The organism is Bacteroides gallinarum DSM 18171 = JCM 13658 (assembly GCF_000374365.1).
In the GTDB taxonomy this organism is placed as follows: Bacteria; Bacteroidota; Bacteroidia; order Bacteroidales; family Bacteroidaceae; genus Bacteroides; species Bacteroides gallinarum.
Window position 1 is genome coordinate 57,672 of record NZ_KB894120.1, and the last position, 57,671, is coordinate 115,342.

The 57,671-nt window shown below is 52.0% G+C and carries 28 protein-coding genes and 1 pseudogene (2 of these 29 cut by a window edge); 25 read left to right on the top strand and 4 right to left on the bottom strand.

The genetic code is table 11. The features are described from left to right. From C233_RS0105115 to C233_RS0105230, 24 genes and pseudogenes are all read left to right on the top strand, one after another. Nucleotides 1-2,109, top strand: partial view of a SusC/RagA family TonB-linked outer membrane protein gene (locus C233_RS0105115; protein WP_018666388.1) — the 3' portion only. It extends 1,077 nt beyond the left edge of the window; 2,109 of the gene's 3,186 nt are visible here — the last part of the coding sequence; its start codon lies off the left edge, out of view; it ends in the stop codon at nucleotides 2,107-2,109. A gap of 56 nt (nucleotides 2,110-2,165) precedes the next feature. Then, complete coding sequence (locus tag C233_RS0105120; protein ID WP_018666391.1) at nucleotides 2,166-3,899, top strand: RagB/SusD family nutrient uptake outer membrane protein; 1,734 nt, start codon at nucleotides 2,166-2,168, stop codon at nucleotides 3,897-3,899. 27 nt (nucleotides 3,900-3,926) lie between these two features. Continuing rightward, complete coding sequence (locus C233_RS0105125) at nucleotides 3,927-6,455, top strand: DUF4962 domain-containing protein (RefSeq protein ID WP_018666393.1); 2,529 nt, start codon at nucleotides 3,927-3,929, stop codon at nucleotides 6,453-6,455. An 18-nt stretch (nucleotides 6,456-6,473) separates the two neighbouring features. After that, nucleotides 6,474-7,835: a sulfatase family protein gene (locus tag C233_RS0105130; protein WP_018666395.1), complete on the top strand. Its 1,362-nt coding sequence runs from the start codon at nucleotides 6,474-6,476 to the stop codon at nucleotides 7,833-7,835. A 210-nt stretch (nucleotides 7,836-8,045) separates the two neighbouring features. Beyond that, nucleotides 8,046-8,903 carry a DUF3575 domain-containing protein gene (locus C233_RS0105135; protein WP_025068640.1) on the top strand — a complete coding sequence of 286 codons (858 nt, stop codon included), beginning with the start codon at nucleotides 8,046-8,048 and terminating at the stop codon, nucleotides 8,901-8,903. Nucleotides 8,904-8,916: 13 nt separating this feature from the next. Next, a complete protein-coding gene (locus C233_RS0105140; protein WP_018666401.1) occupies nucleotides 8,917-9,972 on the top strand; it encodes a DUF6562 domain-containing protein in 1,056 nt (351 codons plus the stop codon). A gap of 54 nt (nucleotides 9,973-10,026) precedes the next feature. Then, on the top strand, nucleotides 10,027-11,757 hold the full coding sequence (locus C233_RS0105145) for a DUF6562 domain-containing protein (RefSeq protein ID WP_018666403.1): 1,731 nt from the start codon (nucleotides 10,027-10,029) through the stop codon (nucleotides 11,755-11,757). A 132-nt stretch (nucleotides 11,758-11,889) separates the two neighbouring features. Then, the gene (locus C233_RS0105150; RefSeq protein WP_018666405.1) at nucleotides 11,890-14,463 is read left to right on the top strand and encodes a DUF4962 domain-containing protein; all 2,574 of its coding nucleotides are present in this window, start codon (nucleotides 11,890-11,892) and stop codon (nucleotides 14,461-14,463) included. A 142-nt stretch (nucleotides 14,464-14,605) separates the two neighbouring features. Next, entirely contained in the window at nucleotides 14,606-17,611 is a 3,006-nt protein-coding gene (locus C233_RS0105155) for a polysaccharide lyase family 8 super-sandwich domain-containing protein (RefSeq protein WP_018666407.1), read from the top strand. 32 nt (nucleotides 17,612-17,643) lie between these two features. Continuing rightward, nucleotides 17,644-20,661, top strand: coding sequence for a polysaccharide lyase family 8 super-sandwich domain-containing protein (locus C233_RS0105160; protein ID WP_018666409.1), 3,018 nt, complete (start codon nucleotides 17,644-17,646; stop codon nucleotides 20,659-20,661). A gap of 49 nt (nucleotides 20,662-20,710) precedes the next feature. Beyond that, complete coding sequence (locus C233_RS0105165) at nucleotides 20,711-22,216, top strand: alpha-L-fucosidase (RefSeq protein WP_018666411.1); 1,506 nt, start codon at nucleotides 20,711-20,713, stop codon at nucleotides 22,214-22,216. A 37-nt stretch (nucleotides 22,217-22,253) separates the two neighbouring features. Next, nucleotides 22,254-23,663 (top strand): sulfatase family protein, encoded by a 1,410-nt coding sequence (locus tag C233_RS0105170; protein WP_018666413.1) that lies wholly within the window; start codon nucleotides 22,254-22,256, stop codon nucleotides 23,661-23,663. 36 nt (nucleotides 23,664-23,699) lie between these two features. Continuing rightward, nucleotides 23,700-24,926 (top strand): glycoside hydrolase family 88 protein, encoded by a 1,227-nt coding sequence (locus C233_RS0105175; protein ID WP_025068638.1) that lies wholly within the window; start codon nucleotides 23,700-23,702, stop codon nucleotides 24,924-24,926. A 38-nt stretch (nucleotides 24,927-24,964) separates the two neighbouring features. Then, on the top strand, nucleotides 24,965-27,754 hold the full coding sequence (locus tag C233_RS0105180) for a DUF4962 domain-containing protein (protein WP_039747279.1): 2,790 nt from the start codon (nucleotides 24,965-24,967) through the stop codon (nucleotides 27,752-27,754). Between the two features lie 41 nt (nucleotides 27,755-27,795). Next, nucleotides 27,796-28,488, top strand: coding sequence for a DUF6250 domain-containing protein (locus tag C233_RS0105185; protein WP_018666418.1), 693 nt, complete (start codon nucleotides 27,796-27,798; stop codon nucleotides 28,486-28,488). Between the two features lie 150 nt (nucleotides 28,489-28,638). Next, a complete protein-coding gene (locus tag C233_RS0105190; protein WP_018666420.1) occupies nucleotides 28,639-32,742 on the top strand; it encodes a hybrid sensor histidine kinase/response regulator transcription factor in 4,104 nt (1,367 codons plus the stop codon). A 152-nt stretch (nucleotides 32,743-32,894) separates the two neighbouring features. Continuing rightward, nucleotides 32,895-34,346, top strand: a complete 1,452-nt coding sequence (locus tag C233_RS22300; protein ID WP_039747280.1) for an alpha-L-fucosidase — start codon at nucleotides 32,895-32,897, stop codon at nucleotides 34,344-34,346. Between the two features lie 301 nt (nucleotides 34,347-34,647). Then, nucleotides 34,648-37,071: pseudogene (locus tag C233_RS22310) on the top strand (TonB-dependent receptor). A gap of 51 nt (nucleotides 37,072-37,122) precedes the next feature. Next, nucleotides 37,123-38,556, top strand: coding sequence for a DUF4374 domain-containing protein (locus tag C233_RS0105205; RefSeq protein ID WP_018666430.1), 1,434 nt, complete (start codon nucleotides 37,123-37,125; stop codon nucleotides 38,554-38,556). Between the two features lie 88 nt (nucleotides 38,557-38,644). After that, nucleotides 38,645-39,814 (top strand): PepSY-associated TM helix domain-containing protein, encoded by a 1,170-nt coding sequence (locus C233_RS0105210; protein ID WP_018666431.1) that lies wholly within the window; start codon nucleotides 38,645-38,647, stop codon nucleotides 39,812-39,814. A gap of 306 nt (nucleotides 39,815-40,120) precedes the next feature. After that, nucleotides 40,121-42,625 (top strand): DUF4962 domain-containing protein, encoded by a 2,505-nt coding sequence (locus C233_RS0105215; RefSeq protein ID WP_018666433.1) that lies wholly within the window; start codon nucleotides 40,121-40,123, stop codon nucleotides 42,623-42,625. Nucleotides 42,626-42,831: 206 nt separating this feature from the next. Next, nucleotides 42,832-45,855, top strand: a complete 3,024-nt coding sequence (locus C233_RS0105220; protein WP_018666434.1) for a SusC/RagA family TonB-linked outer membrane protein — start codon at nucleotides 42,832-42,834, stop codon at nucleotides 45,853-45,855. A gap of 12 nt (nucleotides 45,856-45,867) precedes the next feature. Continuing rightward, on the top strand, nucleotides 45,868-47,469 hold the full coding sequence (locus tag C233_RS0105225; protein ID WP_025068636.1) for a SusD/RagB family nutrient-binding outer membrane lipoprotein: 1,602 nt from the start codon (nucleotides 45,868-45,870) through the stop codon (nucleotides 47,467-47,469). A 110-nt stretch (nucleotides 47,470-47,579) separates the two neighbouring features. Continuing rightward, a complete protein-coding gene (locus C233_RS0105230; RefSeq protein ID WP_018666439.1) occupies nucleotides 47,580-49,238 on the top strand; it encodes an alpha-L-fucosidase in 1,659 nt (552 codons plus the stop codon). Nucleotides 49,239-49,469: 231 nt separating this feature from the next. On the opposite strand, the gene C233_RS0105235 is transcribed toward C233_RS0105230, so the two are convergent. After that, the gene (locus C233_RS0105235; RefSeq protein WP_025068635.1) at nucleotides 49,470-50,093 is read right to left on the bottom strand and encodes an HU family DNA-binding protein; all 624 of its coding nucleotides are present in this window, start codon (nucleotides 50,091-50,093) and stop codon (nucleotides 49,470-49,472) included. 548 nt (nucleotides 50,094-50,641) lie between these two features. Here C233_RS0105235 and C233_RS0105240 point away from each other — a divergent pair. Further along, complete coding sequence (locus C233_RS0105240; protein ID WP_025068634.1) at nucleotides 50,642-52,741, top strand: BT4734/BF3469 family protein; 2,100 nt, start codon at nucleotides 50,642-50,644, stop codon at nucleotides 52,739-52,741. A 227-nt stretch (nucleotides 52,742-52,968) separates the two neighbouring features. Here the strand turns inward: C233_RS0105240 and C233_RS0105245 are convergent, their stop codons facing one another. The 3 genes in view from C233_RS0105245 to C233_RS0105260 are tightly spaced (at most 26 nt apart) and all read right to left on the bottom strand, a layout consistent with a single transcriptional unit that may run on beyond the window. Beyond that, nucleotides 52,969-54,693, bottom strand: coding sequence for a DUF6562 domain-containing protein (locus C233_RS0105245; RefSeq protein WP_154656054.1), 1,725 nt, complete (start codon nucleotides 54,691-54,693; stop codon nucleotides 52,969-52,971). A 26-nt stretch (nucleotides 54,694-54,719) separates the two neighbouring features. Further along, nucleotides 54,720-56,471, bottom strand: coding sequence for a DUF6562 domain-containing protein (locus tag C233_RS0105255; RefSeq protein ID WP_128081889.1), 1,752 nt, complete (start codon nucleotides 56,469-56,471; stop codon nucleotides 54,720-54,722). Between the two features lie 25 nt (nucleotides 56,472-56,496). Then, a protein-coding gene (locus tag C233_RS0105260) for a DUF4962 domain-containing protein (protein WP_018666452.1) crosses the window boundary here: on the bottom strand, nucleotides 56,497-57,671 show its 3' portion. Its footprint extends 1,369 nt past the window's final position; the window shows 1,175 of its 2,544 coding nt (coding positions 1,370-2,544); the start codon falls outside the window, past its right edge — the gene reads right to left on this strand; the stop codon is at nucleotides 56,497-56,499.

The window sequence follows — 57,671 nt, forward strand, 5'->3', positions numbered from 1 at the left end:
TTCAGCATGTCGCACAAAGCTTCGGAACGTTTCCGGACCAATGCCCGCATCAACTACAACGAGAACAAAGTATATGGCATGGGCACATCGGACGGCAGCACCCGCTTCAACAAAATGGAACATATCCTGCAATACCGCCCTATCATCGGACTGTACGGCAACGACAGCGACCTGCTGTATGACACCGACCCGATGCTGGAGGACGATTATACCAATCCCATGGTAAGCCCGCTCGTATCCGCCTCGGCGGAAAAAAAGGACAAACTGGCGCGTACACTGCAAATCAGCGGAGGATTCACATTCACATTCAACAAACGGCTGAGCTTCACCAACAGCACCGGCATGCGTTACTCCAATACACGGAACGATGTGTTCAACGGTTCCCAGTCGAGCAACGCCAAACGTTCCAGTATCAACGGCTATACGCAGTACGACGAGCGAGGAAGTGTACAGACCTCCAATACCCTGAATTACGAGTTCCGCAAAAAGAAGCACAAACTGACGCTAATGGCAGGCCAGGAGTTCATTACCAACTGGAGCAAAAGCCTGCGCGCCACCGTCACCAACTTCCCCAACGACGACATCGGACTGAACGATATGAACCTGGGTAACCCGAGCGCCACTACAAGCAAGGTAGTGAACGACGACAAGCTTATCTCGTTCTTCACCCGAGCCAACTACAACCTGGGCGACAAATACCTGCTGACCGTTACCATGCGCGCCGACGGTTCTTCCAAGTTCAGCGACAGGCACAAATGGGGTTACTTCCCTTCCGCCTCCGCCGCCTGGCGACTGGGCGAGGAGGAGTTCATCAAGAAGCTGAACCTGTTTTCCGACCTGAAGTTCCGCATCGGCTACGGCCTGGCCGGAAACAACCGTGTAAGCAGCTATTCTTCCCTGGACCTGCTGGAATCGGTCGTTTACATCAACGGAGACTCGCAGATACCCGGTTATGTTCCCGTAGGCATACCGAGCGAGGAGCTCCGGTGGGAGTCGAACGCCACGTTCAACATGGGCATAGACTTCGGTTTCCTGGAACAACGCATCACCGTGTCGCCGGAATTCTACATCAACAACAGCACTAACCTGCTGCTCAACAGCCGCGTACCGGGTTCTTCGGGCTCCACCAATATGCTGCGCAACATCGGCAAGACCCGTAACATAGGTTTCGACCTGACTATCAATACCGTGAATATCGAAAGCAAGCACTTCAACTGGCAGAGCAACCTCAACCTCTCCTACAACCGCAATACAATCGAAGCGCTTTCGGGCGAACAGTATTCGTTGTCGGAGGCCTCCTTCGGCTACAACCAGGCAACGCACAAGATAGAGGTAGGCAAACCGGTAGGACAGTTCTACGGCTACAAAACGCTGGGCGTGTACCAGGTAGACGATTTCTACTACGACGCCGATACCCGGACTTACCTGCTGAAAGAGGGCATCCCCTATATGGGAAGCCGCGAAAGCGTGAAACCCGGCATGTGGAAGTTCGCCAACCTGGACGACAGCAACGATGTCATCGACGACAATGACCGCACTGTCATCGGCAATGCCACCCCCGACTTCTACGGCGGCCTGAACAATACCTTCAAATACAGGAACTGGGACCTGAGCATACTCTTCACTTTCAGCTACGGAGGCGAGGTGCTGAATGCCACCAAGCTCACCAACACCAAAGCAGGCAAGTTGAACTACAACGTCTTATCCTCCGTAGACAGCCGACACCGCTGGATGACTATCGATGCGGAAGGAAACGTCGTGACCGACCCCGAACAATTAGCCGCCATGAATGCCGGACGCAATGTAGCCAGCATCTACGACCTGGAGATGAACGACAACTACATACACTCCTGGGCGATAGAGGACGCCTCGTTCCTGCGGTTGAGCAATATCAACATCGGCTACACCTTCAACCGCAAGAAGTTGCGCAACATCGGCATACAGAACCTGCGTCTCTATGCTACCGGCAACAACCTCTTCGTATGGACTCCCTACACCGGTTTCGACCCCGAGGTGTCCACCAAGGGAAACAACCTGACACCGGGAGTAGATTTCGGCGCTTATCCGCGTAACCGCTCCTTCATTTTCGGCGTAAACGTAGCCTTCTGACAAACGGACATCGAGAATTCTTATACATTATATATAAACAATCCTATTCATCCGCCATGAAAACGATAAAAAACACATACCTGATACTGGCACTTCTGGCTGCCGGAAACCTGTGCCTCACTGCGTGCGAGGATACCCTGGCCGAAAACCCGGACTCCTACTACACGCGGAAAGACTTTTTCGTAGACGCCGCCCATGCGGAAATGGCCGTTACCGGCATCTACAACATGCTATACGTTCTCTACAAAGACATCGACGGGCAGAACACAGCCGCGTCGGACGACATTATCTTCCCATCCGGAGGTGCCAGCACGGACAACGGACGCCGCGACATGGGACATTACACGCTGTTCACTTCCAACAAATCGCTCGAAACCCTGTGGAACGGGAAGTACGAACAACTGAACCGCGCCAACTACTGCATACAGAATATAGAGTCGATGAAAGGCTATTCCCAAAACGAAGAATTGCAAAAGCTGGTAAGCGAAGCCAAGTTCCTGCGGGCGCAAGCCGCCTTCGACCTGGTACGCTACTGGGGCGACGTGCCTTTCAAGACCCATTACTCCGACAGTTATGAAGATGCCTATATGCCCCGCACCGGCCGTGAAGAGATTTACGACCAGATAGTACAAGACCTCGACGATGCCAAAGAGATACTGTCGTGGGCAGACGCCTCCTCCTCACCGGAGAAAGTAACGCAAGGTGCAGTACGAGCCCTGCTGATGCGCGTCCTGCTGACCCGTGCAGGCTACAGCCTGCAAATGGACGGCAAGCTGGCACGTCCCGACGACGCCTTGCGCAAAGAATACTTCGAGAGCGTTATCGACGAATGGGAGGCTTTCGAAGAGAACGGTTACCACGGGTTCTACGAAGGAGGTTACGAAGCCTTGTTCAAAGGTTTCTCCGAAGGTGTGCTCAACTCCAGGGAAAGCTTGTTCGAAGTGGCTTTCTGCTATCCGTACGGAGGAGGCTGGGGCTGCGGAATCGGGCCGAAAGTAGCTGCCCCCAACGTAGCGGTGGGCGAAGCAAGCAAATACATGGGACGGGGCAACGCCTATTACCTCGCCGTACCCGAATGGAGAGGATTTTACGAGTGCGCCACCGCTGAAACGACCGATGAAAAAGGCAAAGCCGTAACCGAGGAAATCCCCGTAGACCAACGCCGCGACGTAACTATCTGCACCTACCAATATACATGGGACGACGCCCTTATGAACCACGTCAAGAAAGAAGACACCCGGGGACGTAACTGGTATCCGGGCAAATGGCGCCGCGAATGGATACCCAGCGGAAATACCAAAGATTTGAACAGCACAGACATCAACTACTGCATGCTGCGCTATGCCGATGTGGTACTAATGGCCGCCGAAGCCTACAACGAAACCGGTAACACCGGCAAAGCCTGGGAACTGCTAGGCAAAGTACGCGAACGCGCCGGCGCCACGCAGGTAAAGACATTGGCGGCATATCGGGAAGTGCAACCCAACCTCTACGACCTCCCTTACTTCAACAGCGGCAGCGCCCAAGACGACTTCCGCACCGCCCTCTACTGGGAACGCGGGCTAGAGCTGGCCTTCGAAGGGCAACGCAAATACGACCTCATCCGCTGGGGCATCCTGGCGGAAGCCCTGCAACTGTTCGGCAAGGACACCGCCGCCAATTCGGGCAGCAGCAAGCTTTACCTGGCACCGGACAACTTCGTGCCGGGCAAGCACGAACTGCTTCCTATTCCCCTGGACGAGATGCAAGTGAACCACATGCTGGGCGGAATCAACAATCCTGGATACTAAAACAATAAACATTTATCGAGACAAATCATGAAACGAATCATCCTTCAGACAATAGCAGTGCTTCTTTTCGCGGCGATATCCTCCGCATCCGCACAAAGGACAAATCCGGAACGGATACACGAGAATGTCCGTGTCACACCCTACCCCCAACAGGATAACCCGCTTTACCTGAACCCCTCTCCCCTGATAGTACCGGTGGAGATGCGCAAAGCGGAATACCTGCAATTCCAACTTTCGCAAGACCGTACATTCCCCACGGGAAAGACCATACAATCCGAACCTCTTGCCTGGTGCATGTTCAATCCGCACCGCATCCTGGAGAACGGTACGTGGTACTGGCGTTTCCGCTCCATAGACAAAGACCGGAAAGCCACCGCCTGGAGCGAAACCTACGATTTCAGCGTTACCGGAGACATTCCGCAATTCGTTACCCCTACCTTCGACGTCTTTATGAAAAACATGCCGAAAGGTTATCCGCGCATGTACTGCTTCATCGACAAAGGGTTGGAGAAAGGACAGCCCGCCGTTACTTCGCATCCCGAATACAAAGAGATGAAAGGGCGTGCAGACGGCGCGATGAAGAACAGCCACGAAACCGCCGCGAAACCTTATAAGCTGATAGGCAAGATAGCCACCGATTTCAACTTCCTCTACACCGCCTACCGCTCTACGGGCGAACAGCAGTACGCCGACAAGATGCTTGCCGTGACCCGCGCCCTGCTTGCCGTACCCCATGACATGAGCCTGAAAAACGATTTCGTATGCGGCGACATCATCTACACATTCACGCATGTCTACGACGCCTGCTACGACCGCCTGACCGATGCCGAACGCAAAGAGCTGGAAAAGCGCACCTTCGCCACCGCCAAATACCACCACATGCTGCAACGCAAGGGAACCGAAGAAAACCACATCTTCGACAACCACTACTGGCAACGCGGCTTCCGCGAGATGCTGCAACTGGGACTGATGTTCGGCGATACCCGCGACGATGCCAAAGAAATACTGGAATACTGCTACGAACTCTGGACGGCACGCGCTCCGGCATCCGGTTTCAACCGCGACGGCGAGTGGCACAACGGGCAGGGCTATTTCAACGCCAACACCAAAACCCTGTGGTACGTACCCGCCCTGATGTCGTACATTACGAAGACCGACTTCCTGCAACACCCTTTCTATAAGAACCTGGGCAAGGCGCTTGTCTACGCCTGGCCGCCGCGCAGCATGAGCGCCGGTTTCGGCGACGGAAACGAAAAGCCGGAAACTCCCCCGCGCCAGCGCGTAGCCCTTGCCGACTACATCGCCCGCGAAACGGGCGACCCTTATGCCATGTGGTATTGCAACGAGACAAAAGCCGTCAGAGGAGACTTCGATACCCGCCTTCAACGCATGGGCTCGTACGACAAGAGCTTCCCGGCTTCCACCCCGCTGCCCGAAGACGCCCCCAAAGCCTTATGGATGCAAGATACCGGCGAGATGCTGGCACACAGCAACCTCAGGAACTATCGCCAGAACACATTCCTGAGCTTCCGCTCCAGCCCGTTCGGTTCGGGAAGCCATACGCTTGCCGACCAGAACAGCTTCAACCTGCATTTCCGCGGAGTACCCGTGTACCGTTCCAGCGGCTACTACCTGAATTTCAGCGACCCGCATAACCTGCTGTCCTACCGCCACACCCGCGCCCACAACACAATCCTCGTAGACGGCATCGGGCAGCCCTTTACCACCCGTGCCTACGGAAAGATAGTACGCATGATGTCGGGCGAGAATATCTCTTATGCCTGCGGCGACGCCTCGAACGCTTATTGCGGCCTGACCGACTACCCCATGTGGCAGAAGAATTTCCAGAACTCCCAAGTGGAAGAATCCGCAGCCAACGGTTTCGGCGAAACACCCTTGACGAAATACCGCCGCCACATCCTGCTGCTGCATCCCGACATCGTGGTAATCTACGACGAACTGGAAGCCGCCAAACCCGTACGCTGGGACTGGCTGCTGCACAGCCCCGTACAGTTCGAATTCGAGGAGAACGGCAAGGACAAGACGCTCACCACGCGCTATCCCGAGAAGAAGTTCAGCTCCATAGCGAGGCTGTACAGCAACTCCGACTGCAAGCTGTCCCAAACCGACCGGTATTTCTCCGCACCCGACCCCAAGAAGATGCGTAAAGGGCAGGAATACCCCAACCAGTGGCATATGACCGCCGCTTACGAGAAAAGCCCCGCCAACCGTATCCTTACTATCATCACCCTGCAACCTGACGGCGATAAAGTAATCCCCGTCATGCACGACAAGAACGGCAATCCCAACGACTTCGTCGCCGGCAAGTGGAAGATTCGCGCACAGCTCAACCCGGACGAACCTGCCGAACTGCTGATACGCGCCCCTAAAGGAGGCGCCCTTTTCAGCCTGGGCAACAAGAGCCCCAAAATCGAAGGCGAACTCTACAAACGCTCGCCCGGCACTTCCGTCCTTTTCGATGTAATGGACGGCGCATGGACTATTCACGAAATGTCCGACATCGAACCGATGCCAACGGGGAAAGTAATGAAATAACATAACCAACGATATAATATGAATAAACTGAAACCTATCTTATTGATAAGTGCAACCCTTCCCGCAACCCTGCCGGCACAGGAGAGGCCGAACATCATCTACATCATGACCGACCAGCAGACTGCGAATGCCATGAGCTGCGCCGGCAATGAGGACCTGCATACCCCCAACATGGATAAACTGGCTCAACGGGGTGTCCGCTTCGAGAATGCCTACTGCGCCCACCCTCTGAGCGGCCCCTCGCGCGCATGTATGTTCACCGGACACACTTCCGGCGAAACGGGCATGGATAAAAACGGCACGCCGATACCCGATTCGCTGCGTACTCGTACGTTGGGAATCCTTGTGGAACAAGCCGGTTACACCACCGCCTATGCAGGCAAATGGCATGTACATACCAACTCACTGCCGGACAAACATGCTTTCGGCTTCGAGAACCTGCACGGACACAATGATTTCGGACTGGCAGAAGCCTGCGTGGAATTCCTGCGGCGAAAGCACGGCAAACCATTCTTCCTGGTAGCTTCATTCGACAATCCGCATAACATCTGCGAATACGCCCGCAAGCAGCCCATGCCCTTCGCCACCGTAGATGAGCCGCGGATAGAGGACTGCCCCAACCTGCCCGGAAACTTTAACGTAGCCCCCTACGATGCCGATGTGCTGGCACGCGAAAAGACACTCAGCTACCGCGTCTATCCCACCAATAACTACACCCCCGACGACTGGCGCCGTTACCTCAACGCCTACTACCGTCTTGTGGAACACGTAGATGACGAGATAGGTAAAATCGTAGCCGAGATAGACAGGCAGAACCTTTGGAAGAATACCGTTATCATCTTCACCAGCGACCACGGCGACGGTGCAGCCGCTCACCAGTGGAATCAGAAAACCGTGCTGTACGAAGAAGTAGCCAACGTGCCCTTTATCGTCTGCCTGCCCCAAAGCAAGCATGCGGGCAAAGTACTGCCGCAGCTTATCAACAATGGTACAGACCTCCTGCCGAGCATCTGCGACTGGATAGGGGTACAAGTGCCCGCAGGCTGCCGGGGTGTAAGTTTCCGTCCCGTCGTCGAAAGCGGCGACGCACGGAAAGCTCATCAATCTTACGTGGTTACCGAAACTTTCTTCTTCCAGACAGGTGGCACACGAGGCTGGTCGGTACGTACCCCCCGGTACAAATATGTACTGTATGAAGCCGGCAAGAATCGTGAAATGCTATACGACATGCAGGCCGACCGCGGCGAAATGCGCAATCTTGCCATTGAAAGCAAGTATCGCGACACCCTGCTCCAACACCGCAAAATGCTGGAAGCATGGATGAAGCGACATCCCCTGCCCGGACGCGCCACGGCACTGCGATTCATACCGAAACAGTAAGAAATCACATTATATATACCCTCTCCCCCTTCAGTATGTACAATACTGAAAGAGGGTTGAACAGAATTGCAAGCCGATTCGCCGATGTTGAACAAAGAGAAGACAATAAAGAAATCCCCTTTCCTGCAAAGCATATACATTTGCCCACAGGGAAACACCGGAAATCCGGCGATTGAAAAACACTGTTATAAACGATGAACGATACCCTATATGAAACCGAATAACCATTTACTACGACAAGTCATCCTGATGCTATGCCTCGCAATAGCCTCCGCCTGTGGAGCGCAAGATGCAAAGAAAACGCAGAAAAAGGCTTCGAACCCCTCCAGGACAGAAGTCATCAATAAAAAAACTATTGTCGATAAGAAAGTCGTCAAAGCCCCCAAGCAGCCTGCCTCCAAAACCGCAGCAACGCCGAAAAACCGGACATCCGCCGAGGCTAAAGCAACTCCCAAAGGCAGTAAAGGCAACGTAAAAAAGAACGGCAAGCCGCAAAAAAGTGATAACGGCAAAGCGCAAAAGGCGAAAAGCAATACCCGTAACGCCAAACCACGCAAGGAACAACCCGCCGAGAAAGCAGCGGGCCGTTATATCGCCCTGAAAACCAACCTGCCGTTCGATGCGCTCGCCGTGCAGAACCTTGCCCTCGAAGTACAGGTACACAAACACATCACCATAGACTTTCCCGTTATGTGGAGCATCAGCGACATAGAGCGCGAACATGCCGTACGCGGTATCGCCTTCCAACCCGAAGGGCGCTGGTGGCTGAAAGAAGCGGGTACGGGGCACTTCTTCGGATTGCACACCCACGTGGCATGGTTCAACGTCAAGTGGAACGACACCCGTTACCAGACCGCCAAACGTCCCCTGGCAGGCGTCGGTATCAGCTACGGCTACAAGCTGCCCCTTTCCGCCCATTGGGGAGCCGAGTTCAACATCGGTGCAGGCTACGCCAATATGAAGTACGACACTTTTTACAATATAGAGAACGGCGCCCGGCTGGATACCCGTATCCGCCACTACTGGGGAATTACCCGTGCAGGCCTCTCATTAGTTTACCGTTTTTAAGGAGGAAGAAACCATGAAAAAGAAACTCGCTACATACCTTCTGTACCTGCTGCTGCCCGCCCTGACGGCAAGCTGCCTGTACGAACACCCCGTAATGACCGAAGACGGTGAAATTGGCGTAGACCCCACATCCGTAACGCTGAACACCAATCTGAAGCTCAACTTCACGATGCCTGCGGCGGAAGAAGGCGGAACCGCACTGTCACGTCCCGCGGCAGGCGACGCTCCCCAATACCGCCACCGTTTCATTGTCGATGCATACCTGGAGCGCGTATTCGTAGCACGCCAGATAATCTACCAGAACATCACCGACGGACGCGACGAAATCACCCTGCCCGTCAACATGAAACTGCACGCACGCAACTACGAGATAGCCGTATGGACGGACTATGTACAGATGCCCGATGAGGAAGAAGGCATCACCGGAACAGAAGAATACTTTTACAATACCACGGACAATCACCTGCTCACCGTGCTGGGCAGCGAAACCTACCGTGGCAACAACGAATACAAAGACGCCTTCTGCGGCAGCGCCCGACTCGACCTCGAGGAATACCGCGACGAATGGAATGCCCAGGTGTCCCTCGACATGGAACTGAAACGCCCCGTAGCACGCTACGAACTCGTAGCAAACGACGTAGCTAAATTCCTGAAACGCTTCGACGACGGCACACTGAGCGGCAGCAGCTTCACCGTACGCCTCAAATACATCTCCTACCTCAATGTAGGCTACAACGTACCGGAACGCCTTCCCCGCCACGGGCTGATGTACATGCAGTACGAAAAGACTATCAAGAACACCGAACTGAAAGACAAGGCCACCCTGCCGATAGCCTTCGACTATGTATTCGCCGCCGAAGATGCCGTGACGCGTATCCCCGTAACACTGGAAATCGTAGTGAACAAAGAAGTGGCGGCATCCGCCACCTTCAACGTCACCGCCCGCGCAGGCAGGAATACCACCATAACCTACGGCTTCCTCACGGCAGACCCGAATGGCGGTATCGACTTCGACCCCGGCTTCGACGGACAGGACGACATTACAATACCCGTATACCCCGCCGAATAACCGAACCGGCAGACAACATAAATAAATTATTAACCAACTAATATCACATCGATTATGAAAAAGAATTTCTTATTCACAGTAATGGCATTCTTCTTGGGGCTATCGGCAGCCTCATGCAGCCAGGACGAGATTGTCTCAAGCAACGGACAAACAGGAGGAGAAACCGTATCGGTAGCGGTAAACATCCCCGTGAACGACCCCGTAACACGCGCCGTACCCAATATCCCCGACGGATACAAATTACGCTGCATCCTGCAATTAGTAAACTCAAACGACAATAGCGACATTGCAGACGGCAGACATGTAATGGAGGTTCCGGCAGGAAGCGAAAAGGTAACTTTCACTTTCAACGCACCGAGTGACCCGTACAAATGCCTTTTCTGGGCAGACTATGTAAAGAGCGAGGTAGCAGACGTTGCCTCTGCAGAAGCGGACAACATCTACAATACCACTGACTTAAAAGCTATCGGTTACACAGCAAATGCAGGCGATGAGATGTTCAAGGGCGATGTAGCCGATGCATTCTACGCCTGCACATTAGACGCAGTAACCGGCAACGGTGCGCTTAACTCCGTCAACCTGGTACGTCCTTTTACCAAAATCACATTCAAATCCACAGACGCAAGCTATAAGGACTACACTAAAATCGTAGTAACCGACCTGCCCGCCCCGACAGGGTTCAACGTCATGACCGGGACTACTATCGGATATGCCGGTAAAGGCAAGTATGAGAGTAATAAAATCACTTCCGCCGAACTTACTATCGACGAAAGCGGAAATTGGTTCAGCGCATACCTGTTCACAAGCCAGAATGCAAGTACCCTGGGTGAAGGTAACGATATAAAGTTTCAATTGATAAATGCAGACGGCTCCAAGACAGATGAACTTTACTTCGACGGCAGCAACATACCTTTAACCCCGAACCACGAAGTAAGTGCAGACGTACAACCTCAAAAGGACGGAGACACCTCGATAGATGTCATCTTCCCCGGCGAAATGGAGAACCCCGATAAATTGGCGGTAGGCGACTATATTTTGAAAGACGGGACATGGAGCAGAGAATATTCGGAAAATGTGGTTGCTATCGTATGGAAAATGGTAACAGATAAAGGAGCGGCGGTAGGCGATGCAGCCGGTAATTATACCGCAGAGAATAATGGGAGTGACCTGACTGCCAAAGAAATTGTAGGGTATGCATTCGCAATCAATGGGGTCGAGCGTTCTTATTTCGCAGAAAACAAAGAGAAAATAGAGGAATTCAATACGACTTTTGCTGCAAATGACACAGATTTTGATTTTACTAATGTCGGAGATGACTATTTTTCAATAGCCAACTCAAATACATTTTTATCTTCTTTACAAACGGGTAACGCTAACTCCGCCCTTCTTACCAAGTATAATGAATTCTGTACGAATAATGAGATAACCGGTGATAATACCAGTAAATGGTATATCCCCTCATTCAGCCAATTGTTAAACGTCTATACACTACTATTAGGATATGAATCAGAACCAGCCAATCCTACCATTTCCCAAGCATTCGAAAATGCAAGCGGACTTGTGGCAGGTAGTAGAACAGCAGACTGCTATCATCTTACAACAACTATACCGGCAGAAAATAAATGCGCTATGCTAAATACAAATGGTGAAAGCGGAACTTATACATTTACGAATAACAATAATAAAACAATAAGCTTAAACGGTGGTGTCCAAGCATATATCCGCCCCGTTCTCACCATTTTCAACAGTATTCAAAAAGCAACAAACCAACAAACTAAGAACTAAGTATAAGAAAACAACAGGATAACACAACAAACATAAGCTCTATCCATTCCCGCCCCATTCATTATAAAATAAATATGGGGCGGGATTTCTTTAATTAATTCCTCATATACAGCTACTAACCCCACAAAACATATGAAAGCACAATCCCGTCCCCTCCGCCGCCATACCGTACGTCTGTACCTCGTTGCATCACTGCTGTTACTCTCCGCCTGCCGGGACGACGCCCTACCCGTGCCCCCCACAGCCCCGGATACCGAGGAAGAGGAAACTTACGAGCTGCCCGACGCCTTCCATGACAGCGAGCGTACCACCCCCTATCCCAAAGCCGATAACGAACTCTACCTGAACCCTCCCCCCTTCATCGTACCCGAAAATATGAAAACGGACGAACTGCTCCAGTTCGAACTGTCGCACGACGAAACATTCCCCGAAGGCGAAACCCGGCAGTCCGAGCCCAAGCCCTGGAACATCTACGGGCCGCACTGCAAGCTCGAAACGGGCACATGGTACTGGCGCTTCCGCAGCGTAAACGCCGACGGAACACCCGGAGAATGGAGCCGGAACTACTCCTTCGAAGTGAAAGCCGAAACTCCCGTTTTCGTTACCCCCGGCTTCGAAACTTTCCGTACGAACGCACCGCACTCCTATCCGCGCCTGTTCTGCTACTTAGACCCCTACATAGACGAAGCACGCCGTACCGTATCATCGCACCGCGAATACAAATCCCTGCTCAGCCGCGCCCGTAATGCTATCGAGGCAGACTATTCCGCCAAGAACCCGAATGAAGACGCCGAACAACTGAAAGTCCACATCCAGTCGCTCTACCACGCCTACCACCTCACCCGGCAAGATGAATATGCACAACGGATGCACGAGCTGCTGCACAGCATGCTCTCCTATCCGGTAAGCGATAACCTCCTGTTTTCCGCCAACTTCACATCTACCAATATCGCCGTTTGCTACGCCATGATTTACGACCTGCTGTACAACGAGCTGACGGCCGACGAACGCCTGGGTGCAGAAACCATAATGATGCGTATGCTACGCAAGCTCACTCCCCAAATGTGGGGCTCGCAGGAAAACAAGCTAACACACAACCACTTCTGGCAACAAAACCTGCGCATCTACCTCCAATGCGCCTTCCTGCTCTACGACCACCCCTCATACAGCGCCGAAGTACTGCCTATGCTGGAGTATTATTACGAACTGTGGGCTGTCCGCGCCCCCGCCACGGGATTCAACCGCGACGGAGCATGGCACAACGGCATCGGCTACTTCTCCGCCAACCTCACCACCCTACACTATATGCCCATGCTCCTGTCTTACATCACCCGCCAGGACTTCCTGCAACACCCCTGGTATCACAACGCCGCACGCGCCATGGTCTACACCTGGCCGCCCCACTCCCAAAACAGCGGCTTCGGTGATTCCAGCGAGAAAAAAGGCGATACCCCCGCCCGCCAATACGCCGCCTTTGCCGACTTCCTGGCACGCGAGCTGGGCGACCCCTATGCCGGCTGGTACGCCTCCGAGTGCGACAACGAGCTGAAAGACGATATCGAGCTGCGCCTCTACCGCATCTGCTCCCCACGCACCTACGATACCGAACTACCCGCCGACCTTACCAAAATGGCATGGTATCGCGACATCGGCGAAGTAAACATGCACAGTTGCCTTAATACGACGGAAAAAGACGTGAACCTCTCGTTCCGTTCCAGCACCTTCGGCTCGGGCAGCCACACCACAGCCAGCCAAAACGCCTTCAACCTGCTGTACCAGGGCAAAAACATATACCGCAGTTCGGGCTATTACTATAATTACCATTCCGCCCATGCAATCATGTCCTACCGCCACAGCCGGGCGCACAACACCCTGCTGGTAAACGGCATCGGACAAACATTCAGTCCCAAAGGCTACGGCAACATCATGCGCGCCATGGAAGGTGCGCACATCACCTACTGCCTGGGCGATGCCTCGAAAGCCTACAACGGCATTACAGACGAGAAAGCCTGGCTGGAAAACTTCGAGAACATCGGCATCGAGCAAACCCCGGAATACGGCTTCGGCACTACCCCGATCACCAAGTACCGCCGCCACGTACTCATGCTCCACCCCGAAGGAACCGTACTTATCTACGACGAGCTGGAAGCCTCGGAAGCCGTCACCTACGACTGGCTGCTGCACAGCCCCTCGCAGATGTTCATCAACCGCGAACTGCTGACGGTCAACAGCCGGAACAAGGAAACCGGAGCCACCGCCGTAACGCAACTGTTCTGCAACGACCCCGTAACGCTGTCCGTCACCGACCAGTTCTACGAACCGCCTATCGACCCCGTAGCCTACCCCAACCAATGGCATACCACGGCGCGCATCGAAGGCAAGGCAAAGACACGCGTCCTCGCCATTATCCAGGTGAACCCCGACGGCGTATCACCGCAAATCATCCGCCGTGCCGGAAACAAGCTCACCGTAGGAAACTGGACGGTCGAAGCCCAACTGGACGCTTCACAATCCGCCTCACTCCGTGTTACGAACACCGCCGCTCCCGTATGCTTCGACTACGGCAAGGAAAATCCCGTATTGGACGGCGTTCCCTACCCGAGAGAGTACAGCATGTCGTCCCTGCTCTACGATGAAACGGACAGCGGATACGAAGCCGTGGAAATGACCGACCAACTGCCCATATCCACCCGTGTAGCCCGTTAACAACAAGATTATAATTCTATCGTACATAATTATAATACAACAACAGGATATTATCACTTTAAAAAACAACATTAATATCCTATTCCGATTCCATGCGTTACCTTTGTTTCGCAAGAAAAAACGATAAAAAAACAAGAACATCATGAAAAACAAAATCCTGTATCTGTTAACCGTATTATTCATCTTCCCGGCTTGGTTGTCCGCCGCACCTAAAGAAGAGAAAGTATTCGCCAACTATTTCGACATCCCGGTGAACAGTCCCGAAGGAACCGAAGTAATCGGACGCATCCACCTGGAAAGGAACAAGGATGTATTGACAAACCCCATTCCCGCCGGCTATCACTTTGAGATTCTCAAACAAGAGGACGGGCTGTTCGATTTGGAAACCCGGTACGACCTCTCCAAACGCATTATGGGAGTACTTACCGTAGCTCCAGGCAAGGACACGGGAAGCGCCCCCTCCAACCACCGCCTCACCATAGCCCTAAAAGACGGCGACCGGCTGCTGAAAAAATTCAATATCAACATCAAGGTAGTAAAGGAAACCCTGTGGAGCCTGTTCTACAGACGCTACACCCCTCATACCCTTAAAAACAAACGCCTGTACGGACGCATCAAATACTCCGACGATGAGGTAGCCGCCAAAATCGGCGAGCTGAAAAACAACGGCTGGAAATTCGCCGGACTGGAGAAATGCTACCGGGGACGTCCGCAGGACTATACAGCCAAGTTCGACCCAACCAACGACCATGCCCCGAGCGGAACCATAGAATACGACTGGGCGAAAGTAGCCAACCAGATAGGCGGAATGGGCTATGCCTATGCCACCTCCAAAGTGTACGGTCCCCAAGGAAATCCCCAAAAGCGGAATGAGTTGAGAGAGACCCTATACCAGGCAATACTGACCTATACCAACTCCGTACCCGTAGAAGGCAACGAAGTCATGGTAGACGGCAAGCCGATAGGCAACTGCACCGGCGACGGCTTCGGCATGCTGCAAGCACACAAAATGGCGGGCATGCAGACCCCTACCCACCAATGGGGATTGACCGACCCGCTGGTAGTGCCCGTACTCCACTTGATGCCCGATTTGCTGGAAGGCATGCACAACCAAGATGAAACCAGCCTGAAAGTACACAACGCACTGATACGCTACCTGCAAATATTCTTCGCCGAAATAAAAAGCCGCCGCGCTATCGACGACCCCGACGGACGCTGGGGCGAACTGCAAGACACCATTTACTCGGCAGGCGCATGGGCGGACGCCAACCTCGGCCACCGTTCGCGCACCCTGCTGGCGCTGCCTATCATCTGGGCGGACTACAACCGCCCCCTGACCTACGTACAGTATTGGTACAGCGATTTCTACCACGACCGGCCGTTCAAGGATTTCAGCTACTCACCGGGGTGGAGCCCTCACGGAATTGTGGCCGACGTCAGCCGCTGGATGACTAAATACAATGTCGTAGCCCATAAGTACATCCAGTCCGGTTTCCAGCCCGACGGAACCATATCCCACCACATAGGCAATGCCACCGACGCCGCCATGGTAGCCTACGGTTTCGAATGGCTCACAGACTGCAACACCGGGTACAGCTATTTCAGGAATACCAAGTTCAAGATAGCCGACAAATACTACCAGTTCCAGGCAGACCGCCTGCTGAACGTATATCCGAAACTGTTCTACAAGCAACGCATGGACTTCCTCGTTGCCGGACGCTCTTTCCTGGACGATATGCGCACATTTGCCACCAAAACCTATCCCCAGGCCGTAAAGTCCATGCTGAATGCACGTAACAAAGGTTCCCGGCTGACCGGAGTGGAAAAGCTGCAAGACATCTGCAAGCAAATAAAAGACAATACATTCGAATACTCGGGTACGGATGCCTATTGGGTGAACGAATACCTCGTACACCGCCGCGGCGAAAACGAACAGCCGTTCTATGCCTCGCTCAAACTGAAATCGGAACGTACCGTAGGAGCCGAGGACTTCAGCAAAGAAGTACGCCGCTCCTGGCACATGGGCTACGGCATACTGCAAGTAAAAGTAAAAGGCGACGAATACGCCGACCGCGTACTGCGCAACTTCGACTGGCACGCCCTGCCCGGACTGACGGAAGAATGGCGCACCGACCCGATGCCGCTGGGACACGCGCAAGCATCGCTGCCGGGGCTGAACAAGATTTCGGGCGTGCTGGCCGACGGCAAAGCCGGCATGGGCATCTACCACCACCTGCCCAAAGAAACGTACAGCTCGGCTACCGCCTTCAAGAGCTACCACTTCATCGGGGACAAAATCATCGCCCTGGGAAGCGGCATAGCCCGCCTGCGCCCCGGACAGGGAAACGAAATCACCACTTTCATCGACCAGTCCGCCTTGAACAGCCCGCTTACATGGTGTGCCGGCGGAGAGACGCAGACCGTAGCCCCCGGACAGTCCGTAAACATCGCCCGGGAGATAAATGGCGTATGCTGGCTGCACCAAGGCAGCAAAGGATACGTTATCTTACCGGTACGGAAGTTGTCGCTGCAAATAAAGAGCGGCAAGGAAGTGAATATCACCGACCGTACGATAGCCGATAAGAAACCGAATTTCATTATTGCCGTAAACCACGGAACCGAACCCGGAAAGACATGGGACAATGCCTACCGCTACATACAACTGCCCAACGTTAGCGCGGAAGAAATGCCCGCACGTGTGGAGGCATTGCTCAAAGACCTGGAATTCGCCATGCAGGAAGGTGCGGCGCACGCCGTCTATTCCGATGCGGATAAAACCTGGCAGTACGCCTTCTTCAAGCCCGGAAGCATCTCCGCAGGCAATACCACGGTAACCTCCGGAGACATTGCGGAAATCATGTTGCGCGACGACGGCGAAGCATGGGTGCTGTCCGTCAACAACCCGGCACCGGACGGACGGAAACAGACCCTGACCTTCAACATCTCCGCCAAGCTGCCTGCCGGAACCTACGCCTACCGTACCTGCGGCGTCTATCCGCTGGAAGGCGAAACCGTGACGGTGACACCCGAAGGCAAAGGCAGCAAAGTAACGGTAGAACTGCCCGACAGCCGAGATGCGGAGAAATACAACTACCAGTCCGACCTCTATGCCGCCACTCCGATTATCGTAAGCATCCCCAAGAAATAAATACCGTAATATCAACCATACACTAATACCTAATGACAAGAAACAAACTGAACACATGGCTCGGCATCATACTGTGCAGCTTACTGCCGCTCGGTATTCAAGCACAAGAACGGGAAAAAGTATTCGCCGACTACTTCGACATCCCGGTAAACAGTCCCGAAGGAACCGAAGTTATCGGGCGCATCCACCTGGAGCGCAATAAAGACGTATCCACGCGTCCTATTCCCGAAAGCTACCGATTCGAAATCCTGGAACAGGATGCCGCCAACCTGTTTACGCTGGAAACCCGCTATGATTTGTCGAAACGCATCATGGGTGTGTTCACCGTAGCCGAAGGCAAGAAAACCGAAGCCGAAAAAGCTTCGCACCGCCTGGTCGTAGCCCTAAAGGACGGCGACAGGCAACTGAGAAAGTTCAAAGTCACTATCCGCGTAGCCAAAGAACCTCTGTTAAAGACACTCTACAACCGCTACCTGCCGGAAGTGATAAACAACGACCGCATGTACGGCCGTACAAAGTTTACGAACGATGAAGTAGCCGGCAAAATCATAGAGCTGAAACGAAACGGCTGGAAATTCGAAGGACTGGAAAAATGTTACGAACGCCGCCCGCAGGACTATCTGTACAAGGTAAACGCCAACGACGACCACCGGCCTACCGGCACTATCGAGTACGACTGGGAGAAAGTCGTAAACCAGATTGGCGGCTTGGGACATGCGTATGCCAACTCCAACGTGTACGGCCCGCAAGGAAACCCCGCCAAACATCGCGAACTGCGCGAAACCCTATACCATACCATATTGACCTTTACCAGCTCCGTCCCCGTAGAAGGGAGCGAGTTGCTGATAGACGGCAAGCCTATCGGCAACTGTACAGGAGACGGATTCGCCCTGCTGCAATCCCGCAAAATGGCAGGAATGCAGGTATCCACCCACCAGTGGATGATAGTGGACGGACTGGTAGGCCCGGCAGTCCACCTGATGCCCGACCTGCTGAAAGGCATGCAGAACGGAGACAGCATTTGTGAAAAAGTGCACAACGCCCTAATCCGCTACCTGCAAGTATTCTTCGCCGAGATAAAAGGCCGTCGTGCTATCGACAACCCGGCAGGTCGCTGGGGCGAGCTGCAAGACACCGTTTACTCGGCAGGAGCCTGGGCAGACGCCAATCTGGGACACCGCATACGCACCATGCTGGCATTGCCTTTCATCTGGGCCGATTACAACCGCCCGCTCACCTATGTGCAATACTGGTACGAGGACTTCTACAAAGGCAAGCCCTTCAAAGGATTCAGCTACTCGACCGGGTGGAGCCCTCACGGAATAATGTCCGACCTCAGCTATTGGATGACGAAGTACAACGTAGTGGCGCACAAATACATCCAGTCCGGCTTCCAGCCCGACGGCACTGTATCGCACCACATCGCCAATGCAACCGATGCGGCTATGGTGGCATATGGTTTCGGCTGGCTGACCGACTGCAACGTAGGCTATAACTACTTCAGGAATACGAGATACAGCGTTCCCGCGCAATACTACCAGTTCCAGGCAGACCGCCTGCTGAACGTCTATCCCCGTATGTTCTACAAACAACGTATGGACTTCCTCGTGGCCGGACGCTCTTTCCTCGACAACTTGCAGGACTTCGCCGTCAAGACCTATCCCCGCTCCGTAAACAGCATGCTGAAAGCACGCAGTAAAAACACCCGGATAGAAGGCGTGGAGGAGCTGAAAGCCGTATGCAGGCAAGTCAGGGAAAACACCTTCGAATACTCCGGTACGGATGCTTATTGGGTCAATGAATACCTGGTACACCGCCGCGGACAAAATGAAGCTCCCTTCTACGCTTCGCTCAAACTGAAGTCCGAACGTACGGTAGGAGCAGAAGATTTCGGCAAGAAAGTACGCCGTTCCTGGCACATGGGCTACGGCATCCTGCCCGTAAAGGTAACAGGTGACGAATATTCCGAGAAAGTCATCTGTAACTTCGACTGGCACGCCCTGCCGGGGCTCACCGAGGAGTGGCGCACCGACCCGATGCCCATGAAGGGAGGCTCGCAAGGCTCATTACCCGGGCTCAACAAGATTGCCGGCGTAACGGCCGACGGCAAAACGGGTATGGGCATCTACCACCACCTCACCAAAGAGAAGTACAGCACAGCCACCGCTTTCAAAAGTTACCACTTCATCGAAGACAAGATAATAGCCATGGGAACCGGCATCGGACGGGTACGCCCCGGACAAGGCGAGCCCATAGCGACCTTCATCGACCAGACGGCACTGAAAACCCCGCTCACCTGGTGTACAGGAAAAGAGATACAGACCGTGCAACCGGGAGAGTCGGTGAACCTGGCGGAGGAGATAAACGATGTATGCTGGCTGCACCAGGGAAGCAAAGGCTACGTTATACTACCCGTGAAAAAACTGCAATTACTCATCAGGAGCGGTAAGGAAATCAATGTCACCGACCCTTCCATAGCCAAAGGCAAACCGGGATTCATCATCGCCCTGAGCCACGGCACACAACCGGGCGAAACGCTGGACAACGCCTACCGCTATGTACAGTTGCCGAACGTCACCGCACAGGAAATGCCCCGACGCGTGGCAGCTCTGCTGAAAGACCTGGAATTCACCGCACAAGAGTGTACGGCACATGCGGTATACTCCAAAAAAGACCGCATCCGCCAATACGCATTCTTCGAGCCCGCCACCATTGAAGCGGGAGGTATCGGAGTGACCTCGGACGACGTGGCGCAAATCATACTGCGCGAAGAAGGAAACCAATGGATAATGACCGTAAGCAACCCCATGCCCGACGGACAAAAACAGACGCTCACCTTCCACGTATCGACACCGCTACCCGCAGGAACCTACACCTACCGTACCCGCGGCGTCTACCCGCTGGAAGGCGAAACCGTGACCGTATCCCCCGAGGGCAACGGCAGCAAAGTAACGGTAGAACTGCCCGACAGCCGGGATGCAGCCAGGTACAACTACCAGTCAGACCTGTACGCAGCTACGCCTATCGTAGTAAACCTGCCGAAACAATGACCGGTACGGCACATTATTTACCCAATTCACCAACTAATTATTACCGATTATGAGAAAACTGTTTATCAGCCTTTTATTACTGGCATCATGTACGCTATCCGCACAAAAATACAAACCCACATGGGAGTCCCTGGCCGCCCACAACGAAATACCCGAATGGTTCAAAGACGTAAAGTTCGGCATCTACCTGCACTGGGGCGTCTACTCGGTTCCCGAACATACGACCGAATGGTATCCCAGGTACATGTACTTCAAATGGCACGAAGTTGCCGATTTCCATGAAAAGAACTACGGTAAAAAAGAGTACCACGAGTTAGTACCCCTCTTTACCGCCGAGAAATTCGACGCCGCAGAATGGGCGGCACTGTTCAAGAAAGCCGGTGCGCGCTTTGCCGGGCTGGTAACCGAGCACCACGACGGATTCTCCATGTGGGACAGCGAGTGCACCCCCTGGAACGCCGCCGATATGGGACCGAAGAAAGATATCGTGGGCCTGCTGGAAAAAAGTATCAAAGGGCAAGGCATGAAATTCATCACCACCTTCCACCATGCCCGCAACTTCCAGCGCTATTCAGACCCCGAAACGATGAACGAAGAACTGACCAAGGATTATACCGGACACGAACGCCACCGCTTCTACGACAGTCATTTCCCGTATTATCCCAACACAGCTCCTTCCTCCGATGACAAGAAGCTGCAATACATGTACGGAAACATGCCCGCCAAGAAATGGTACGAGGAAGTGTGGTTCGCCAAACTGAAAGAAGTGATAGACAAATACGACCCGGATATCATCTACTTCGACTCATGGCTCGACCTCATCCCGGAAGAATACCGGCAGAAGTTCTGCGCCTATTACCTGAACAAGGCGGACGAAAGAAAAAAAGAAGTGCTCATCCTGCGCAAGCAGAACGACCTTCCCTTGTCCGTCAGCGTAGAGAACCTGGAAAATTCGCGCAAAGACGAGCTGCATCCCGTTACCTGGCAAACCGAGCAGACTATCAGCTACGACAGTTGGTCGTACACCAAGGACTTCAAGATTAAGACGGCACGCCACCTGATACACGAGATGATTGATATCGTAAGTAAAAACGGCATCTTCCTGCTCAACATCTCTCCCAAGGCAAACGGCATCATCCCCGACGACCAGCGTAAAGTACTGCTGGACATCGGCGAATGGCTGGGCAAGTACGGAGAGGCAATCTACGGAACCCGTCCCTGGTACACTTTCGGCGAAGGTCCTACCAAACAACCCAAGGGAAGCATCAAGTTCAGGGCCGAGTTCGACAAATTGCAATACACTCCCCAAGATTACCGCTTCACCACGAAAGGCAACAACGTCTACATCCTGACCTTGGGAGAGCCCCAGCCCGGTACGGCCATTAAAATCGATGCATTCGCCAAGTCCAGGATACCGGGCGGAAAACGCATCAAAAAAGTATCCATGCTCGGCACATCGGCAAAAGTCAACTGGACTCATACCGACCAGGGACTCCGGCTGAGCGTTCCGAATGCGAAGTACGACATCGCAACCGTGTACAAGGTAGAATTCTGACATAACACCCCATTACCTACATAAAATACAAGAAATGATGAACAAACTGACAATCGCATGCGTGGCAGCCGCAGGGCTATCGTCCTGCACCGGCTCCAAGACCGTGCAACCCGAAAATACGGATGCTGCCGCCCGACCCGCCGGCCGGCCTAATATCGTAATCCTGCTGACCGACGACCAGGGATACGGCGACATGCAATGCTATGGCAACCCGCACCTGCAAACGCCCAACCTGGACAGATTGGCTGCCGAAGGAACCCGTTTCACCGACTTCTACGCCGGAGCCGCCGCCTCCACCCCCTCGCGCGCCGCCCTGCTTACCGGACGCTACGCCGAACGCGTAGGCGTGCCGGGCGTAGTAGACGACACCTCGGAAAACGGTATCAAACGCAGTGAAATCACCCTTGCGGAATACCTGAAACAGAACGATTACGCAACCGGCATCATAGGCAAATGGCATCTGGGCTACCAGCCCGAATACCTGCCGCTGCGCCACGGCTTCACCGAGTTCTACGGCCTTCCCTACTCCAACGACATGTGGCCTTACCACCCGGCGCCCGACCACGCTTATCCGGCGCTGCCGCTCTATGACAACGACCGTGTGGTAGAATACAACGCCCCCGTCAACCAAATGACGACAAGGCTTACCCGGCGCGCCGTCCGCTTCATTAACGACCACAAGGCAGAGCCGTTCTTCCTCTACCTGCCCTACACGCAGCCGCATGTGCCGCTGGGCGTATCGGACAAGTTCAGGGGAAAATCGGGCAAAGGCCTCTATGCCGACGTTATCATGGAGATAGACTGGAGCGTGGGCGAAATCATGAAAGCCCTGAAAGCCAACGGACTGGACGATAACACCCTCGTTATGTTCACCTCCGACAACGGCCCCTGGCTGAGCTACGGCAACCACGGCGGCAGCAACGGCGGCCTGCGCGAAGGCAAAGGGACGACTTTCGACGGCGGGCAGCGCGTGCCCTTCGTAGTACGCATGCCGGGCGTGATACCCGCAGGCAAAGTGAGCAACCAGTTCCTTTCCGCCCTCGACATCACGCCGACCCTGGTAAACCTCACCCAATCGCAAATGCCGCGCATGAACAAATTCGACGGCCAGGACGCCTGGGGCATCCTTACCGGAAAGGAAACCGGGCACGAGCCTTTCTACTTCGTGTACAACGGTGTAGTGGAAGCTCTGCGCGACGGCAAGTGGAAATGCGTAATCCCGCATAACTACCGCATCGTAAAGACTCCCGGCAAAGACGGGCTGCCCGGCCAGCAGATTGCCGGTGGCGGCAGCATCGGCCTCGCCCTTTTCGACATGGAAGCCGACCCCTGGGAAAGCAACGACGTAGCGGCGCAGCATCCCGAAATCGTAGAGCGGATGTACACCCGGATAAAAGAGTTCCAAAAAGAAATGGACGAGGAAATGAAACACCTGGTAATCGAATAAAACACACTCGTACGAACAAGAAAAACGGATTATATCATGAAAAGAACCCTACTGCTGCTGGCTTTGTCCCTACTGGGCTGCCGAAACATCTCGACCGCCCGACAGGTACACCCCCTCCAAGTGAAAGAAGTACCCGCATGGACGGCGAACGCCTTTACGGTAGCGCAGGCACAATCGGAAGCCATGTACAAAGAAGTGATGAAGGCCGGGATGCTCCCGCGCTCCATTCAACGGGGTCTGTACCCCAAAACGGACTGGACGGCAGGCTTCTTCCCCGGTACGCTATGGTATCTGTACGCCTATACCGGAAAGGAAGAATGGAAAACGCGTGCCGAGCAAGCCACCGCCCTCATGGAAGGAGAGCAGAACAACGCCTTCGACCACGACATCGGCTTCAAGATGTACTCCTGCTACGGCAACGGCTACCTGCTGACCGGCAACAAAGCCTACCGCCACATCATCTTCCGCGCCGCCAAGACACTGGCATCGCGCTACTCGTACAAGACCGGCCTTATCATGTCGTGGGAACCGAACGAAGAACGCGACTGGCTTTTCCCCGTCATCATCGACAACATGGTTAACCTGGAGCTGCTAATGGAAGCCTATAAACTGTCGGGCGACACCACACTCAGGCACATCGCCGTTTCCCATGCGGACAAAACCATGAAATACCATTACCGCAAGGACATGTCGTGCCCGCACGTGGCAGACTACGAACCCGAAACGGGCGCCCTGCGCAAATACGACTGGAACAACGGCTCGGACAACACGAACAACTCCGCCTGGTCGCGCGGCCAGTCATGGGGACTTTACGGCTTTACGATGATGTACCGCGAAACGGGCGACCGGAGATACCTGCAACATGCGGAAAAAATTGCGGACTTCCTGCTAAGCCACCCCAATATGCCCGACGACCTGGTTCCTTACTGGGACTACTCCGCCCCCGAGCGCTCGAAGATGCGCGACGCATCGGCGGCAGCCGTCATGGCATCGGCGCTTATGGAGCTCAGCACCTATTCCGCCCGGGGCGAGAAGTATTTCGAAGCCGGCGAGAAACAGTTGAAAAGCCTTTCTTCTCCCGTCTACCTGGCAAAACCGGGAACACACAAGAACTTCATCCTGATGCACGCCACCGGCAACTTCCTGCGCAACAGCGAGCTGGACGGGGCACTCTCGTACGCTGACTATTACTATATGGAAGGGCTGCTGAGATACCTGCGGCTTCTCGACGGGCAGGAGCTGTACAAGGTTGCGGAACTGTAAACATCCTGCATTCCCATTACATAATATTATACGATTTTATGAACGTCAATCACACCATAAAAGCAACCGTATGCGGAGCGATGCTATTCGCAGCATCGCTCCCCGCATGGGGACAAGAAACGAAAAACAGCCTGTTCGAAGGATTTCACCGTTTCGCCGTCGGATACGATGCAGGTCAGACACCTGCCGGCATTTCCACCACCGGTATCAGCCTTCTCGATGAAAGCGTACTTCGCCAAACGGGCAACCGTACCTTTCCTTACCCTGTCAAAGGGCACTCGGTTATCACTAATCCGCCGACTTTCACCTGGCCGTCAGCCGACTACAAAATGCCCTCCACCTTTCCCGTACCGCTCGAAGATAAAGGAATAGACGATTTCGTACGTTACGACATCCAATTGGGACGTACCCCGGATTTTTCAGATGCCGGGTCTTTCGTACGGAAAGGATTACGGCTGGCATTTTACAATCACCACACCGCTCTCGAACCCGGTACTTGGTACTGGCGTTACCGTACCGCAGGCAAAGAATGGTCTGTCACATACGAAGTAAACATCCCATTCCACACCCGGAAATTCGAATCGCCGCAACCTCAAGAGGCTTATAACATGATTCCGGAAGAACATCCCCGTATCTACAAAATACCGGAAGAAGGACACCTATGGACTACAGACCAAAGAAAGCTGATAAAAACCTACCTACAAAAGGCTAAAACCGCCCTAACCAAAAGTCCGGAAGAATACGCCGTAAAAGGACAGCCCATTCCGCCTACCGCCACGGCAGAAGAAAGGGCGCAAATAGAGAAATTCCGCTTGCGCTACGAACTGGAAGCCCTCGACAAAGACATTACCAACCTGCTGAACGCCTATCTTTACACGCAAAACAGCGATTTTCTAGGCAAAGCCATTGCATTGGCCGACCACGTGGCACAGAAAGACGGGGAGCAACTGTACAAGGCAGCCGATTTTACCGGAGCCTTCTCGATGTCCACACTGGCCATGGTTTACGACGCGGCCTACGACCGCCTGAGCAAAACGCAACGCCTTAAATACGAACAATTCATCTCCACGGTGATGTATTGGAACCTCGCCCAAGCCATGCAGGAAAACACGGGAAGCGCCGACGGCATCCTGTTCGCCCATTTCTTTCAGCATACCTTCTACTGCTGTTTCACTACGGCTATCATCATGAAAGGGCATTTGCACGAAGCGGAAACATGGTTCGACATGCTCTACGATATCTGGTTATCGCGTACGCCGGGCGGCGGTTTCCTGACCGACGGTGTATGGCCTAATGGAAACATGGGTTACCTGCACGTCAATATGGAATCGATGATAGACAACTTCGTGCTATACCGCGACCTTTTCAATGTAAACCTCTTTACCCATCCCTGGTACGAGAATTGTGCCAATGCACTGGCATATACAGTTCCGGCAGGTTCGGCAGGCGACGGTTTCGGCGACGGTTGCGAGCGTTGGCAAAGTGTGAACAAGCTCCGGGCGGATTTCGCCTACATCCTATCGCAGGAACTGGATAACCCCTTTGCAGCGAACTACGCCTACACATTGGCCGGGCAAAACCCGGACACGCATTACCAGTTCAATGGAACATCTTTTGCGCGCTACCGCCTCAGCCACCGCCATACCCCCCTAAAAAGAGCAATGCCCGACAAAGTGCCCCAATCAGCCGTATTCCCCCAAACCGGTATCGTAGTGATGAATACCGATGTGATGAATACACCGGACAATCTGTTCGTATCTTTCGTCAGTTCGCCCTTCGGAGTAGGCTCTCACGGTATGGCAGAGCAAAACAGCTTCAACCTTTCTTATAAGGGAAAGCCCGTTTTTTACCCCACAGGCTACCGTATAACTACACGGGACAAGCACTACTTACTGGCACAAAAGCACAGCCGCGCCAAAAACACCGTTACCGTAGACGGCAAAACGCAAGCCTATTCCAGTCATGGCTACGGCTGGATTGCCCGTTACCTCGACGGCAAAGATATCACCTATACGCTGGGCGACGCATCGAACGCCTACAAAAAGTTCGACCGGAGCGCCGTAAATTGGATTACCGTGCTGGAAAAGGCTGGTGTTTACAAACCCGAATACGGATTTATCCTCAGTAAAGAGGACGACCCTCAAGTAAAGCTCTTCCGCCGCCACCTCGCCCTGCTACGTCCCAACATACTGGTGGTGTACGACGAGCTGGAAGCCGAAAAAGAGGTAACCTGGACTTTCCAACTCAACGGCCCGGAACGTTCGAACATGAAAATCGACCATGGGAAACAGATGCTGGTGGCCGATACCGACAACGGCGATGCAGCGGTCAAGGTATTCGGCAGCAGCAGACTGGACATCTCGCTGGCCGATACGAATTACGTCAAACCTTTCGACTGGCTGAACCCTCAACGGGGTCGTCCCGCCGTCCAATTCGAGCAACACCAGTACCACAGCAAGATAGAGAACCGCAAAAAGTGCAAAAAGATGCGTTTCCTCGCTATCATCCAAATCGATGAATCGAACACCCTCTCATTTGCCGATGTAAAGCAAGATGCCGACGGTGCTATCCGCATCGGCGACTACCTGATTAAGGGACAGACCGATACCGGCGAGGAAGCGCGCCTGGAGATAGAAAACCACAAAACGGGCGAATACCTGCTGTACGGCCCTACCGGAGATTCCAACCGGGCGGAAGCGCGCCGATACTCGCACAGCACTTTGCTATGCATCCCTGAGAACACTGGCGGATATAAGTTAAGGGAAACCGTAGACCGCTATCCGCTAATGATACCGGAACAAAACCCTGCAAAAAAGACACGTCGATAAAAACCGACCTGCATTATGAAAAAGAATAAACATATACAGTCATGAACAAAAAATACCTGATTTTAGCAATCCTGTTATTGTGCCTGGCATCCGCACCGCTCTCCGCACAAACACCCAAAGGTACTGTATCCTTAAAAAACTGGAAAATGGAAGCGCAGTCAGAGCAAACACACCTCCAAGTGTACGGTGACACGCTGGAAATAACCACCCCAAAAGGCCTTACCTTGTGGAACAACCGCCGTATCACAGGCGACTACGAGATAACCTACCGCATTAAAATGGTAATGCAGGGAGGCAGCTACGACCGGTTGAGCGACCTGAACTGCTTTTGGGGAGCCAACGACCCTGAGAATCCGGATAACTTGTATGCTGACGGCACATGGAGAGACGGTTTTTTCAAACGATACAAAACCCTCAGACTATTCTATGTGGGCTATGGGGGCAATGACAATTCTACCACACGCTTCCGCCGCTACTATGGCGGAGGGCCGGAAAAACCGGACAGCATAGTGCGTCCGATTATCAAAGAATACACCGACCCCGGACACCTGCTGGAAGCCAATCACTGGTACACCGTCTGCATCCGCGTAGAAAAAGGAACGACAACCTACTATATAGACGGAAAAGAGCTGTTCCGACTACCGATAAAGCCGGGCGACTGTAACGGGCAGTTCGGTTTGCGATTGTTGCAGAACCACGTGGTATTCACCGGATTTCGGATAAAATCATTATAAAGAATTCAAATAAAAAACCGGACAATATGCCTGTCCGTACAGAAAGTCTCTCCACCTGCCGGGAACAAATCTTCATTTTTGCCATTATCCGGCAAAAATGAAGATTTATTGTTATCTTTGTTGCTGTAAAACCTTATCGACCGACAAGCCATGGCAAAGTCAATCTTATTATCCGTACTATGCTGGATATGTATATATCCGCTCCGTGCACAAACCGCCGAACCTATCAGCTTTGTCCACATCGGGCTGGACGAAGGCCTGTCGCAAAGCACCGTGTTCGACATTGCCCAGGACAAGTACGGAAATATGTGGTTTGCCACCTACAACGGGCTGAACAAGTACGACGGCTACACGTTCACCGTTTACCAGCACAACGAGAAAGACCCGCAGAGCCTGGGGTGCGACATCGTCCGCTCGCTAAAGACGGACGAGGAAGGCAGGCTGTGGATAGGAACCTACGAGGGGCTTTCGCTATACGATAACGACAAGGAGTGTTTCCGGAACTTCCGGTATAGGAAAGAGGGGAAAAACATGCCCGTCAACAAGATTGTACCGGTGGGCGACGAACTGCTGCTTATCCATACGGAGGGGGAGCTCGTCTTGTTCGACACCCGCACCCGGTCGTTCTCCCAGTCCGGGCTGAATCCGGAATTATTCACCCTAAAGCCCACTTCCGTCAGCCGCCAGGGAGACAATATCTACATAGGAAGCCGCAAAGGGCTGTATGCCTATTCTATCCCGCAGAACACGCTCAGGAACATCCTGCCCGAAGTCCTGAAAGGGAAACCCATATCCGCCGTACTGCAACAGTCGCCCACCGCGCTATGGGTGGGCACCGAAGGCAACGGCCTTTTCCTCATAAACCCGCTGGACGGCGAAACCAGGCAATATACGGCTGCGCCGGGAAGCGCACATCCTATCAGTTCGGACTACATACGCGTGTTGTCGCTGGATACGCAAAACCGGCTGTGGGTAGGCACTATCAACTCCCTTAACATATACCAACGGGAGAGCGGCTCGTTCCGGGTGTATAAAAGCAATCCCCTGAGAAAGGGCAGCCTGTCGCAAACCTCCATTCGCAGTATCTTCACCGACTCGCAGGGCGGCGTATGGCTGGGAACATTTTTCGGAGGCCTGAACTACTACCACCCCTTGAAAAACCGCTTTCAGAAGATACAGTCCGTTCCTAACCGCAACTCTCTGAACAACAACATCATAAACTGTATCGTGGAAGACCGCGAAAACAATCTGTGGATTGGGACGAACAGCGGCGGCGTCAACTTCTACAATTCCAGGAACAATACCTTTATCCACTATACCCGGAAAGACGGCTTGGGCTCCAACGATGTAAAGACGATTTACGTAGACGAACGGCAGGATAAAGTGTATATCGGCGTGCATGCAGGCGGCATCAGCATACTGGACTGCGCCACCGGCCGTATCGAGACGCTCGCCATTCCCTACCCGTCGGGGATAGCGGCGAAAAGTATCTACGCTATCGTACCCGCCGGCAACGGCGAATACTGGGTAGGCACTTTAGGCGGAGTGGTACGCTTCAACCCCTTGCAGAAGACGTTCACCCCCGTTACCGCCGAGAAAAATGGAAAACCTTTTAGGAGCACGCAGATTACCACCGTGTTCAAGGACAGCAGGCAACGCTTGTGGTTCGGGAGCGAAACGGGGCTTATCGTCTATGGGCAGGAAGGAAACGGGCTGCAAAGCATCCCCCTGCTGCCTCCGGGCTCTCCTCTCGAGCACCGTTTCATCAACAGCATATACGAGGGGCACGACGGTGTTTTCTGGATAGGTACGCGCAGCGGCCTATACCGTTTCGATGAGAAAAAGAAAGAAACCAGACAATATACTACCGAAGAAGGCTTGCCCAACAACGTCGTATTCGGCATTCTGGAAGATGCCGGAGGACGGCTGTGGATTAGTACGGACAATGGCCTAAGCTGTTTCCAGCCCAAAGCCGGAAAATTCCGTAACTTCACAAGTAGCGACGGGCTGCAAAGCAACCAGTTCACCGCATCGGCATACTGCCGCACCGCCAACGGCAAGATGTACTTCGGCGGCATCAACGGTATCACCGCCTTCCAACCGGAGGATGTGGTCGATAACCCGTACACTCCCCCGGCCGTCATCACCGGACTGCGGCTTTTCAACAGGAAAGTCCTCCCGGGAGACGATACCGGCATACTGAAGGAAAACATATGCGAAACCCGCAGTATCACCCTTGCGGCAGGACAGTCCATGTTCTCGCTGGAATTCACCGTATCGAACTACATATCCGGTAACCACAACACCTTCGCCTACATGCTGGAGGGATACGACCGGGAGTGGTATCGCACCGAAACGCAACGTACCGTATCCTACTCCAACCTGCCCGCAGGGACGTACCGATTCCTGGTGAAAGCGGCAAACAGCGACGGGAAATGGAACGAGACTCCCACCGGATTGGAAATCACGGTACTGCCGGTATGGTACAGGACATGGTGGGCGCTACTGCTGTTCGCCGCAGCGTTCATGGCAATCACCATATTCATCTTCAGGTATTTCTGGATGCGGAAGAGCATGCAGGCGGAGCTGCAAATGGAGAGGGTGGACAAGCAAAGGCAGAAAGAGGTGAACGAGATGAAACTGCGCTTCTTCATCAACATCTCGCACGAGCTGCGCACACCCCTCACACTGATACTCGCACCCGTGCAGGAGATGCTCGACAAGGTGAGCGACCGGTGGATGCACAGGCAACTGGAACATGTGCAGAAGAACACCAACCGGCTGCTCCACCTCGTAAACCAGCTCATGGATTACAGACGTGCCGAATTGGGGGTATTCGGACTGAGGGTAAGACGGAACCCCATTCACAAGGTCATTGAAAAAGATTTTCTGTTCTACGACCGCCTGGCGCAAAGAAAGAGGATTGCCTACGACTTCGCCTCGGAAGTAGAGGGGAAAGATATACTATGCGACCCCGATTACCTGGAACTGATTGTAAACAACCTGCTGTCCAACGCATTCAAATATACCGGAGAGGGGGAAAGTATCACCGTGACACTGAAAGAAGAGGGCGGTGAACTCCTGCTGCAAGTGAAGGACACCGGAAGCGGGATACCCGTGGACAAGCAGGCGAAGGTTTTCGAACGCTTCTACCAGGTGGACAACGAGCATATGGGTAGCGGGATAGGATTGTCGCTGGTACAACGCCTCGTAGAACTGCACCACGGACGCATCGAGCTGGAAAGCAGGGAGGGCGAAGGGAGCGTCTTCTCCATTTACCTGCCGACGGAGGAAGCGGCATACCGTCCGGAGGAGCTGGCGGGCAGCACGGACACCGACGCCGGGCAGCAGGCATACACCACCAACCGACGCGACATGTACATCGTAGATACGGAGGGAGAAAAGCCGGAGGAAGAAGGAGAAGAAAAAACAGAGAAGGAAGAAGCCGCAACGGACGACGGTGGACAGCAAAAAGAACAAAAAGAACAGAAAGAACGGAAAGAGCAGAAAGAAAAGATACTCGTCGTAGAGGACAACCCGGACATCCGCCAATACCTATGTGAGGAATTGGGAAAGAGCTACCGCGTGCTGACCGCCGGAAACGGGGAGGAAGCGCTGGCTATACTCAAGGAGCAGGAGGCAGACCTGATTCTTACGGACGTAATGATGCCCGTAATGGACGGACTGCAACTGTGCAAGCAGATTAAGCAGAACCTACGCACCTGCCACATACCTATCATCATGCTATCAGCAAAGACAGACCTGAAGGAACAACTGGAAGGGTTGCAGGTAGGGGCGGACGACTACATACCCAAACCGTTCTCCATGGCAGTGATTACGGCGAAGATAAAGAACCTGTTCCGCACGCGCTACCGCGCTATCGAGCATTACACCAACTCGCTGGAAGTGGAGCCGGAGAAGGTGGCGCTCAACCCGCTGGACGAGGAACTGCTGAAAAAGGCCGTAGCCATTGTAGAGAAGAACATGGACAACGTGGAGTTCTCCACCGACGACTTCGCCCGCGAAATGTGCATGAGCCGCTCCAACCTGCACATCAAGATGAAAGCGCTGACGGGAGAGCCCACCAACGACTTCATCCGCAAGATACGCTTCAACCGTGCCTGCAAGTTGTTGAAAGAAGGCAGATACACCGTATCGGAAATCAGCTCCATGGTGGGTTTCAACACCCCTTCCTACTTCGCCACCAGTTTTAAGAAATACTTCGGTTGCCTGCCGTCGGAGTACGGCAAATAGTTGTTTGGACAGAATTAAAATATGGTTCGACAAAAATGAGACAGGTATAAACCCGTCTCATTTTTTATCATACACAGTTATAATCATCGAAACGCTCACTCGCCTATCTTTGTGCAACAAGAAAAGTAATTTTAAATTAACGATTATCCGTCATGAAGAAAACTTTACTACTGTTGTTAATGCTTACACTGTCCTTGCAAGGCAGTTTTGCGCAAACCGAAGAACAAGACCGAAAAATGAAATGGTGGCGCGAAGCACGCTTCGGCATGTTCATCCACTGGGGCCCTTATTCCATTCTGGGCGGTGTCTATAACGGATACCTACAACGCGTCGGAGGCACGGAATGGATTATGAACCGCTGCAAAATTCCGGTAAAGGAATATCAGGAAATAACCAAAACATTCAACCCCGTGAAATACGATGCCGAAGCATGGGTGAAAATGGCAAAAGACGCCGGTATGAAGTACCTGATAATCACCGCCAAGCACCACGACGGCTTCGCCATGTTCAAAACCGAAGCCAGCAAATACAACATCGTGGACTTTACCCCGTACGGTAAGGACGTGCTGGACGCCCTGGCAAAAGCCTGCCGCAAATACGACATGAAACTGGGTTTCTATTACTCGCAGATACAAGACTGGAACAATCCGGGCGGAACTACCGGAAGGAGACCCATGAGCCAGGGCTGGCCTAATCCCAAAGCAGACGAAATAGACGCCTACACACTGGCGCATCATGGAAGTTGGGACCCTTTGCAGCAGACAGCTACCCGCGAAGAATATTTCGACAACGTGGCTATACCTCAAATCAAGGAACTGCTGACCAACTACGGCGATATAGCCGTATTCTTTTGGGATACCCCCTCCGAAATGACGGAGAAGTACGCAAAAAAAATCAGCGACCTTTTCAAGGACTATCCGCACATCATTACCAACGACCGCCTGATTAGAGGAAGCGAGAAATATACAGGCGACTACAAGACGCCCGAACAAATCATCCCCACCGTCAAGCAACTCGACGGTACGGACTGGGAAACCAATATGACCTTGAACGACAGTTGGGGATACAAGAAACGCGGTTGCGTATGGAAAACATCGCGCACGCTGATTTTAAATCTGGTCGACATCGTATCCAAAGGCGGCAACTACCTGCTCAACATCGCTCCCGACGGTGAGGGCGCCATTCCCGAAATCAACTACCGCCGCCTGAAAGACGTAGGAAACTGGATGAAAAAATACGGAGAGTCTATCTACGGGACCGAACGCGTAAAGACAAGCGAACCCAAATGGGGACGTTGTACACAGAAGTTCGACGGCGACAAAACCTACGTATACCTACACGTAATAGACTGGCCCGAAGACCGGCAGCTATTGTTCCGCCTCTACGAAAAAGCCTCATCTGCAACCCTACTGCACAACGGGCAGGCATTGAAATTCAAGAATACTCACGACGGCATCTACATCGACCTCCCCAAAGAAGCCCCCGACCCGTATGTTTCGGTTATCAAGCTTGAATTCGATAAGAAACTTCCCAAAGTCAAAATCAAGCCGATGAATGCCAAAAGCTATGAAATCGTAGACGAGAACAATAAGAAGAAAGAATAACATTCGCCGAAAAATACTCCAGACAAGCCAATCCGCCGGTCGGCCACCATGCCGCCAACCCGAACGAAATGAAGAATCTTTCCCCTACTCACGAATGGGGAAAAGGTTCTTCACTTTGTTTTGAACAATGCAAACCCCTTTTTATATTTTCTATATTCCCATTAAAAAATACCTATTTTCTTTGATTGAGGCGCTTTTTGTACCGGCACAAAATACCGACATATAGCGATTGCACGCATTACAATAATTAAAGAACTTTGCACCCACTTTAATAAACATAAACCTACTTCAATTTTTTTAAATGAAACTGAAAATATTATTTCTTTATCTCGTAACAATTCTGCTCCTTCCTTCCCCTCTGATTGCCCAACATCATCACGGAAGGGGCGACAAGACGATACTATCGGGACGAATCATCACTACCGAGAATGGAAAAGAGGATATCGTAGACTTCGCCACCGTCTACCTGAAAGGTACGACCTTCGGAAGCTCCACCGACCAGCAAGGGCTTTACCATATCAAAGCCCCTGCCGGAAATTATACGCTGGTGGTATCCGCTATCGGTTACCGAACGGTAGAAAAGAAAGTTTCGCTAAAGAGAGGCGAACGCACAAAGCTGAATGTCACCCTCACCCCCGAAACGCATGTGCTGGACGAAGTAACGGTCGTTTCCACGGGAGTAAGCCGTGTGAAACGTTCCGCCTACAATGCAGTAGCAGTAGATACGAAAGAGCTGCAGAACACCACTAAAAACCTGGGCTAAGCCCTGCAAAAACTGCCGGGAATGAAATTGCGCGAAGCCGGCGGCGTCGGTTCGGACATGCAGTTGATGCTGGACGGTTTCAGCGGAAAGCACGTGAAAATCTTCATAGACGGCGTACCCCAGGAAGGGGCGGGCACGGCATTTGACCTCAACAACATCCCCGTAAACTTCGCCGAGCGCATCGAAGTATATAAAGGCGTGGTTCCCGTAGGCTTCGGCACGGACGCTATCGGCGGCGTTATCAATATCGTCACCAACAGGCAGAAGCGGAACTGGTTCCTGGACGCCTCTTACTCGTACGGTTCCTTCAATACCCATAAATCCTACGTCAACTTCGGCCAGACATTCAAGAACGGTTTCACTTACGAAATCAACGCATTCCAGAACTACTCGAACAACGACTACTACATCTATAACACGGTGTACGAGTTCGACCACTCCGACAACTCATCGCAGGCTACGCAGGATGAAAAGCGCGTGAAACGTTTCAACGACACATTCCACAACGAAGCGGTCATCGGCAAGCTCGGCGTAACGGAAAAGTCATGGGCCGACCGGCTGATATTCGGCTTCGCCTACTCGCACTTCTACAAAGAGATACAGACGGGCGTGCGCCAGAAATACGTATTCGGCGAGAAGCACCGCCACGGCTACTCCTTCGTTCCGTCAGTGGAATACCGCAAGCGCGACCTCATTATCAAGGGACTGGAAGTAATTGCCAACGCAAACTACAACCACAATATCACCACCAACGTGGATACCGCCAGATACCAGTACAACTGGTACGGCGACCGCCTGCCGACGTCCACCGCCGGCGAGCAGAACCACCAGTACAGCGACCAAAAGAATACCAACTGGAACGCCACCTTCACAGCGAATTACCGCATCGGCACAGCCCATACATTCACGCTGAACCACGTTTTCAGCTCGTTCGAGCGGACACGCCGCAGCCTGATACCCACCAACTCCACACTCGAGAAATACGATGTGCCCAGCGAGACTCGCAAAAACATCACCGGACTGTCCTACCGGCTCATGCCTACCGACAAATGGAACGTGACGGCTTTCGGTAAATACTACAAGACCTTCAGCCGCGGCCCCGTTTCGCTCAGCACTACGGATGTGGGCAACGACACGATTGTTTCGCAGGGCGTCAGCTCCTTAGGATACGGAGCCGCCGGTACGTACCATATCCTGAAAGACCTGCAAGTGAAACTCTCTTACGAAAAGGCGCTCCGCATGCCCAGCACCGAGGAGCTCTTCGGCGATGGCGACCTCGAGGCCGGTTCCGTAGCCCTGAAACCGGAGAGCAGCCACAACCTGAACATCAATGTAGGGTATAACGGCCAGTTCGGAAAACACGGGGTGTATGCCGAAGGTAGCTTCATCTACCGCAACACCAACGACTACATCAAACGTACCTTCGAATCGTTGGGAGGAAACACGTACGGAGCCTACGAAAACCACGGCAAAGTAGAAACTAAGGGCTTCAACGTAGCCCTGCGTTACAGCTACTCCCGCTGGTTCAACCTCGGAGGCATGTTCACCAAAATGGATGCTATCGACAAGGAAAAGAAACGCTCCAGCACTACCGGACAGTACTCCACCACCTACGGGCAGCACATACCGAACCAGCCCTATATGTACGCCAATTTCGATGCCAATTTCAGTTGGCACGACCTGTTTGCCAAAGGTAACGTGCTGACGGTAGGCTGGGACAGCTACTACCAGCACGAGTTCCCCCTGTACTGGGAAAACTACGGCGCGTCCGGCTACAAACAGACCGTGCCCACCCAGTTCTCCCACAACCTCACCATAGGTTACAGCATCAAGAACGGGCGCTACAACCTTTCTTTCGAATGCCATAACCTGACGGACGAAAGGCTTTACGACAATTACAGCCTTCAAAAGGCAGGTCGGGCATTCTACGGAAAAGTGCGTGTTTACTTCGGCAACCGATAATGAGAAACAACCCTTATTTATACATATAACATAAACATTAATCCATTAAAAATGAAAAAGTATTCTTTATTCAGCCTCGCATTTGCCGCCTTGTGTGCAAACTGCATGTTGACAACTTCCTGTAGCGACGAGCTGGAGGGGCCTTCGTTCGACGACCACAACAACTTCGAAGGCAACTACATCATTCCGGTTACCGCCGCCGACGAGACGCAGCTTATCCTGACCGCCACATCCTTGGATGAAGGTACTATCTCTGCAAGTGGAAACGGCGTTAGCATGGACGAAGCTGCCACCTACTGGGTATTCTATAACGAAAACTATTTCTTCTCACTCGTCTATAACAAGGGAGGAAACGGAACCGGTGCGGCATGGTACCTCAACTCTCAGAACGTCCCTACCAAAAAGACCGACTATAACTTCCGCCGCATCACCACCTACGGAACATGGGGCGAAAACGTGCTAACCGTCTCCACAGGCGATACCAAAGAGAAAGACGACCAGGGCAACACCGCCCAGGGATTCCAGGTGAACTACCTGAATGTCAACACCGGAAAAAGCACTTCGAACCAAGAAGACATCTTAGCCGAAAACTACCTGGGCAACGGCGAGAAAGTGACAATGGCAGGTATCGTCGAAGCCAACGGCAAACTCTACACCTCTATCGTCCCTATGGGCATGAGCCAGTACGGTGTAAACAAATGGCCGAAATGCGTAAAGAACCAGGCATATGTAGCCCAGACAAGCGGCGGCTCGGGTTCCGGCTCTTACGATGCAGGTGAAATCCCCTCCACACAGATTCCCGACTCCGCTTTCGTAGCTATCTATGAAGGCAGCAGCTTCGAAGAAGGCCCCATTGCCATTGCACGTACCAACAAAATCGGATTCGCATCCGGACGTATGAAATCGCAATACTACCAGACAATCTGGAGCGACGACGACGGCAACCTCTATGTATTCTCCGGCGGCTTCGGACGCACTTTCTCCGACGACACCAAGACCGGACTGAAGAAAGCCAAAGGTACGCTGCCTTCGGGTGTGGTACGCATTCCCAAAGGCTCCACTACGTTCGACGATTACTACGTGAACCTGGAAAGTTCGGAACTCGCCAACAGCACCGGACATCCCTTGAACCGCTGCTGGCACGTGGGCGGCGACTACTTCCTGCTGAACAACTACTCATGCAGCATCGAAGAAGTGATTGAGCTGGGCAGCAGCAAAGCGCCGCGCAACGAGTACATCATTTTCCGCGCATCCACCAAAGAACTGATTCCTATCCAAGGATTGCCGGAGAACATCGCCTCATTCGGCGACCAGCCCTACCTGGAGAACAAACACTTCTACATCCCTCTGGTAACCGATGACGAGGGAGCCGTACCCACATTCTACAAAGTCAATCCCGAAACCGGAAAAGCTGTTCCGGGCTTGAAGGTAGAAAGCGTACAAGAAGTGATTACCGCCGGCAAAGTAGCACCGTTGAACCAGTAAGAACCTATTACAATACGCTATTCGCCAATAAAGAGCCTGACGTCCGGTAGGCCGTCCAGGCTCTTTTACATGATAAGGACTACGATATATGAAAAAGACATTCCGCAATATACATCTCTGGCTGTCCGTACCTTTCGGGCTGATTATCACGTTAATCTGCTTCTCGGGCGCTATGCTCGTGTTCGAGAGCGAAATCATGCAACTGACGCACCGCAGCCTTTATTACGTGGAGAAAACGGACGGCAAACCTCTCCCGTTGGACGAGCTGGCGGCAAAAGTGGCCGGAACCCTGCCCGAAGACGTCACGGTAACGGGAGTTACCGTCTTTCCCGACCCGGAGAGAGCCTACCAGGTCAATCTTTCCAAGCCCAAGCGGGCTTCCGTCTATATAGACCAATATACGGGCGAGATAAAGGGCAAGTACCAGCGCTCTCCGTTTTTCAGCACCATGTTTTCCATGCACCGCTGGCTGCTGGACAGCCGCCCGACGGGAGACGGCGTATTCTGGGGAAAGATGATTGTAGGCATCAGCACCCTGATGTTCGTATTCGTCCTGGTATCCGGCATCGTCATCTGGTGGCCGCGTACCCGTAAGGCATTGAAGAACAGCCTGAAAATAACCGCACGAAAAGGTGCACGCCGGTTCTGGTACGACCTGCACGTAGCCGGAGGCATGTATGCGCTCCTGCTCGTCCTGGTTATGGCGCTGACCGGACTTACCTGGTCTTTCGGCTGGTATCGCACGGCTTTCTATACGGTGTTCGGCGTCGATATGCCCTCGCGTACGGAGCACGGACATGGCGCCGCGAATGCGAAAGGAGAAAAAGGTAAAACGGAAAACGGACGGAAAGAAGACAAAGGGCACGGCAGGAAAGACGATGCCCTGCACGGCAATAGCGCCTCTTTTGCCTGCTGGCAGCAAGTGTACGAAGAACTGGCTAAAGAAAATCCCGGTTGCAAACAAATCAGCGTGTCCGACGGCTCGGCCAGCGTATCTTCCAACCATTTCGGCAACACGCGGGGAGCAGACCGCTACACTTTCGACCCCCGCACCGGAAAGATTACCGGCGTCTCCCTCTACAAAGAAGCGGATAATTCCGGCAAAATACGCGGCTGGATTTATTCGGTACACGTAGGAAGCTGGGGAGGCATGCTCACCCGCATCCTATGGTTCCTCGCCGCCCTGCTGGGTGCCAGCCTGCCGCTGACCGGTTATTACCTGTGGATTAAACGCCTCCGCCATAAAAGATGCTCCTGATTGCATTACCGGACATCTGCCGGGAGGCTTATCCGTAACTTTCCGTGGCAATCCGCATCCCGACATAAAAAGAAGGTGTACCCCCGCACCTTCTTTTTGCATTTACAAAGTTCCCGATGCCCCGCCCGCCAATCCGCCCGCCGATACCTCACGCCGGAAATTATACAGATTCGAAAGTCCATTCCACAAAACTGAAACTGTTTTATACCCGGACAGCAAATCATTGAACACTGTTCGAAGCCTTTCTTGTACGAATGCGATACTTTTGTTGCAGTCAGCTAAAAATCATTTCAAGAACGGCATAACATGAAAAGACTACTCTTAATCCTTCCGGCACTCAGCCTGGTACTGAACCTCGTGCAAGCAGGCAACACCGGCCGCATACACGAAAATGTACGCGAAACCCCGTATCCGCAACAAGCACACACCCTGTACATCAACCCCTCGCCGCTGCTGGTTCCCCAAAGCGCCAAACGGTCGGACTTCCTGCAATTCAACCTGTCCAGAAGCAAAGACTTCTCGGATACAAGCACCGTCCTGTCCCGCCCCAGGCCGTGGTGCATGTTCAATCCGCACAAAGTGCTGGAAAACGGCACATGGTACTGGCGTGTCCGTTCGGTAAGCAAGGAAGGCGAAGAGTTTCCCTGGAGCGAGACATACAGTTTCACCGTAACCGGCGACATACCGCAGTTCGTCACCCCCGAAGCCGATATGTTCCTGAACAACATCCCCCGGACATCCCCCCGTATCTACTGCTTCCTGAACGACAACTTAGAACAGGCGCGTAAGGAAGTGCGCTCGCACCCCGAATTCGAGAATATGATTAACGACTCGCGGGACGCACTCGCCTCTAACTACACCAACGATACCAAACCCTACCGGCAAATCACCCGCATATCTGCCGAGTGCGACAAGCTGAACACGGCTTACCAAATGTTGCAGTCGGACATATATGCAGACAAAATGGTACAGAACGTACGTTGCCTGCTGGCAGCCGAACCCGACGAAAAAGTCATCAACAACGACTTCAACGCAGGCGAGCTGGTTTATACCCTGGCATGTACCTACGACAACTGTTACAGCCGTTTCAGTACCGGAGAGAGCAAACAGATAGAAAACATCATCATGGACGTGCTGGCGCTCTACTATAAAAAACATTTCATCGGGAACGAAGAAACCCATATCTTCGACAACCACTTCTGGCAGTTCGCATTCCGCCACTTCATGCAAGCCGCCTTAGTGATGTACGGCAAATATCCGCTTGCCGGAGAATATCTGGAATATAGTTACGAGCTATGGACTGCACGTGCCCCGGCGTCCGGCTTCAACCGCGACGGAGCCTGGCACAACGGCACGAGCTATTTCAGCGCCAACGCCGTTACCCTGTCCTACGTACCCGCCCTATTCGGCTACCTTACAAAGACAGACTTCCTGCAACATCCCTGGTACAAGAATGCAGGCATAGGCATGCTGTACAGTTGGCAACCCCAGTCGCTGAGCGCCGGCTTCGGCGACGGGCATGAAAAGAACAACGGGAAGCCTCTGCGCATCCGCAGCGCTTTCGCCGATTTCATGGCGCGTACCACCGGCGACCCTTACGCCACGTGGTATTCTTCCCTCGACGACCGTTACAAAACCGAGTCGGAAACGCGCCTTTACCGAATGGCATGCGGCAGGCAGCGTCCTTTATCCGCCGACTTGCCGGCAGACGCCCCCAAAGCCGTATGGTTCAAAGACACCGGCGAGATGATAGCCAACAGCAACCTGAAAGACTATAAGCATAATATCAGCCTCAGCTTCCGTTCCAGCCCGTTCGGTTCCGGCAGCCACACGCATTCCAACCAGAACGCCTTCAACCTGCATTACGGCGGAAAAGCCGTTTACCATGCAGTAGGCCATTACATGAACTTCGCCGACCCGCACAACCTCTTGTCTTACCGCCACACACGCGCCCACAACACCTTATTGATAGACGGCATCGGGCAGCCGTTCACCACACGCGCATACGGCAACATCGTGCGTATGTTCGACGGAGAGCACATCTCCTACGCCTTAGGCGACGCGTCCAACGCTTACTGCGGCATCAGCGAATACCCCATGTGGCAGAAAAACTTTGCCGCCCAAAAGTTGGAACAGTCGCGCGAGAACGGTTTCGGCGAAACTCCCCTAAAGAAGTACCGCAGGCATATCTTCCTGCTGCATCCCAATATCGTACTCATCTACGACGAGCTGGAAGCGGGCAAAGCCGTCCGTTGGGACTGGTTGCTGCATAGTCCCGTCCAGTTCCAGATAGACGAGGCAACCGCCACGCTGACCACCCGCAACGAGAAAGACCGTTACACCGCGGTTGCCCGCCTGTTCAGCGAACAAAAGTGCACTATCAGCCAAACGGACAAGTTCGCCGCCGAACCCAATAAAAAGATAAGCGTCCGCGGCGAGGACTTCACCGCTCTCTGGTCGTTGACAGCCAGCTACGCCCCCAGCAAAGCCAACCGCATCCTCACCGTCATCCAGGTAGAGGCAGACGGAAACCGGGTGGCAAACATCGACCGTACCGGCAACAACGGTTTCCGGTGCGGCGACTGGATAATCGAAGCTGAGCTGAACGCCGAACGCCCGGCAAGCCTGTATATCCGCAGCAAGGCATCGCAAGCAATTTTCAGCTACGGGAAAAAGACGACCGTTATCAACGGAAAAGAGTACGAATGCCAAGACAAGCATTCCTCCGTTTTATACGACTGTTTTAACGGAACATGGGGGATAAAAGAGATGAAAGACAGGGAGACGTTGCCGACAGCAAGTGAGATATAAAAAAACGCATAGCACCCCATTAAGATATTTAACTATATACAATATAGGATTGACATTTTTGACATCCGTATCAAAAAATACTATAAAAAGACAAGTTCATCCCAAGTTGCATAAACAGAATATGATTGTAAAATTTAACCCTTTATTATTAACTCAAAAATCAAAATTGTATGAAAAAACACATTAAATTACTTTGTGTAGTTATGATGTCTTTCATTTGTTTCGGGGTCTTTGCACAAGGACAGCGAAGAACCATTACAGGTACGGTGAAAGATACGAATGGAGAATCTATTATCGGCGCCAATGTTTCCATTGAAGGGACCACCCTCGGAACAATAACCGATATAAACGGAGCGTTTAAGTTAGAGGCTCCGGAAAATGGTACACTCATTATCTCATTTATCGGGTATGAGAAACAAGAAATCAGTATCAATAAAAAAACTAACTTCACAATTACATTAAAAGAAGACAGCAAAATGCTTTCCGAAGTAGTGGTAACAGCATTAGGTATTAAACGGGAAAAGAAAGCATTGGGATACGCCATGCAGGAAGTAAAAACGGATGCTTTCTCGGAAAACCGCTCTACCAGCGTCTCAAATCTGTTGCAAGGTAAAGTAGCCGGCGTACAGATATCACAGTCCGGTAGCGGTGTAGGCGGACCGACCCGTATCGTTCTTCGCGGTCTGAACTCTTTAAGCGGCAATAATACGCCACTCTGGGTAGTCGACGGGCTTCCTGTCCTGGATAATTCCAACAGTAACACACAATTCTCATATTCTTCCGGAGCCGCCGACATCAATCCGGACGACATCGAAAGCATCTCAGTATTGAAAGGCGCCAACGCAGCCGCCCTTTACGGTTCAAGAGCACAGAACGGTGCGATTGTCATCACTACCAAAAAAGGTAAGGAAGGAAAACTGCAACTGGAATACAACGGCTACGTTTCCATGAGCAAGGCTTACGACTCCTATGAGTTCCAGGATGTATACGGGCAAGGTACCAACGGACAATATGCACTGGAAGCCAGCGGTTCGTGGGGACCGAAAATGACAGGACAAACAATCCCCAACTGGCGTAAAGAACTCTATGGAGACGAATCCTACAAAGAGTACGCCATGCTGCCACAGAAGAATATAACCGATGACTTCTTCCGTACAGCCCTGAACTATGTAAACTCCGTCAGCGCAACCGGGGGCAACGAAAAAATGAATGCCCGTTTTTCCTTCACCGATACCCGCAACCAGGGCATCCTGCCTAATGAATCCATGAACAAGCAGAATTACAACCTGAATGTGGAAATCAAGAACAAATACCTGACTATCGGTGGTAAAGTATCCTATTTCCGCGAGAAAGTAAAAAACCGTCCGGAAACCTTTTATAGCAGTGTATGGTCAAACCTCATCCGTTTACCGAGAAGCATCCGCCTGCAGGACTTACAGAACCCGATAGGAATCGACGGCTATGTTGTAAACTGGCATGGCGAAGACACTGAATACAGGAACCCTTACGGACTCATTGCAAACGGCAACGGTAATGAACTGAACAGAGACAGATTCCAGGGGCAAGCAACCATAGTGGGTAACATCACCGACTGGTTGAAAATAACCGGACGAATCGGTCTGGACCGAGTTTCAGACAATGTAGAAACCTATACACCTTACCATTCAAAGGCAGAAAGTCCCAAAGACCTGATGACAGTCACCAACTCTACCAGTGAAGAACTGAATGCAGACTTGATGCTGAACATCGACAAACGGTTCAAAGACTTCTCTCTGACCGCCAACATCGGTATCGCCACCAACTATAACAAGTTCAAATCCCTGGCAGGCGAAAGCGGCAAAGCCATTATTCCCAATTTCGTAGCATTAAGCAATGGTGAAAACAAGCTCGCTATACAAGACTTCTCATCGAAACGCGTCAACTCCATTTTAGGAAATGCCACATTGGGATACAAGGGATATGCTTTTCTCGATGTTACAGCCCGTAACGACTGGTCGTCTACCCTGCCTTCATCCAATTGGTCGTACTTCTATCCGTCTGCCAGCCTAAGCGGCATCTTGTCCGACATATTCCAACTGCCGAAAGAATATTTCTTAAAAGTACGCGGCTCCATAGCTCAGGTAGGTAATGACACAGCCCCTTACGCGCTCTACAACGTATATACACTGGAGGCATTAGGCAACCATACGGTAGGCAGTAGTTCCAGCACCTATCCGCTGGCCGACCTTAAACCGGAGAAAACCCTATCCTGGGAAATCGGTGCAGACTACCGCATGTTCAACAACCGCTTAGGTATAGACTTCACTTATTACCGGTCTACCACTACCGACCAAATTCTATCCATGACCGTTCCCGGTTCTTCCGGATATGCCAGCAAGAAAATCAATGCCGGCAAAATGGAAAGCAAGGGCGTGGAATTGATGATAACCGGAACGCCTATCCAAACCAAAGACTGGCATTGGGACATAACCCTGAATTGGGGTAAAAATACGACACGCAACATCGAGCTGGACGAAAAGAACAAACGCTATGTATTTCCGCTCACTACAAACGTACGTGTAGGCAAAGTCGTTATTGACGAAGGCGGTAAATTCGGCGACATCGTATCCACCGCTTACAAGAGAAATGAAGACGGACGCATCCTGGTAGGCGACAACGGCCTCCCGCTCATCGACACCAAATCCGAAAAAGTCATCGGCAACATGATGCCCGAATGGACAGGCTCTTTCGGCACCACACTCTCCTGGAAAGATATCGTATTCAGCGCACTCATCGATGTAAGATACGGCGGGCAGTTCCTTTCAATGACCGATGCCTACGCAACCGGCGCCGGTAACTCCAAAAGGACGTTGAACGGACGCGACGGCATGGTAGTAGACGGTATCGTCGAATCGACCGGACTGGAAAACACCAAACAAGTAACGGCCCAGGAATACTATGCAACCATAGCCGGCACCTATCCCGTAGGAGAAGAATTCCTGCACGATACCACATACGTAAAACTGCGTGAGCTCTCTATCGGCTACACCCTGCCCAATATATGGTTCAGAAACACTCCGATAACCAATGTAAAAGTATCCATTGTAGGGCGCGACCTGTTCAATATCTACAAAGCAGCTCCCGTCAATGCCGAATTCGCACAAAACAGCCAGGACGTATTCCAGGCCTTCGAACTCGCCGCCCTTCCGTCGACACGAACCATAGGTTTCTCACTTAACGTAAAATTCTAAATAAACATGATTATGAAATTACATAAAATATTAATCATACTACTCTCTGCCATCACTATCGGCAGTTGCACAAACGGCTTTGAAGAAATGAACAAAGACCCAATGGCAGTCAACGAAATATCTCCCAGCTTGTCACTGCCCAATATGCAGTACCACGGTTTCCACATCGTCTATGGCGATTACCAAAGAGCCGCTCTGCTATATTCTTTCCTATATTGCCAGTATCTTGCCAATACAAGCAGTTCTTTCACCTCGGGCAATTACGTATTCAACACTTCATGGGCCGAACGCGGGCTCTGGACTCCCTACTACCAGCAAATGATAAAAAGAATCCGCGAAATAGAACCCGCACTGGAGAATCATCCGGAATACAACGACATGTATCAGATTATGCGTATCAACGTAGCTATCAGTACCATACGCATGACAGACACTTTCGGTGACATTCCTTACTTCCAAGCCGGGAGAGGAGAAACCCTCATCCCCTACGACAGTCAGAAAGATATTTATTACGACGTGTTCAACGAACTGACCGAAGCCGTTACAGAGTTAAGGCAGAAAAAGAGTAACCAACTCCAATACGCAACCGAAGATTTGATTTACCAAGGCGATGTAGATAAATGGATAAAACTGGCCAACTCATTACGCCTGCGTGCCGCCATACGACTCTCCTTCATCGACCCGGACAAAGCCAAAGCCGAAGGCGAAGCTGCATTGAAGGAATCCCTTATAGCCTCTAACGATGACAATGCAGGTGTAACTCCTCCCCAACCGAATGTTTGGGCAAATCCGTTATTGCGTAGCTTGGTAGTCGATGAATCCCGGGCCAGCAAAACCATGGTCGATATACTCGCAAATTACGGTGCAGTGGCCGACCCGCGTCTTACCTTAATCCTCTCTCAAAGCGGAGCATGGGTAAAAGGAGAAGCAGACGCCGTACAATACCGGGGAGTACCCAACGGACTGCCCGTTACGGAACTCTCACTGCCCGAATATGATAATAGTCACAACTCCAGTATATGGGGATACATGTGGGGATATGACTGGAACTCCGCCGCAAAAGGTTCTAACGTCTCCAAACCCAACACCGACTCCAATTTTACCCCTTTGGGACTGATGAACTATTCGGAAATATGTTTCTTGAAAGCCGAAGCAGCCCTGCGCGGTTGGCAAGGAGCAGGAGATGCCCGGGCAAACTATGAAGAAGGTATCCGCGCCTCGTTCGAAGAAATGAGAAAACTGGCTCCTGCAGGCTCTTACTCCACAACCGATGACAATGCCTATATTACAACCGGAAAAGTAGCCTGGAACGATGCGGACGATTTCGAAACCAAGTTAGAAAAAATCATCACACAGAAATGGATAGGAATATATCCCAACTCGGAGGAAGCCTGGGCCGAATTCCGTCGTACCGGATATCCCAAGCTAAATCCCGTCAAGCAAAGCCTGGAACCTACGATTAACCCGGCAAACAATGAATTTATCAAGAAATTGCGCTACGTGGACAATGAGCTGAGCAACAACAAGGAATATGCCACAGACCCCACACTAAACAACGGCCAGGGCGACGGCCTATCCGTTCGCGTGTGGTGGGACACCGCCCGGTATAAATAATTCCGAAGTAATTCTGCTGAAACGAGGGTATATTATGTAACCGGACAAGATTACATAGCAACATACCCTCGTTTTTAAGAACAATACGAAACCTGAAAAATCAAACCGCCATGAACATCAAAACCCTACTACTCACCCTCTCCTGCTGTACCCTCACCGCACAAGCGCAGCATGACGACTTCGGGCAAGACGCCCTTATCAACCCCAGTGCGGCAACCTTCGATTTCAGTATCGCACCGGGTCCCATAAAGCCTACCGATGCATCTATTGCAACACACTACCAATGTCCCGAATGGTTCCGCAACGCCAAATTCGGTATCTATATGCACTGGGGAATCAACTCCGTTCCCGGCTACGACGGACATTACGCACGGTGGATGTACTGGTACCAGGAACCGGATTCCAACTTACGCAAATACCCCATACTGGGTTATAGAACACATGCTCCCAAGGTATACCGACATCACCTGAAAACTTACGGACATCCCTCCAAGTTCGGCTACAAAGACTTCATACCGATGTGGAAAGCCGATAAATTCAATGCCGACTCACTGGCGACCTTCTACAAGGAAATCGGAGCTAAGTTCATCGGTGTAATGGCCGTTCACCACGACAACTTCGACCTATACGACTCAAGCCACCAACCCTGGAATTCCGTAAACATGGGTCCCAAGCTGGATATCGTAGGTGCATGGCAGAAAGCATGCAAGAAAGTAGGCGTCCACTTCGCCATTTCCTCCCACCTCAGCAATTACTGCCACGAGCACATGTTCTACCAGGGTACCGGTGCCGACCCCGAAGGCGCCTACGCCGGAGTGCCGTACGACTATATGAATCCCGCTTACGAAGGGCTCTACGGTAAACGCACCCCCGACCGCATCATGCGCCTGGAACCCGAATTCGCCCAGTCATGGTATCTCAGAACCAAAGAACTGATAGATAAATACGAACCCGACCTCCTCTATTTCGACGGCCCGCTCCCCAACGGCATCTACGGCCTGCAACTGGCGGCGCATTTCTACAACAAAAACCTCTCTCATCAAGGTATCCAGAATGGCGTACTTACCATTAAAAGAGTGAGAGACGGCTTTACGATAGACCGTGAATGCTCCGGTGAAGACGATTTGCAGAAAAAGCCGTTCCTGGTGGACACAACCGTCAACCCCGGCTGGTTCTACATGGGCAATTCACTGAACATCAGTAAAGAAGGAGGAGATGCCGGCATGGCATCCGTAGCCGCAGGAAATACCGAAGACAAACTACGTATGACCGCCGGCCAGATTGTAGACAACTTAGTGGACATCGTCAGCAAGAACGGCAATATGATGCTCAATGTAGGCCTCCGTGCCGACGGCAGCCTGCCCGAAACCTTCCGCAACGAATTAGTAAAGATAGGCAAATGGCTGAAACTGAACGGAGAGGCTATCTACGATACCCGTCCTTTCAAGGTATACGGCGAAGGAACATTCTCAACCAAAGACCACGGGCAGAAATACGCTGACTATCTATACACATTCACTGCAAAAGACATACGCTTCACCACCAAAAAGAATGCATTATACATCTTTACACTGGACTGGCCGGGAAACAACGAAACAATCAAAATACAGAACCTGAGCAGCAAAGAGCTAAAAAACATACAGTCGGTTTCTTTCCTCGCCTCGGGAGAAAAAGTGAAATGGAGACAAGACGAAAACGGATTATACATCACAACCCCTGACCGCCCGGCCGGAGAATATGCCTATGTTTTTAAAGTAACAACCGACTAAACACAGAGTTTATGAAACACCCGGAACATATTTCCCCTGGACATATAACCAACACCAACATCGCCCTCCCCCGAATTCGGATTACAGATATGAGTTATCGCTTTTTTGTCGTCACTCGTAACTTTCAGCGATTACCACCTGATAATAAAACAGTTAACAAGTGACGAGAAGCGTTACGACGGGTGACGACCAGGCATCGGTCGTCACCTGTTTTTCATAGTATTATCGCATCTACTGCCCTGTAACCTCCTTATTTACAGCCTTTACGTACACCTTGTGCGACCCCTGCCCCAATGTCGTCAAAAGCCCCTTCTTCACCAGCAGATTGAGGTCATTCAGCGCCTTATTCTTCAAAAGCCCCGTAATTCCGCTGTAATCCTTGCGGGTAATGAAAGGATTCGCTTCCAGAAACGCGCACAACCTACGGTAACGCTCCGCACCGCCGATGTCCGCACTATGCCTGAAACCGTACCCTGCCCTGACACGCTCCACGAATCCCGCACACTGCTTGCGGAAGCCGGGCGACACCCGGAAACGCACCTTGCCGAAGAATACCGTCTGCGCATGGATTTCTTTCTTATCCATGACGGGACGTGCCGCCAGCCCCGCCGAAAAGTAGCCCATATCGCCCAACTGTACATGATGCCCCTCGGACAGATAATAGGAGATGCGGTCTTCCAACGCCGCAAGCAGCCCCTCGATATCTCCGGGAGTGAAACTGGACGCTTGCGAAATGTCGCTCACCAGACGTCCGGTGGTAATCGTCCCCTTGTTCACGATACGTGGATACATAGGTTGTAACTCGCCGTCCCCCTTCGGATTGGGCTTTCTTTGAAAATCATACTCTGCTGCCATTGCTTTTTTGTTTTTAGTTTTTATACATTCGAAATTCATTACAAGCCGCCCGGCTCTGCACAGGTAACGGACAACCGTTACCGGCGGACTGGAAACAATCCGTGCAAGCCTGTACAATCCACGGTATAACCGGTACACTCCCCCGTGAGCCTCCCCAAGAACCGGAAGGCAAATACCGGTCTGTCCCGTAGTTTTCCTTCTTACAGCCCATGCAAAATGCCGTTATACCGATAGTAAAACCCCGTTTTGCAGTTGCGGGCTCTCCGGGGGACAACTGCGGGCTGTCGGGCCCGCAACTGCAAACCCTCGGGTTCACAACTGCAAAACGGGGTTTTAGTACTGGTAAAGATACGAAATACACGAGCCGAAATCAAGTTTTCAACGGTTTATCTTTCAATTTTTCTTATTTATTCCCAGAGGCGGTCGGAGCGGATAATTCTCGAAATAAAAGGACGCATTTGCTTGCTTTCAGCCCGTTTTATGCGTACCTTGCAGGAGCTAAGAGAAACGCTCTTGCCTTCAACAATTTTCCAAACAAACAACCCCGGATGAAAATAACCTTTATCAAGGAAAACCGTGATGCAGGCACGGAGAGTATCAGCACCTGCGATACGAACGCATTCATCGATAAAATCAAGTCGGAAACCCAGGCGCGGCATATAAGCGGGCTGCGCTCCATGCTGGAATACACGGCGCATGGCAGTAACGGAGGATATGAGCATATCGACAAGCTGCCCCGCGTATGCCCCGCCATGGAGTACGGACGGACACGCGGAGGCGAACGGCGGATGAAGCGCTACAACGGCATCGTACTGCTGGAAGCGGGCGGACTTTCCGGGCTGTCCGAGGCGGAACTCGTGAAAGAGCGGGCGGCACTGCTCCCCCAGACCTATGCAGCCTTTACCGGAAGCAGCGGGCGGAGCGTAAAGATATGGGCGCTGTTCGCCCTGCCGGACGGCAGCCTGCCCGGGCGGGAAGAGGAAATCAGCCTGTTCCACGCCCATGCTTACCGCATGGCGGTGCAGTGTTACCAACCCATACTGCCGTTTCCCGTTACGTTGAAAGAACCGTCGCCCGCCGACACTTTCCGCATGACGCTGGACGAAACACCCTATTTCGCCCCCGATGCCGTGCCCTTCTGCCTGGAACAGCCCCCTACGATGCCCGGCGAGCAGACATTCGGCGAACGCAGGCTGACGGAGAAAAATCCCCTGCAACGGTTACAACCGGGATTTGAGACCTCGCAGACTTTTACCCTGCTGTTCGAAACGGCGCTGAACCGGGCACTGGACGAAGCGGAGAACTGGCAGCGCGACCGCGACGACTTCCACCCGCTGCTTATCCCCATAGGCGAGCAATGTTTTAAAAGCGGTATTCCCGAGGAGGAGACCGTGCGGCAAGTGATGATACACTACCACCGCCAGGCGGACGAACAGACGGTGCGCACCACGTTGCACAACCTCTACCGCGAATGCCGCGGCTTCGGCAAAAATCCTGTCCTCACCCCCGAACAGCGCACGTCGCTGAAGCTGGACGAGTTCATGGAACGCCGCTACGAATTCCGGTACAACCAGTTGCTGGGCGACCTGGAATACCGCCAGCGCGACTCCGTCCATTTCTATTTCCATGTAATAGACCAGCGTGCACGCAACAGCGTGGCAATGGATGCCTTGCAGGAGGGGTTGCGCGTGTGGGACAGGGATGTGAGCCGTTACCTTACATCCAACCGCGTGCCGCTGTACAATCCGGTAGAGGAGTACTTGTACGGAGTAGGTCGCTGGGACGGCAAAGACCGTATCCGTGCGCTGGCCGACCTGGTTCCCTGCAACAATCCGCACTGGCGGGAGCTGTTCTACCGCTGGTTCCTGAACATGGTGGCGCACTGGCGCGGGCTCGGCAACAAGATGCACGCCAACAGCACCTCGCCGTTGCTAATCGGTGCGCAAGGATACCGGAAGTCTACCTTCTGCCGTATCATCCTGCCGCCCGAACTGCGCTTCGGCTACACGGACAGCCTCGACTTCGGAAGCAAGCGGGATGCGGAGATGTACTTGGGACGTTTCCTGCTGGTGAATATCGACGAGTTCGACCAGGTGGGCGCAAACCGCCAGGGATTTCTGAAACATCTCCTGCAAAAGCCTGTCGCCAACCTGCGCAAGCCTTACGGGAGTAGCATCGGGGAGATAAGGCGCTACGCCTCATTCATCGGCACGAGCAACCACAAGGACTTACTGGCGGACAGCAGCGGAAGCCGCCGTTTCGTCTGTGTGGAGGTAACGGCTCCTATCGACACGAACGTAACGGTAAACTACCGCCAACTCTACGCACAGGCCATGCAAGCGGTACGAAGCGGCGAGCGTTACTGGTTCGACGACACGGACGAAGCGATTTTAAAGGAAACGAACCGTGAATTCGAGCAAATCAGCCCGATAGAGCAGTTGTTCCATTGTTACTTCCGTTTACCGGAACACGGAGAGAAGGGAGAATGGATATCACCGGTACAGATATTGGAATACCTGCATTCCAAAAGCAGCGACATAAAACTGACGGACGGGTATGCAAAGCATTTCGGGCGGGTGTTGAAGAAGAACGGGCTGGAGAGCAAACACACGAACAAAGGGATTGTATATCGGATTGTAAGGTCTTGATATTTTATTTTTATAAGTGACGACCGAGGTCCGGTCGTCACTTATAAAAACAGTTGTCGTCACTCGATAATCAACTATCTATTAATGTATTACATCATAAAGTGACGAGTGATGACAAAATCATTGTTATTTTACATCGGAGATTCCTCCGATACCTTCATTTATCAATATAATACGGGCGGTACGACAAGCATCATACCGCCCGTATATAAAATCAACGTGTCAAGTTAAAATGTTAAAACAGCACGGGCATGACGTCCGTCATTTGTTTTCCAGGCAGCTGTTTGCCCGTAATTTTTGGCCGATGTCGATAATCCGACACGGTACAGCTTCCCAATATCCGCCGCTTTGGTCTTTTCAACGCTACTCGACCAATAGAATTGCTCGCCGTCCAAAGAGAAAGCCTCGGCCACCCCTGCATCGATAAGAGTTTGCATAGACTTCCCGACAGCCAGCAGTTCAACATCGGTAACTACTCCGTTTTCAACCTTTACCTCGGCATATTCTTCCGCCAGTACAAGATATTGCTTCACAGCTCCCCAATACCAACCGCTGGTATTGGCAGGCGCTTTCGTCGCTTCAGCCTCCTCGTAACTGATAATCGCCTGCGCTATCGGATAATCGGGCAATACAATGCTTTCGGATTTAAACGCTTCCGTATTCCCGAATCCCCGTATATCTGTTTTTCCGTCATTCAATCTGCTACCCGGTTCCCCGTTTACATCAAGAGCCTCCACTTTTGCAGGGGCAATTCTCGTATTCCCGTCAACAATATCTTTAAGAGCTATTACCCAGCCGTTCACTTCTTGCAGTTTCTGAACCCCATTAGCGGCAAGATAATTTTCCGCCCTGTCGCCGGAAGCTTTGCCGTCATCATGAGCCACCGCAAACACGATACCGATACACGAGTTGCCGCTGTCTTCAATGTAAGATGACGAATACGTGCCGTCCGCATAAAAGAAATCACCTACCTTTGCCTTGAGCGGCCTTGTAGCAATCTCTACACTACCCGAAACCCAGTCATCGACATCGATGTCGTAAGTTATATCGAACTCGGTATCCTCTATCGGAGATTCCGCCATCATATTACCGCTGACTTTAATATGCTGGTTACGTATAACAGGTATCAGGCCTGCCGGAACAATAACATGCTGTACACCCTGCTTGGTGGTAAAGCTCAAATGTATCTCGCCCATATTACGGTCTTCCCCGTCGGCAAAAACATAGGTAGAGAATAAGGTACCGTCCGGTGTCATTTCCGGATTGAAATCCGAAACTGCGTAATTGACCGCCACCGCATCTTCTATCACCCTACCGCTACCGGCGTCGAATTTCGCAGCGGCTTCGTAGGATACAGTCAGTCCCCATAACAAATTGAACTCCCGCAAATTTTTCTCTAAAACACTTATTTTGGTAAAAGGGCGGAGTAGCTCCGGTTCCAGCACAAGTGCCTCACCGTCTTTTTTCTGTATCTCGCCACTGTAATAAAAAGCATCGCAAGCCTCATTATCAATCAGGCTATTCATGTCTTTCACCGTAATATTCCTCAAATCGGAAGTGTCATAATACTTATCTGCATAACGGGAGGTCCCGCCTTCCGTACGGGTGGCAACAGCAGCATCCGCATCGATATAATCCACCCACATCAGACAGTCATAAGAACCGGCATCGACAGCTATATCCAAAGACAACTTAGCCGGTTCCGCAACCGGTTCCGCCACGACTTCACTATGACAGACCGTTTCCGCGTTTTCTCCTTTAGTCCGAAGTTCGAGAATACAACGCAATTTATGTCCGGCAATATCGGGCTGCCCGGTAGCAATACTTGCCGGAAGAACAGCAGATACATACATCCGGCCGACATCTCCGCCTGATGTGTTATCATCGTCACTGCACGAAACAAATAAGCTCATGCAGAAAAAAAGTATCAAACCTAAAAAATTCTTTTTCATATTCAGTACAAAGTTTTAATCAGGATTTATTTTATAATTGTCAGGAAAGGACGAATGATACCTTGAGTTTTATAATTAGGCTTCGGGTAAAGGGATGTTACCTGTTCAGCTCCCACTTGTATAGCCATAGGCATGGCATCATTACTCAAAGAGCTGGTATAAACATAATATCCTTTCGCATTCTCATTGGCAGGAAAATTCGTTGCTATCCCCATATCGATTGCCGTGAGAAGAGCTTCCAGCAACAACATGTCCTCATTTATATTCTCTGCTCCCCATTGCACATTATCAGCATAATCCTTGTCCGTTTCTTTTAGAGTAAAGCCATAACATTTTCCCACAGCTTCGTACAACTGCCCTGAAGCAGGAATATACCAACCGCTGGAATTTTGAGGTTTTTCAGCAGTTTCTTTCCATTGTTCGAACACCAGCAAAGCCGGATAATGCTTTTTGTCGGTGGCTGCCGAATACGACGGCTCGGTTAATATTGCATGGGTAGCTCCGTATCCGTCATATTTTGTCCAGTCCGGGTCATTACCTTTAGTAAATACGGTAACTGCATCATCTTTGCCTCCTCCGCCTTCTTTTTGCATATAAAAATAAGGACGGGAATTGTTAAGCAAATACCGTGAGTTTTCTTCCGGAAAGAGCTCTGCGGGAATACCTGTATTTTTAAGCGCCATCACATAGCCTCTGATAGACTTTCCTCCGGCTTCCACCCCATAATTACCGGTATTATCTTCCGGATGTACACCTACCGCGTATACGATACCCACACAATTATCCTTATTGCTTTCAGTCAGCTCGCTACTCCATGTACCATCGATAAAGAAATAATCGCCTACATGCAATTCATCACCCGGTACCGGTTCGGGTTCGGGTTCGATTCCGCCTCCGCTAATCAGGTTTCCGCCGGCAACCAGTTGCTGATTGCGTTTTAATGTAATACTCCCTTCCGGAATTTCGCATTTGACCGTTCCGCTTTCCGTCTTAAACGAAAGAATGGCGCTGCCCATGGAGAAGCCTATGGAAGGAGTGAATATGTACCCGGTAAATAAAATTTGAGAATTGTCCTCCGGAGCAAAACTCTTATCATACACCGCGGCCAGCATTTCAGTTCCAGGCTCTCCCGTAGCAACGTTGAATGTCTTAGGCATTTCATAGTTAACTCTTAAATGTTCCAAACCGGCAAATTTACCGGCTTCATTCTCCTTTACAATCAGCTTTGCGAAAGGACGTACGAGTTTTACCGCTTTTTGCACAGCCGATTCGCTTTTCTTCAACTCCATATTCATGTAAAAGCCATCGCAAAGTTCGGTATCGAAAAGCATAGAGCCGCCTGCATCCTTCACCGTTATCTCATTCAGATTGGATGTATCGTAGTAAGTATCTTCAAAATGGGTATAAGTAATGTCATCTGCAACCGTCACTTCCGTAATGGCGGCATCTGCCCGTATAAAGTCCGCCCATACCAGGCAGTTGTAGTCACCCGGTTTCAATGCAAAATCGAATGTAGGGATAGTACCGCCTTCCACCGCTATTTCCTTGCGATATTTCAGGTCGGGATTTCTGTCCGCCTCCCAAACTTCTATGATGCACCGCAATTTATGAGTTGCGGGGACTTCTATTTGCGCACGGGTAGCCGCGACATCTCCCGGAAGTTCTGCCGATATACTGACACGCTCGCCCCCGGCACTCTTGTTCACCATTTCCTCTTGATTGCATGAAACCGATAAAGCCATGAATATCAAGGCCGTTATAATATACAGTTTTTTCATATCCATAAAATTAAATGTCACATACTTATCTCGCTGTTCTTGTTGTCTGAACTTGTTTTACGGTGCTTTCCTGAATTTGCATAGTACCGTGTATGTCATCGTACAAAACTGAAGAATTTTCCTGTTGGCGCTGATATGGAGCGCCGTTTACCGTAAGTTCCGTACTGCCATAATCGAACACGGTACCGGTCGCCTCGTTGGTTATGGTAATGGCGGCAGGCTTATCCGCATCCAGCTCCGCATCTATTTTCCAGTCGCCCACGGTAAACCGGTTATTGACTTGCCAGATATCCTCTACCGCACCATTATCGCTCACTTGAATAATCGTAAGAATCTTATTATTCAGGCTCGGACCGAAATCGGCTGTCAAATGCCACTGGACACCTCTGTATTCATCATCCGTCTCGTCCGGCTCCGCACCGGGGAACCACTCGTCGGTAACCGTAATTTCCGGTGTCTGCCCGCTATATATCTGTGCAACGGAAGTGAACCCGCCTTTGTCCGTATAAGTAGTGGTTACTTTGTTACCCGCTACGTGGAATTCTACAGGACTATGCAATAACCATTGCCAGGTAGAAGCCTCGTCGGCACCCAAGTCGTCGTATATCACCACTTTATCGGGACGCAACATGAAGATATGCCGCCTGTAATTATTCAACGGAGTTTCTCCAAAACCGTATTCGGGCGTTTGGGAGATTCCGGCATTCTTAAAGGCGTCCTGCCACATCGGATATTCCGATGTTCCGCAGTAGGCATGCGAGGCATCTCCCAGAAAATAAGCCAGATTCGTTGCATTCAGACCGCGTTCTATATTACCGTAAGCCCGGGTTGTAAAAGGCTGGCCGATATTATTGACCATTATCGTATTATGCCCCCGTGTATGGCGGAACTGCAATAAGTTGTGGGCATCCGAGAAGTTCTGGTAATAACCGGCATTCATATAGACATACGTTCCTTTGTACAGCAGTTTAAAACTATTCTGGTCTGCCAAGGTATGGCTGCCTGAACCGAAAGGACTCGAACGGAAAGATAATGCCATATTGTTGCTTCTGTCCGCCATATCGGAATACGCAACCCCTTCACCGATATCCTGATACCAGATAAAGTTGTCCATTGCCGTCTCATCCAGGTCGGGAGCACTATAAGCTATGTAGCTACGCGCCATTCTATATAAACGCATGGCATAATCGCTATATAGTG

Bases quoted from the DNA above. Each gene is read 5' to 3' on its own strand.
- C233_RS0105120 (WP_018666391.1), top strand. From the start codon at position 2,166: ATGAAAACGATAAAAAACACATACCTGATACTGGCACTTCTGGCTGCC.
- C233_RS0105125 (WP_018666393.1), top strand. From the start codon at position 3,927: ATGAAACGAATCATCCTTCAGACAATAGCAGTGCTTCTTTTCGCGGCG.
- C233_RS0105130 (WP_018666395.1), top strand. From the start codon at position 6,474: ATGAATAAACTGAAACCTATCTTATTGATAAGTGCAACCCTTCCCGCA.
- C233_RS0105135 (WP_025068640.1), top strand. From the start codon at position 8,046: ATGAAACCGAATAACCATTTACTACGACAAGTCATCCTGATGCTATGC.
- C233_RS0105140 (WP_018666401.1), top strand. From the start codon at position 8,917: ATGAAAAAGAAACTCGCTACATACCTTCTGTACCTGCTGCTGCCCGCC.
- C233_RS0105145 (WP_018666403.1), top strand. From the start codon at position 10,027: ATGAAAAAGAATTTCTTATTCACAGTAATGGCATTCTTCTTGGGGCTA.
- C233_RS0105150 (WP_018666405.1), top strand. From the start codon at position 11,890: ATGAAAGCACAATCCCGTCCCCTCCGCCGCCATACCGTACGTCTGTAC.
- C233_RS0105155 (WP_018666407.1), top strand. From the start codon at position 14,606: ATGAAAAACAAAATCCTGTATCTGTTAACCGTATTATTCATCTTCCCG.
- C233_RS0105160 (WP_018666409.1), top strand. From the start codon at position 17,644: ATGACAAGAAACAAACTGAACACATGGCTCGGCATCATACTGTGCAGC.
- C233_RS0105165 (WP_018666411.1), top strand. From the start codon at position 20,711: ATGAGAAAACTGTTTATCAGCCTTTTATTACTGGCATCATGTACGCTA.
- C233_RS0105170 (WP_018666413.1), top strand. From the start codon at position 22,254: ATGAACAAACTGACAATCGCATGCGTGGCAGCCGCAGGGCTATCGTCC.
- C233_RS0105175 (WP_025068638.1), top strand. From the start codon at position 23,700: ATGAAAAGAACCCTACTGCTGCTGGCTTTGTCCCTACTGGGCTGCCGA.
- C233_RS0105180 (WP_039747279.1), top strand. From the start codon at position 24,965: ATGAACGTCAATCACACCATAAAAGCAACCGTATGCGGAGCGATGCTA.
- C233_RS0105185 (WP_018666418.1), top strand. From the start codon at position 27,796: ATGAACAAAAAATACCTGATTTTAGCAATCCTGTTATTGTGCCTGGCA.
- C233_RS0105190 (WP_018666420.1), top strand. From the start codon at position 28,639: ATGGCAAAGTCAATCTTATTATCCGTACTATGCTGGATATGTATATAT.
- C233_RS22300 (WP_039747280.1), top strand. From the start codon at position 32,895: ATGAAGAAAACTTTACTACTGTTGTTAATGCTTACACTGTCCTTGCAA.
- C233_RS0105205 (WP_018666430.1), top strand. From the start codon at position 37,123: ATGAAAAAGTATTCTTTATTCAGCCTCGCATTTGCCGCCTTGTGTGCA.
- C233_RS0105210 (WP_018666431.1), top strand. From the start codon at position 38,645: ATGAAAAAGACATTCCGCAATATACATCTCTGGCTGTCCGTACCTTTC.
- C233_RS0105215 (WP_018666433.1), top strand. From the start codon at position 40,121: ATGAAAAGACTACTCTTAATCCTTCCGGCACTCAGCCTGGTACTGAAC.
- C233_RS0105220 (WP_018666434.1), top strand. From the start codon at position 42,832: ATGTCTTTCATTTGTTTCGGGGTCTTTGCACAAGGACAGCGAAGAACC.
- C233_RS0105225 (WP_025068636.1), top strand. From the start codon at position 45,868: ATGAAATTACATAAAATATTAATCATACTACTCTCTGCCATCACTATC.
- C233_RS0105230 (WP_018666439.1), top strand. From the start codon at position 47,580: ATGAACATCAAAACCCTACTACTCACCCTCTCCTGCTGTACCCTCACC.
- C233_RS0105235 (WP_025068635.1), bottom strand. From the start codon at position 50,093: ATGGCAGCAGAGTATGATTTTCAAAGAAAGCCCAATCCGAAGGGGGAC.
- C233_RS0105240 (WP_025068634.1), top strand. From the start codon at position 50,642: ATGAAAATAACCTTTATCAAGGAAAACCGTGATGCAGGCACGGAGAGT.
- C233_RS0105245 (WP_154656054.1), bottom strand. From the start codon at position 54,693: ATGAAAAAGAATTTTTTAGGTTTGATACTTTTTTTCTGCATGAGCTTA.
- C233_RS0105255 (WP_128081889.1), bottom strand. From the start codon at position 56,471: ATGAAAAAACTGTATATTATAACGGCCTTGATATTCATGGCTTTATCG.